This window comes from Taibaiella koreensis, assembly GCF_003545715.1.
GTDB classification, from domain to species: Bacteria; Bacteroidota; Bacteroidia; order Chitinophagales; family Chitinophagaceae; genus Taibaiella; species Taibaiella koreensis.
In genome coordinates this window covers 57,672-115,342 of record NZ_QVNU01000003.1, presented here as the reverse complement: position 1 = coordinate 115,342, position 57,671 = coordinate 57,672, and the positions used below count along the sequence as shown (strand labels likewise).

Annotated in this window: 36 protein-coding genes (1 of these 36 only partly in view); 20 read left to right on the top strand and 16 right to left on the bottom strand. The window is 50.9% G+C overall.

Annotated elements, in window-relative coordinates; translation table 11 throughout:
* The first annotated feature begins 107 nt into the window (after positions 1-107).
* The 3 genes from DZK30_RS10540 to DZK30_RS10530 all read left to right on the top strand — a co-directional run bounded on the left by DZK30_RS10540 (position 108) and on the right by DZK30_RS10530 (position 3,278).
* On the top strand, positions 108-578 hold the full coding sequence (locus DZK30_RS10540; protein WP_118974111.1) for an FKBP-type peptidyl-prolyl cis-trans isomerase: 471 nt from the start codon (positions 108-110) through the stop codon (positions 576-578).
* Positions 579-794: 216 nt separating this feature from the next.
* Entirely contained in the window at positions 795-2,336 is a 1,542-nt protein-coding gene (locus DZK30_RS10535; RefSeq protein ID WP_118974110.1) for a PSP1 domain-containing protein, read from the top strand.
* Positions 2,337-2,342: 6 nt separating this feature from the next.
* The gene (locus tag DZK30_RS10530) at positions 2,343-3,278 is read left to right on the top strand and encodes a class I SAM-dependent methyltransferase (protein WP_118974109.1); all 936 of its coding nucleotides are present in this window, start codon (positions 2,343-2,345) and stop codon (positions 3,276-3,278) included.
* 164 nt (positions 3,279-3,442) lie between these two features.
* On the opposite strand, the gene DZK30_RS10525 is transcribed toward DZK30_RS10530, so the two are convergent.
* The gene (locus tag DZK30_RS10525) at positions 3,443-3,817 is read right to left on the bottom strand and encodes a tRNA-binding protein (protein WP_240432901.1); all 375 of its coding nucleotides are present in this window, start codon (positions 3,815-3,817) and stop codon (positions 3,443-3,445) included.
* A 42-nt stretch (positions 3,818-3,859) separates the two neighbouring features.
* Between DZK30_RS10525 and DZK30_RS10520 the strand changes: the two genes are divergently transcribed.
* Entirely contained in the window at positions 3,860-5,023 is a 1,164-nt protein-coding gene (locus tag DZK30_RS10520) for an amidohydrolase family protein (protein WP_118974108.1), read from the top strand.
* Positions 5,024-5,278: 255 nt separating this feature from the next.
* Here the strand turns inward: DZK30_RS10520 and DZK30_RS10515 are convergent, their stop codons facing one another.
* Positions 5,279-6,820 (bottom strand): Ig-like domain-containing protein, encoded by a 1,542-nt coding sequence (locus DZK30_RS10515; protein WP_162903013.1) that lies wholly within the window; start codon positions 6,818-6,820, stop codon positions 5,279-5,281.
* A 619-nt stretch (positions 6,821-7,439) separates the two neighbouring features.
* Here DZK30_RS10515 and DZK30_RS10510 point away from each other — a divergent pair.
* Positions 7,440-9,002 carry an HAL/PAL/TAL family ammonia-lyase gene (locus tag DZK30_RS10510; RefSeq protein ID WP_118974106.1) on the top strand — a complete coding sequence of 521 codons (1,563 nt, stop codon included), beginning with the start codon at positions 7,440-7,442 and terminating at the stop codon, positions 9,000-9,002.
* 233 nt (positions 9,003-9,235) lie between these two features.
* Positions 9,236-10,396 carry a DUF3298 and DUF4163 domain-containing protein gene (locus DZK30_RS10505; RefSeq protein WP_118974105.1) on the top strand — a complete coding sequence of 387 codons (1,161 nt, stop codon included), beginning with the start codon at positions 9,236-9,238 and terminating at the stop codon, positions 10,394-10,396.
* A gap of 1 nt (position 10,397) precedes the next feature.
* On the opposite strand, the gene DZK30_RS10500 is transcribed toward DZK30_RS10505, so the two are convergent.
* The 3 genes from DZK30_RS10500 to DZK30_RS10495 form a co-directional block, all read right to left on the bottom strand.
* Entirely contained in the window at positions 10,398-11,291 is an 894-nt protein-coding gene (locus DZK30_RS10500) for an OmpA family protein (RefSeq protein ID WP_118974104.1), read from the bottom strand.
* Positions 11,292-11,423: 132 nt separating this feature from the next.
* Positions 11,424-11,735, bottom strand: coding sequence for a class I lanthipeptide (locus tag DZK30_RS25805; RefSeq protein WP_162903012.1), 312 nt, complete (start codon positions 11,733-11,735; stop codon positions 11,424-11,426).
* Positions 11,736-11,960: 225 nt separating this feature from the next.
* Positions 11,961-12,263, bottom strand: coding sequence for an HTH domain-containing protein (locus DZK30_RS10495; protein WP_118974103.1), 303 nt, complete (start codon positions 12,261-12,263; stop codon positions 11,961-11,963).
* Between the two features lie 17 nt (positions 12,264-12,280).
* Between DZK30_RS10495 and DZK30_RS25800 the strand changes: the two genes are divergently transcribed.
* Entirely contained in the window at positions 12,281-12,433 is a 153-nt protein-coding gene (locus DZK30_RS25800) for a hypothetical protein (protein ID WP_162903011.1), read from the top strand.
* Here DZK30_RS25800 and murI read toward each other — a convergent pair.
* On the bottom strand, positions 12,425-13,249 hold the full coding sequence (gene murI, locus DZK30_RS10490) for a glutamate racemase (RefSeq protein ID WP_118974102.1): 825 nt from the start codon (positions 13,247-13,249) through the stop codon (positions 12,425-12,427). The two genes, DZK30_RS25800 and murI, sit on opposite strands and share 9 nt — an antisense overlap.
* Positions 13,250-13,324: 75 nt before the next feature.
* Positions 13,325-17,056, bottom strand: coding sequence for a DEAD/DEAH box helicase (locus DZK30_RS10485; protein WP_240432900.1), 3,732 nt, complete (start codon positions 17,054-17,056; stop codon positions 13,325-13,327).
* Positions 17,057-17,254: 198 nt separating this feature from the next.
* Between DZK30_RS10485 and DZK30_RS10480 the strand changes: the two genes are divergently transcribed.
* The 7 genes from DZK30_RS10480 (at position 17,255) to DZK30_RS10450 (ending at position 33,169) form a co-directional block, all read left to right on the top strand.
* Positions 17,255-18,922, top strand: coding sequence for a DNA polymerase/3'-5' exonuclease PolX (locus tag DZK30_RS10480; protein WP_118974100.1), 1,668 nt, complete (start codon positions 17,255-17,257; stop codon positions 18,920-18,922).
* A 307-nt stretch (positions 18,923-19,229) separates the two neighbouring features.
* On the top strand, positions 19,230-22,388 hold the full coding sequence (locus tag DZK30_RS10475; RefSeq protein WP_118974099.1) for a TonB-dependent receptor: 3,159 nt from the start codon (positions 19,230-19,232) through the stop codon (positions 22,386-22,388).
* 32 nt (positions 22,389-22,420) lie between these two features.
* Positions 22,421-23,782, top strand: coding sequence for an alkaline phosphatase family protein (locus tag DZK30_RS10470; protein WP_118974098.1), 1,362 nt, complete (start codon positions 22,421-22,423; stop codon positions 23,780-23,782).
* A gap of 181 nt (positions 23,783-23,963) precedes the next feature.
* Positions 23,964-27,344 carry a transcription-repair coupling factor gene (gene mfd, locus DZK30_RS10465; RefSeq protein ID WP_118974097.1) on the top strand — a complete coding sequence of 1,127 codons (3,381 nt, stop codon included), beginning with the start codon at positions 23,964-23,966 and terminating at the stop codon, positions 27,342-27,344.
* A gap of 177 nt (positions 27,345-27,521) precedes the next feature.
* A complete protein-coding gene (locus DZK30_RS10460) occupies positions 27,522-28,598 on the top strand; it encodes a hypothetical protein (RefSeq protein ID WP_118974096.1) in 1,077 nt (358 codons plus the stop codon).
* Positions 28,599-28,995: 397 nt separating this feature from the next.
* Positions 28,996-31,461, top strand: coding sequence for a T9SS type A sorting domain-containing protein (locus DZK30_RS10455; protein ID WP_118974095.1), 2,466 nt, complete (start codon positions 28,996-28,998; stop codon positions 31,459-31,461).
* A gap of 4 nt (positions 31,462-31,465) precedes the next feature.
* Positions 31,466-33,169: a T9SS type A sorting domain-containing protein gene (locus tag DZK30_RS10450; RefSeq protein WP_118974094.1), complete on the top strand. Its 1,704-nt coding sequence runs from the start codon at positions 31,466-31,468 to the stop codon at positions 33,167-33,169.
* Positions 33,170-33,425: 256 nt separating this feature from the next.
* On the opposite strand, the gene gltX is transcribed toward DZK30_RS10450, so the two are convergent.
* From gltX to DZK30_RS10415, 7 genes are all read right to left on the bottom strand, one after another.
* On the bottom strand, positions 33,426-34,952 hold the full coding sequence (gene gltX / locus DZK30_RS10445) for a glutamate--tRNA ligase (RefSeq protein WP_118974093.1): 1,527 nt from the start codon (positions 34,950-34,952) through the stop codon (positions 33,426-33,428).
* 76 nt (positions 34,953-35,028) lie between these two features.
* Entirely contained in the window at positions 35,029-35,625 is a 597-nt protein-coding gene (locus DZK30_RS10440; RefSeq protein ID WP_118974092.1) for a fasciclin domain-containing protein, read from the bottom strand.
* Between the two features lie 158 nt (positions 35,626-35,783).
* Complete coding sequence (gene sov, locus DZK30_RS10435; protein WP_162903010.1) at positions 35,784-43,205, bottom strand: T9SS outer membrane translocon Sov/SprA; 7,422 nt, start codon at positions 43,203-43,205, stop codon at positions 35,784-35,786.
* Between the two features lie 181 nt (positions 43,206-43,386).
* Entirely contained in the window at positions 43,387-43,971 is a 585-nt protein-coding gene (ruvA, locus tag DZK30_RS10430; protein WP_118974090.1) for a Holliday junction branch migration protein RuvA, read from the bottom strand.
* Between the two features lie 147 nt (positions 43,972-44,118).
* Entirely contained in the window at positions 44,119-45,150 is a 1,032-nt protein-coding gene (locus DZK30_RS10425; RefSeq protein ID WP_162903009.1) for a hypothetical protein, read from the bottom strand.
* A 199-nt stretch (positions 45,151-45,349) separates the two neighbouring features.
* Positions 45,350-46,807, bottom strand: coding sequence for a TlpA family protein disulfide reductase (locus tag DZK30_RS10420; RefSeq protein ID WP_118974088.1), 1,458 nt, complete (start codon positions 46,805-46,807; stop codon positions 45,350-45,352).
* Positions 46,808-46,840: 33 nt separating this feature from the next.
* A complete protein-coding gene (locus DZK30_RS10415; protein ID WP_118974087.1) occupies positions 46,841-47,635 on the bottom strand; it encodes an OmpA/MotB family protein in 795 nt (264 codons plus the stop codon).
* A 311-nt stretch (positions 47,636-47,946) separates the two neighbouring features.
* Here DZK30_RS10415 and DZK30_RS10410 point away from each other — a divergent pair, with 311 nt between their 5' ends.
* The 4 genes from DZK30_RS10410 to DZK30_RS10395 all read left to right on the top strand — a co-directional run bounded on the left by DZK30_RS10410 (position 47,947) and on the right by DZK30_RS10395 (position 55,118).
* On the top strand, positions 47,947-50,268 hold the full coding sequence (locus tag DZK30_RS10410) for a hypothetical protein (RefSeq protein WP_118974086.1): 2,322 nt from the start codon (positions 47,947-47,949) through the stop codon (positions 50,266-50,268).
* 42 nt (positions 50,269-50,310) lie between these two features.
* Complete coding sequence (locus DZK30_RS10405) at positions 50,311-51,582, top strand: hypothetical protein (protein ID WP_118974085.1); 1,272 nt, start codon at positions 50,311-50,313, stop codon at positions 51,580-51,582.
* Positions 51,583-51,683: 101 nt separating this feature from the next.
* The gene (locus tag DZK30_RS10400; RefSeq protein ID WP_118974084.1) at positions 51,684-53,438 is read left to right on the top strand and encodes a hypothetical protein; all 1,755 of its coding nucleotides are present in this window, start codon (positions 51,684-51,686) and stop codon (positions 53,436-53,438) included.
* A 72-nt stretch (positions 53,439-53,510) separates the two neighbouring features.
* A complete protein-coding gene (locus tag DZK30_RS10395; RefSeq protein WP_118974083.1) occupies positions 53,511-55,118 on the top strand; it encodes an NAD(P)/FAD-dependent oxidoreductase in 1,608 nt (535 codons plus the stop codon).
* Between the two features lie 3 nt (positions 55,119-55,121).
* Here the strand turns inward: DZK30_RS10395 and DZK30_RS10390 are convergent, their stop codons facing one another.
* Positions 55,122-56,144 carry an NAD(P)/FAD-dependent oxidoreductase gene (locus DZK30_RS10390; RefSeq protein WP_118974082.1) on the bottom strand — a complete coding sequence of 341 codons (1,023 nt, stop codon included), beginning with the start codon at positions 56,142-56,144 and terminating at the stop codon, positions 55,122-55,124.
* A gap of 119 nt (positions 56,145-56,263) precedes the next feature.
* Here DZK30_RS10390 and DZK30_RS10385 point away from each other — a divergent pair, with 119 nt between their 5' ends.
* Entirely contained in the window at positions 56,264-56,449 is a 186-nt protein-coding gene (locus DZK30_RS10385; protein ID WP_162903004.1) for a hypothetical protein, read from the top strand.
* Between the two features lie 109 nt (positions 56,450-56,558).
* Entirely contained in the window at positions 56,559-57,365 is an 807-nt protein-coding gene (locus DZK30_RS10380) for a hypothetical protein (protein ID WP_118974080.1), read from the top strand.
* 23 nt (positions 57,366-57,388) lie between these two features.
* Here the strand turns inward: DZK30_RS10380 and DZK30_RS10375 are convergent, their stop codons facing one another.
* Positions 57,389-57,671, bottom strand: partial view of a formylglycine-generating enzyme family protein gene (locus tag DZK30_RS10375; protein ID WP_118974079.1) — the end only. Its footprint extends 590 nt past the window's final position; the window shows 283 of its 873 coding nt (coding positions 591-873); the start codon falls outside the window, past its right edge — the gene reads right to left on this strand; its stop codon occupies positions 57,389-57,391.

Here is a 57,671-nt window from a genome sequence, read left to right as displayed (position 1 = left end):
TTCCGGCATTTGTTTTAAATTTCACTCCGACCCATTTTATCGGACCATTCTGCCGTCTATGTTGGTGAAATGTGATAATTTCGCTTTCTTCTTACAATACACACATAATGAAAAATATTATTTTATTAGCGGCCATAGTGGGCGGTATATTTATAGCGGGCTGCAGCAAAAAGGATACCAGTTGCCAGGCCATTACCGCCACGGCGCCCGCAACAGAAGTGGCAGCGCTGGAACAGTTCATTTCTTCCAATAAGGTCGAAGCGACCAAAGATAGCAGAGGTTTTTACTATCGTATTGAGAACCAAGGCAGTAGCAAGCATCCCGATGCCTGCTCCCAGGTAACGGTAAACTATAAAGGAACCTTGACCACAGGCGCTATTTTTGACCAGAACAACAATATGCCCTTCGATCTTACCGGCCTCATCAAGGGCTGGCAGGCAGGTATTCCCCTCATTGGCGAAGGCGGCCGTGTGGTGCTTTATCTTCCCCCCTCTTTTGGCTACGGTTCCAGCCAGGTTGCCGGTATTCCAGCCAATTCCATCCTTATATTTTCTATCGACCTGGTAAAAGTTAATTAATCTAACCGATTAAAAGTTATCTTTGTCAGGAAAAATATTGTTTTTACACAATCATTTCGTGTAAAAGGGTAAGCGCATAGCTGGTACGGCCACTAATAATACCTTGCTCATCGATATCCCGTTTCCGGCGCTGTCCGGAATACCGGGGTTGCATACAAGGGCCCAAAGGCAGTCCATAGCGTATATCCCTGCACGTCGATATAAATTTTTTGCTACATGGGATGTGGAAGTTGCGGAACAGGTTCCGCCGACGGCAAACCCGGAGGCTGCCAGAGCAATGGCGGCTGCAGTACGGGTGGCTGCAATCGATTAAATGTATTTAACTGGCTGTCCGATATGCCATTCAGCGATCTCGGCAAGCCTTATCCAATCATAGAAGTTTCTTTTAATAACGGTAGCCGCAAGGATTTTTACCGTAACAATACCGGCAATATACTGGAAAGCGGCTCATGGGTTGCCGTAGAAGGAGCCGGAGGCTTTGATGTAGGCCAGATAAGCCTTGTGGGTGAGCTGGTAAAGCTGCAGATGAAAAAATACGGCGTCTCCGAGTCGGCCGAGATCAAGCGGGTGCTGCGTCCTGCCGGCGACCGGGATATCGAACTGCATCAAAACGCCAAGCGCCGGGAAAGAGATACCCTTATCCGCTCCCGGGCCATCGCCAAAGAATTAAACCTCGAAATGAAGATTGCCGAAGCGGAATACCAGGCCGATGGCAAAAAAGTATCCTTTTTCTATACTGCCGACTCCCGTGTCGACTTTCGCGAGTTGATAAAAGTATATGCCGCCGAGTTCAGGGCCAAAGTGGAGATGCGCCAGATCGGCGCCCGGCAGGAAAGCGGCAAGGTAGGCGGGATCGGCTCCTGCGGACGGGAGCTGTGCTGCAGCTCCTGGCTGAGCGATTTTAAGACGGTGAATACAACCGCCGCCCGCTACCAGAATCTTTCTATTAACCAAACCAAATTATCGGGCCAGTGCGGAAGGTTGAAATGCTGTCTTAACTACGAGCTGGATACGTATATGGATGCTCTGCATTCTTTCCCCGAAGGCGCCGAGCAAATCGAAATGGCTGCTGGAAGGGCCTATCTTCAAAAGAAGGACATCTTCCGCAACCTTATGTGGTACAGCTTTGGCGGCAGCAATAAACAGTATCCGCTCACCATCGAAAGAGTCCAGGAGATACTGGCGCTCAACGCCGAAGGCCAGAAGCCGGAGGATATGGAAGCAGTAGAGATACAGGTGCGCCACAAAGGCTCGGAGAAGACAGTGGATATGGGCTTTGTGAACGATGTAGGTCAGCTGACACTCAGCTCCCTCTCCAAATCGGCCAAAAAGAAGCAACAAGCCAAGCAGCGGCAGCAACAACAACCCAAACAAGGTGGTCAGCAACCCAGGCAGACCGCCCAGGGACCAGGCAAGCCCCAGCAGCAGCAAAAGCAGGGACAGGGTCAAAAACAAGCACAACCGGCCAAACAGCAGCAGGGTGATAACAAGCTCCGTGAGCAAAAACCCAAAGGTCAGGAACAGCAACAGCCCGGAAACAAACAACAACAGCAGCAGGGCAAAGGGCAGCAAAAGCAGGGGCAGCAGCCACAGCAGCAGAAGCAGGAAGGCCAGCCCAGGCCACCCCGCGAACCCCGTCCGCCGCAGGCTGATGGTACCCAAGCCAGGGAACAGCGGCCGCAGCAGCAAAAGAAACGCCCTAACAATAACCCACCCCGGGAAAAGAAGGATACGGGCGACACAAAACCCGCAGAATAAAGCTGTATGCAATCGTTTGCCAATCGCTTGCAGAAAGTCGATCGTCACATTACCAAATGGGCGAAGCGGCAGGGCATTACCTGCTATCGTATCTACGACCTGGATATGCCGGAATTCCCATTCTGCATAGACCGCTATGAGCAATACCTCCATATAGCCGAATACAAAGCCCAGCACGGTCTTTCCGAAGCCATGCATGATGCCTGGCTGGCAGAGTGCCTGCAGGTCATTTCCCTTACCTTACAAACCCCCAGGGAACAAATTTTTCTTAAAGAACGCCGGCGGCTTTCCCGGCGTACCGAGCAATATGAGAAAGTGGCACAGGAAAGTCATAAGCTCGTGGTACAGGAGCAAGGGCTGCAGTTCCGGGTCAACCTCAGCGACTACCTCGATACGGGCTTGTTCCTGGATCACCGGCCGCTACGTAAGACCTTCCGCGAGGAAGCTGCGGGGGGGAAGCGGGTGCTCAATCTTTTTGCCTACACCGGCGCCTTCAGCGTATACGCGGCAGCTGGCGGGGCCGCCCACATTACCACCGTCGACCTGTCCAATACTTATCTGCAATGGGCCCGTGAAAATATGGAGCAGAACGGCCTCCTGGACGACAGCCGGCATAGCTTTGTCGCCGGCGACACTATGGATTTCCTGAAAAGTCCGGCAGCCGGCACCTATGATCTCGTATTTGTTGACCCGCCGGCCTTCAGCAACAGCAAAAAAATGAGCGGTACCTGGGATACGCAGCGCGACCATCCTACCCTCCTCCATCTCATCCTGCAGCACATGAGCCCGGGTGGTATTCTTTACTTTTCCAATAACCTGCGCCAGTTTGAGCCCCGGTTTGAACGCCTGGAAGCCACCAGTATACGGGATATATCCCTGCAGACCATCCCCGAAGATTTCCGGAACAAGAAGATCCACCATTGCTACCGGATCGTACGGTAGCTTTCACAAGGATCATTATCCCAATACTTACTTCATAAGCGCATCACTGCCCTGAATTTTATAACATGATATCTTCCGGGTTAGGGTTATAACAATCCGGCCATAGGACACATGGTAATTTCCGGAGCGGGATCGTAGCCATTCCGGAGTCTTATAACATATCGTTAAGCGATTTTCGTCCCGTTGGGTACGGTTCGTTCTACTGCCGTCAATACGATATCGCCATTTTCATCTGCAAAGCCGGTAACCAGGCATTGTGACATGAAATCGGCGATCTGCTTTTCGGGAAAATTGATCACAGCCACCACCTGCCGGCCCAACAGGGTCTCTGGTGTATAGTGCCTAGTAATTTGCGCGCTGCTCATGCGTATGCCGTAAGGACCAAAGTCGATCTTCATTTTATAGGCCGGCTTACGCGCTTTGGGAAATTCAAACACGTCAATGACCGTACCGACTCTTAGTTCTACTTTTTCAAAATCATTCCAGCTGATCGTTTCCATGCCGCTAAAATACGAAGCCCGGAAATAACCTTTGGCCATGTTTCAAAAGTTCCCAAATTTTGCACACCACAATTACCGCTTATGTTTTATTTCAAAGCCGACCGCATACACGATGGCTATCAATGGCTGGAACCGGGTACCGTGATCGCTGCCACCGGCGATGGCACTATCGAAGCCCTTTATCCGGCGGGTGCACTGCCATCAGGTGTTGCTGTCCGGCATTTCGGAGGCATACTTTGCCCGGGCTTCGTCAATACCCACTGCCACCTGGAGCTATCGCATATGAAAGGAGCCATTGCAGAAGGCAAGCGCCTGGTCCCTTTTCTCCAAGCGGTGATGACAGGGCGCAATGGCTTTTCTGATGAAGACAAAGCAATTGCAATACAGCAGGCCATTGCCAGCAGCCGGCAAAACGGGATCGTGGCCGTAGGCGATATCGCCAATGGTACCGATACACTGCCTTACCGTGAAACCTCCGGCTTGCATATCCACACCTTTGTTGAAAGCATCGGCTTCACGGAAACCAAGGTCGAAGAGCGGTTTGCCTGGCCATTGGGAGTATATGGGCAGTTTGCGGCACAGCATGGCGACACGACCCTCCTGCGCCAGTCTATAGTGCCGCATGCACCCTATTCGGTATCAGAAAGCCTCTTTCGCCTGATCAACGCCCATGAGCCGGGCACACTGCTGTCGGTCCACAATGAGGAGACTGCTGCGGAGAACGAGCTGTACCGGTTTAAGGAAGGCGAGCTGTTTGACCTGTACCGTACCCTCAATATCGATGCAGCATTCTTCAGGCCTTCCGGTAAATCGTCTTTGCAAACCTATCTGCCGCAGCTGCCCGACCGTAACCCCGTTATCCTGGTACACAATACTTTTATGGAAGCTGAAGACCTGGCCTTCCTCGAAGCTTCGGGGAGGGAAATCCATCTTTGCCTTTGTCCCAATGCAAACTGGTATATCGAAAGAAAAATGCCACCGGCCCTGTTGTTTCAGGAAAGCGGGATCCCTGTATGCCTGGGTACCGATAGCCTGGCCTCCAACCATGAGCTCAGCATCTGGGCCGAGATAGGTACCCTGCAGCAACACTTCCCGGAACTATCGCTGGAAACGCTCTTACGCTGGGGCACATCCAATGGCGCGAAGGCCTTGCAAATGGACCAGGAGATCGGCAGCCTGACGCCCGGGAAAAAGCCCGGCATCGTCCATATTAATAGTGAAAATAAAATTTCCAGAATAGGATAAAAGGACTATCCGATATAGGAAATAAAACCATCTCCGGTCCTTGAGCATATAAAAGGACAGCTGTAAATACTGTTTCGACAGGCTCAGCAGCCGTAAGGGAAGGAAGAATGATTCAATGTTTCTTATATGCAGACAGTCAGTTAAGTCAAACCGGGCTGTAAATGCGCATACGCCGGGCTGCTTGCCCGGCGTATGCGCATTTTGCTAATGATATTCGGCTAAAAGCTTTAAGTGACAGTAAGGACCGTGTGCGCTTTAAAGCACTTCAAATTTCCTGATCACAGAACCTTTATCGGTAAGTATCCTGATGGAATAGAGACCCGGCGCCCAGCCAGATACCGGCAAGCTATGTTGCTCCCTGTTGTCTGCAATACGATCGTAGATAATGCCACCCAGCAGATTGAATACCGTAACGTGCTTCAGCTGCACATCCGGCGCTTCGCTGCTGATCCGAAGCAGATCATGAGCGGGGTTAGGATATAGCTTTACCGCCGCAGCCTGGTAGTCCGGCAGGGCGATACCGGTCCCGCCGGTTATGGTAACCGCTACGCTTTTGGTATCGGCATCACATTTATTGCTCACCTTAAGCGTTGCCGTATAGTTTCCTTTTGCCGCATAGACGTGCTCGGGGCTCACCGCCGTGCTGATGGCTGTACCATCGCCGAAATTCCATTCGTAGCTTTCAACATGAACGGGGTTCTGAGCCGTAAAGCGCACCTTACCGGCCTGCTCCTGGAAGAGGGTAATATAGCTGAGCCCATCGACGCGTGGCGCGCCCAATACGGAAACCTGTATGTCTTCGGTTTGAGCGCAACCCTCCGGTGTGGTTGTGGTCACGGAATAGGTCCCTGCTGTACCGGCCTGGATCGTTTGGGTTGTGGCGCCTGTGCTCCAGAAGTATTCGGCGCCGGGATTACCGGCATCCAGCACTATTTGGTCCCCGCTGCAGATACTGGTATCATTGCCCAGGTGTAGCGCGGGCATATCGTATACATAAGCCATTACCGCTTCTCTCGGGTCGCTTTCGCAGGTACCGAAGCTGGCGGTAATGTAATAGGTTGTGCTGGCCGTTAAAGACGGGGTGGTAAAAGAATTGCCCGTTGCCACGGCGGTACCGCCGGCAGCAGCGGTATACCACTTAATAGTGGCGCCGGCAACGGCTGCCGCCGTGAGCACAACGGTCCCCTGACCACAACGGTCTCCATCCGATAGCGAGGTAATGTCCGAAGGGCTGCAATTTGCCGTAGTAAAGCTGCTGACCACAGACCAGGCGCTGGTATCGCCGGGAGCGCATATGGCCCGCACATAGTAATCGTATGCCGTTGCGGGGCTCAGCGGTGGATTCAGGGTATAAGGTTTTACGGTCGTATATACCGAAGTGCCGCCGGTGCTCACATTGAAGCCGGTGGAACCATATTTGATCTGCCATTGAGCAGGCGTGCCGGCCTGGCCCCAATCCAGCGTTGCGGAGGTGGATGTTATGGCAGTAGCGCCGGGCGATGCCGGAGCCATACAAATGGCGGGGGTTACAGAGATGGCAAGGCCATAGTCTTCAAACTCGCCATAAGTCACCGTAGTACAGGCATCGGCCGGCGGCGGGATGGGAGATGTGGCGGCAGAATTAGAACCAACCCGCATCCTGGTCGTACCGGTAACCGCAGTTGCCGGTACCGTGATCGTTCCTGTATAGCCGCCAAAACTCGTAACCAAAGGGTTATAGGCCAGCTCCCCTGCATCCGAGAAGTCGTTGTCCTGGTTCCAGTCTACCCATATTCGGCCGGTGCATGGTTCCGTCAAAGCTGACCGAAAAATTAAAGGTGCCTCCCGGTGTGGCAGTAACAATTTGGGCAGCAGAGAAATTGCCATACCCAGCGGGCGATGCGCCGGAATTAAGGTTGGAAATATTGGTAATCCCAGCAGTAGTCGAAAAGTTTTTGATATAACGCGTCGTATTCTGAGCGCCGGGAATGCAATACTGGGCATAGCCCGCATTTTGAATACCCAATCCGGCGCAAAGCAGAAGTGCCAGGCGGAATCTAAAGATATTCTTTGTCAAATGAAAATTCATAATTTAGTCTGTTTTTAAATTTAAAATGCAATCATAAAGCAGATTTAAATCTAAAGATATTGGCTTTTATTGCAAAAAGCATAAAACATGCTTTAAAAACACATAAAATACCTTATTTCCGCTCAAAAATCCCGTCCTTTGATCATCCGACGAAAATTGTACGGCAAACTTGGCATAGGCATCCTATAGGGAAGCAGAAACGTTGCCCAAAGACCTACTTAACTATTCAAGGAGGCACAGGGATAGCCTTATGGCAATAAATAGAAAATATTAAGGTCCAAAGACGGCGCTTTACTACTTTTGCCAGAATTTCATTCATTCCTCTATTCTTAATATCCTTATTGCTGCATGGCAACCATTGGCAACAAAATCCTCGAGCTGGAAAGCCTGGAACAAATCGTACTGCAGAAAGAGCAGATAGACCTTGACGAACAGGCCCTAAAAGCCGTCACAGATTGCTTTACCTTTCTCACAGATTTTTCGAAAGACAAGCTGATCTACGGCATCAACACGGGTTTTGGCCCCATGGCGCAGTACCGTATCGAAGATGAAGCCCGCATACAGCTGCAGCTCAACCTCATCAGGAGCCATAGCAGTGGTATGGGGCAGTTGTTAAGCCCCTTGCAGGCAAGAGCCACACTGCTGGCACGCCTCAATACCATGATGCGGGCTTATTCCGGCATACACCCCCATGTAGTACAGCTGATGGCCGACCTTATCAATCATGAAGCTTATCCTTGTATTTACCAGCATGGCGGCGTAGGCGCCAGCGGCGACCTGGTACAGCTCGCACACCTGGCCCTGGGCCTTATCGGCGAAGGCAATTTCCAGTTCAGGGGATCAATTGTAAAGGCACAGGTAGTATATGAAACGTTGCAGCTACAACCGCTGAAGGTTCATATCAGGGAAGGTCTGGCCATGCTCAACGGCACTTCTTCTATGACGGGGATCGGAGCCATCAACGTGGTGCATGCCCGCAAGCTGCTGACCGGGCAGATCCTGTTTTCCCTCATGGTAAACGAGATCATGGAGGCTTATGACGATCATTTTTCGGAGGAGCTCAATGCCGTAAAGCTGCACAAGGGCCAGCAGACCGTAGCTGCCGCTATGCGTGTGATCTCTCATAAGAGCAAATTGATGCGCAAGCGCCACGAACATTTATATGAAAAAAAGGTGACCGAGAGTGTGCTGGAAGATAAGGTACAGGAATATTATTCCCTGCGCTGTGTGCCGCAGATATTGGGTCCCGTATATGACACGATCGAGTATACCGCTCAGATCATTACGCAGGAACTGAACTCTGTGAACGATAATCCTGTTATTGACTATAAGAACGCCAATATTTTTCACGGAGGCAATTTCCACGGCGATTATGTAGCCCTGGAAATGGATAAGCTCAAGATCGCTGTAACCAAGCTGGCAATGCTGGCCGACCGGCAGCTTAACTTCCTTCTGAATCCCGCGCTGAATAAGAAGCTGCCGGCTTTCATCAACGCGGGCGTGCTGGGATTGAACTTTGGCGTTCAGGGTATGCAATATCCTGCTGTATCCAATGTCGCCGAGAACCAGACCCTGAGCAACCCGGCTTATATACACAGTATCCCCAACAACAACGACAACCAGGATATTGTGAGCATGGGTACCAATGCTGCTTTGCTTTGCGCCCGGGTTATCGAAAACACTTTCGAGGTGCTGGCGGTACACGCGCTGGCGATCATTCAGGCCATTAGCTACAGGGATATCGTCGGCCGTCTGTCGCCGGCCACCCGCTGGATGTATGACGAGCTCAGCATCCTGGCGCCGGCTTTTGTGGAAGACACACCTTCTTACGAACGCCTGCAGGCGATCAAGCAATGGCTGATGGAAACGGAAGTGGGTGAAAAGATGAAGAAGCTGCTCGGTTTCGAATGATAGTAATAACTGACGATCCCGATATAGGAAACATTAGTCAAATTCGTCTCGATAACGGCTGCTGAGCCCGTCGAAGCACCATTTGCAGCTGTCCTTTCGACATACTCAAGGACCGGGGATTGTTTTGTTTCCTATATCGACATAGTCACTTATAATGATCGGCATTGGCTTTTTCAAAAAACCTTACCATAATACGCGATAATTCAATAAGGTTTTTTTACACAAACCAGCTCATGAGAAAGATACCAACCCTGCTTTCACTGGCCCTCATCCTGCTGCTCTCCGCCTGTGGGAACAACAAAAAGGAAGACAAACAGGAAACGGCCACCACTGCTGTGGCCACCTACGATTCTGTGCTGGCCCCCAATTTTTACAAGCGGCTCGAGGGTACCATTGCCGGTCAGCCGGTGGTGATGCACCTGCAGTGTGCCGGCGGTGTGCTGCAGGGCGTCTATTATTATCTTAAACACGGCACCTGGCTTATGGTGAATGGCAACCTCGACGGGCAGCGGCCCAACAATCTGCGGCTTAACGAGGTCAGCTTTAGCGAAGGTGAGACCACAGCCATTATAGATTGCCAGTACGGGCAGGGCACATTAAAAGGCAGCTGGAGAAGCCCCGGCGGCGATAAGAACTATCTTGTGGAGCTGAAAGAGACCTACCCCGATGGCGCCTACACGTTCACAGCAATGAGCCTCTCCGATTCGCTGGCAGCCTTTACACCCGTTGACAGCTCGCCCGTAGCCCGTATCAGCAATACTTTCGTGATTCCCCTGAAGAATGATGCGGACGGCAAGTGGCTCGAAGCAAGTATCAAAAAAGCCTTGCATGTCGACTCTTCACTACTTAAGCTGGATATCGCGGAGGCCATGCGCAATATGAATAGCCGGTATCTTAAATCTTACCACGACGAGGTCAAAGGAATGAACCGCGAGGATATTTCGGCGATGATGAATTATGAAGACATGCAGTATGTTTCGGTATGCTACAATGAGAACGGCTTTGTAATCCTGAATTCGGACGGCTACTCCTATAGCGGTGGCGCGCATGGCAACGGCGGCAGCAGCTTCTACTGCTTCGACGTCCGCAACAGGAGGGAGCTTGCGCTGAAAGATGTGATTACGGCCGATTCGGCAAAGCTGCAGCCCATTGTAGAACGGGCTTTCCGTAAGCAGCAGGGACTCAGGCCCGGCGATTCGCTCAATACGATCCTTTTTGAGAATCACCTGGCCACGACCACCAATTTTTATTTTACCAATAAAGGCCTTGGCTTTTATTACTTCCCATATGAAGTGGCGGCTTATGCCGTAGGCCCCATCCATGTATTTGTCGACTTTACCGAGCTCAAAGCTTATCTAAAACCTGATTTCGCTGCACGGTTGGGCATACGCTAGCCTATTTTTCCAATATCCTCACCTCTACGCGACGGTTGACCTGGCCCTCAGCCGAGGTACGTTCCTGGTCTTTTATCGGACGGGTACGCCCAAAGCCCTGGTAAGATAGCCGCGTGCTGTCGATGCCCCGGTCGACCAGATGCCTGTAGATCGCATAGGCCCGCTGCACCGACAATTGCCAGGTGGGCGTATCTTCGAAGTAACCATCGGGATATACGCAGCAGCAAACATGCCCTTCCAGGCGGACCTTCAGCCGCGGATTATCGGAAAGTACCTGGTACAGATGTTCTACCTCGGCATAAGAGCGGGGCAGCACATCGGGCCGGCCCGGGTAAAAGCCGATATGCTGTAAACGGATGACATCGTTGACGTTTACCCGGCTCAGGTCTATCGCTGAAAACTTTGGTGTTGCCTCCGCTTCTGCTGGTATGACGATGCCCTGCTTCTCTTTTATTTTGCCTGCCAGGGGCATTGCCCTTGGTGGGTCTGACGCTCCTGCAACCGGCTTAATTCTGCGTACAAAAATATCGGATCTGCGATGGTCAGGGTTGCCTTCCCTTCCGCCGCTACCGGGGAGTTGTCCCAGGCCGGTACATTCCCCTATCTGCTCCTTCGGAACGCCTTTTTCCAGCAGGTATGCCTTGATGCGACCGGCCCTTTCTACGGAAAGATGCTGATTGGCCCGCTCACTCCCCAGGTAGTCGGCATAGCTGTAGATCAGCAACAAGCGGCCATTGTGATGACCGGCCAAAGAGTCCAGCAACAGCCGGCTCGCAGCATCGGGCGCCTGGGCGCCTATGGCATAATGGATATGAAGGGTATCGAAGTACTGGGCATAAGCTCTTTGCCAGGTTACCGGCAACAAGCACAACAGCAGCAGGAAAATCCGTTGCATAACATGGAGATTGGCTACTGCAAATTACTAAAAATAGTCATGGGGTTTCCATGCAAAAAGCCGCTCCCCATAGGAAGCGGCCCAAAGCGGCAATAGCATTTTTACATTATATACTGATCAGGCAACCCGTTGTTAAACCGGATGGCAATTTGTGAATGCAGAAGGGTCGCAATTGTTGTTACCAGAGGCGCAGCCATGTCCGTTGGCGCAGGAGATCGCACTGGGTGCCAACCCGCAATCGTCTGGACGGCAGGTCAGCTGAACCGCGTTTGTCGGACAAACGATACTATAATTAGGATCTTTCCAGCAAAGGCAATTTTGCACCAGCGGTCCGCTGACCACAGTCTGGCCGTCACCGCCCATTATCGTACGTTGCCCAAGGTCGGTTACAACAGATTTGTTCAGCGATAGCTTGCGGTCTAAAACGAGCTTTTTCTTTTTCATAGATCTTTTTTGGATTTTTCTTTGTCTTTACCGCCATAAGAAAGAATTCAGCGTACAGCCTTTACCCGGGTGGCTTGCAACCCTCCGCTTTGTATTGCGCGCCAATACAGAACAAATTTCGGCTTGCTTGCTGAAATGTTTTTTCAGTGAGATAATACCGTACAAAAGAGCATGTAAACACAAGTATGCCCACGTCTGAAATCCATAAACGGAAGCCTGGCAATATCAATGAGGGCAAAGGCGCCGGTACATCCGCAGCGTATGGCTTCCACCTTTGAGCTTGGCCATGGCCTCTCCATCGATAAGGATATTGAATACGATGGAGACGTCGCGGGTATAGCAATAGCTTTGTCGTAACGTATCGTAAATAACGGGGAGGTTATAATCTTTCAGCCGCTCGATCTTATGATAAACACTCCTTTCGGAGCAACGAAGCTTGCGGGCCAGCTCAGCTGGGGTACCCGTACTCTTTTTCCGGATAAGATCGTGTAATCTCATCAGCTCAGCGTTCAGAAATGATGCTTTCATCAGATATCATTCTAGGGATGAACAAGAATCGTATCGATATAGTCAATGTATTGGTCCAGGGAAATACATTGCTGTACTTCTCTTTAAAGATCGGTCAATTGACTTTCCGGCTGCAGTTGAAGTTTATAAGAGGTAGCAAAAAGTTTATGAGTGGGAAGAAGTCATTTTAGCTCAAGATGGATATGTTGTGCGCTTACGGCCTCACCAAAGAACTGTGTGGCATGTTCTTCAAAATCGGTAACCGAATCGGTGGTAAAGAACGATCTGCTACCGCCTTGAGACAGGATGTTCGTCAGTTCCGGGTGCCTGCGAAGATAGTCAGCCAGGCTGCCGGCAACAATTGGCCCCTGGGCAATAAGCGCTATACCTTCCGGCAGGTATTTGCGTATGCGATCTTCCAGCAAAGGATAATGCGTGCAGGCCAGCAGCACGGTATCGATATCCGTAGCCTGTGCAAACAGCTGCTCCAGGTCTTTGCGGATATAATAGTCTACACCGTCGTTCTTATAGTCCCCGTTCTCGATAAAAGGAACCCATAGCGGACAGGCTTGTTGATAAACCCTGATGTCGGGGTAAAAATTGCTGATCTCGGTAACATAGGAACCCGAGCTTACGGTACCCTTGGTACCCAGCACACCCACGCTTCGGGTTTGGGTAAACCGGCCGATCTCCTCGGCCGAAGGCCTGATAACACCCAATACTCTTTTTCCGGGACCCATGGCCGGCAGGTCCTTCTGCTGGATTGTCCTCAACGCCTTTGCAGAGGCTGTATTGCAGGCCAGGATCACCAGCTTGCAGCCCTGGTCGAAGAACCATTGCACACACTCCAGCGTGTATTCATACACGGTTTCAAAAGAGCGGTTGCCATAAGGCGCTCTGGCGTTATCGCCCAGGTAAAGGTAATCGTACTGCGGCAGCTGATCGGCGATAGACCGGAACACCGTGAGACCGCCATATCCTGAATCAAAAATCCCTATCGGACACATGAAGAAATGGTAACAATTGAAATGAACAATAACGCACCGGCAGGGGTTGCCCTCCCCCGGCGCCCGGACCTGCCGCTAGCTCAGCAGATAGGCCACATCTTCACGGGTCAGCTTCTTCATAAAGGCATTGTCGTCGGCGATCAGCTCTTTTACCAGGCTCAGCTTTCGCTCCTGCAGCAACATGATCTTTTCTTCGATCGTATCCTTACAGATCAGCCTGTAAGCAAATATATTCTTGGTTTGTCCGATACGGTGCGTACGGTCGATGGCCTGCTGCTCAACAGCCGGGTTCCACCAGGGATCTACGATATACACATAGTCGGCTGCTGTGAGGTTGAGGCCGACACCACCCGCTTTCAGGGAAATGAGGAATACCCGGCATTCCTCGTCCTGTTGGAAACGCTGGATCGCCTTTTCCCGCTCGGTAGAGGAGGTACCGCCGTCGAAGTAAACATATGGGATGCTTTGCTTTTCCAGCTCCTCCTTGATAAGACCCAACATACCCAGGAACTGCGAAAAGACCAGTGCCTTGTGGTTGCCCGTATTTTCAGTCAGCTCGCGCACCAGTTCTTCTATTTTCACCGAGTGGTTCTCAAAGCGTTCATCCTCGTTAAGGATGGCCGGCGAGTCGCATATCTGCCGCAGCTTCATAAGGCCGGTAAGTATGCTGAGCTGTGAGCGTTCCATACCCTTCTCTTCAATTTCGCCCAGGATCTTACTGCGGAAGCTGTTGCGGTAGGCATCGTATATCTTACGCTGCTTCTGTCCCATTTCGCAGAAGAGCACCATCTCGGTCTTCTCAGGAAGATCGGGCGCTACCTGTTCCTTGGTACGGCGCAGCAGGAAGGGGTGGATCAGCTTGCGCAGGTGCGCCTTCGCTTCCTCTTCCTGCAGTTTATCGATAGGGGTGGCAAACTCGTTGCGGAAGAATTCCATAGAGCCCAGCATGCCCGGGTTAAGAAAATTCATCTGGGCAAAGAGATCGAAGGTATTATTCTGTACCGGCGTACCGCTCAGCGCCAGCCGGTTCTTACTTTGCAGCAGCAGTGAAGCCTTGGCCACCTGTGACATAGGGTTCTTGATTGCCTGCGACTCGTCTAGCACCACGTAGTCAAAGTTCATTTGCGACAGCATCTTGATATCGCTGCGCAAGGTACCATAAGTAGTGATGATAAGGTTGATGCCATCAAACTCTTCCGCCCTGCTGCGCCGCTGCGCACCATGGTGAATAAGATAGGTGATCTCCGGCGTAAACTTCCGGATCTCATTTTCCCAGTTATAGATCAGCGTGGTAGGACAGGCTACCAGATACTGGGCTTTCGGGTTCTGATTGAGGTAATGCTGCAGGAAGGTCAGCGTCTGCAATGTCTTACCCAAACCCATGTCGTCGGCCAGTATGCCGCCCCAGCCGATCTCGCTGAGGAAGCTCATCCATTGAAAGCCTGCCTGCTGGTAGGGTCGCAGGACAGCGGTCACATTATCGGGCACGGGGATCACGGCCTTCTTTTCAAAGTCGTAGTCCAGCAGCCGTTCTCTCTTTTCAGCGAGCTCTTCCAGCACTTCCGTTTCGCTGATCTGATCGCTGAGGCCTTCGATTGCTGAAAAATGGAATTTTTTCAACCGCAGTTTATTGCTGCCATTCACGGCGCCCAGCTTCACCATCAGCGCATATTTTTCCATCCAATCTTCCGAGAGCAGGCCTATGCTGCCATCGTTCAGCGTTACAAAATTCTGCTTCTTGCCCAGCGCTTTCTTTACTTCTGCAATGCTGACGCTTTCTTCTCCGAATTTCAGGTCGACATCGGCGTCAAACCAGTCAATGCCGCTGCTGATCTGCAGCTGTGTACGCGGCTTATTGGGATTGATCCGCAATTGCTTCAGGCTTTCGTAACCCACGATCTGGACATTGGCCTCGGCCAGCTTGTCCACAAAACTGAAGTACCAGTTGCCTTTCAATGCCTCGTTGGCGGGCAAAAGGAATGAATGCGCCTTACGGCTTTCCTGCATCAGGGGGTGCAGATGACGCAATAAGGTAAGAAAGGTCTGCTCCGCGGCTTCATTTCGTTCGTGCACCACAACCTTACCGTTCCTGGCGGTAACAGCCGGCGTATAATCGAGCCACTGCTTTTCCACACCTTCATAATCGAAAATGGGTTTGAACACCATCATCTTATCGGTTTCACGCAGGTAAAGCTTCAATGCCGGCTCCACTTCCGTAACATTCTCCTTCAGGCCTTCGTCAAATACGATCGCCGTATTGCCCGACAGGGGTAACAGGTCCTTTTCCAGGTATTCGGGCCAGTCGGCCGCCGTGACATGCATACGGCCACCATTGCTAAACTGCTCCATGATGGTAACCACATCGATATTGGCGGCGGCATGGAAGGTATTTCCTATACGGATCAAAGCGCTGTTGAGCACCGTAATATCATCGTAGTTATAGACTTCATCATCGATCTGCAGGCGAAGCACCAGCACCACATCCTCAGCCTCGGGTGTAACAAAGATCTCGGTCTGGAATACACGTGGCGAAAATGCGGCTTTCTCAAGATGAGCGGTAACAAAATATTTGCCCTCGGGCAGATAATAGACAAAGGGATAGCTGGAAAAGTGCTCCAGGAGCCTTTGATAACGGGGCAGGTAAAAATCCCATACCTGTCGCCGCAGCTCATCTTTAGGAACATCTTTAAGCTCTTTGGGCAGGCTGTCCCAAAACTCACCGAAGGGCGTATCGCGTTTAACCGATTTAAACAGCTCCTCTGCGCTTTGCTTGCGCAACGCAGTCACCAGCAGTTTATCCCGCTCCTGCAGACCGGCGGGAGAGATATATTGATTGGCCTCCAGCTTTTCTATGGTACCGCTAAAGCCTTCGTTGTTCTCATCCGGCTCCCCGGTCAGCAGGTCGAAACCGGTGTAAGGGAAGTATTCGCTTTTGCTGCCGCCAATCAATACGCCCATTCTTCTCTTCTGCGGCTGAACCTCCTCTGCCACCACGACCTCCTTCTCCTCTTTGTATTTCGACACGGGAGCAGCCGGCTGCATCGACAGCTTTTTGATTGAAGGGTCGAGCACCCTGAGGAAGGGTTTGCCGTCGTGATAGGAAAATTCAAACTTGCCTGAAATATCGTCCTGTAGACTATACCCGTACAGGTTCAATAGCTTGTCTTTTTGCGTATCCCAGTTGCGAAGGGTAGCGAAGTAATGTCCGCCATGCCGGTTAAGGATATCGAGAAAAACCGCTGCTTTATGCACGCACAAGGGATGTTCTTTCTCATCACAGCTGCAGGAAGTATCGAAATAACGTTCTTCATTCTGCCGGATAAGCACCGGGAAAAGGGTTCCCTCATGGTTGACCTCGGCCTTTACAGCGTCGTTCTTTGCTTCCAGGACCTTTATCCGTTTCGCGCTTACGATCGTTTCCGCCGTCTCAAAGAGTGCAGCAGAAGAGAACAGCTTGAGGAAGTGCGTGGTGATCTGCCGCATCCTGATGGTCGTATGCTTCTGATCGTATTGCAGCTTTACGTTCTCAAAATAACCGCTTTGCAACAGGTCGTTGAGCTGGAACAGGGCCGCAGCCTCATGCCGGCATACGCTGCCCATATTGTACGGGCACTGGCAACGAAGGGAAATATTTTTCGGCTGCAGGTAATTCTGTACGATCACCTTGTAGTAATTGCTGTACACATCGTTGCGCACCCGAAACACCACTTGCTCAATAAGAGTATCGTTCTCAAGCATTTGCACTCCTGAAGTATGGAAGATACGCTTCCCTCTCCGGATCACCTCGTCGGTGGCATTGTGGTACACATGTTTAATTAAATCTGGTAAGGACATTTGCTCGTCATGCCTCTGAAAAAGGCAAGCGGCAAAATTACCGAAAAAGCGGGAGAAAAGGAATGCCTGAGCGATAAAGATCGCAATATACCGGTATCAGGCTACCCTATCCCGTTGATTTTTAAAGCCGGAAAATCGCGGCGATGAAATAAATTTTAGCTTTGCCTTCCTATGAGAAACCAGGAGATCGCCGATATTTTTGACCTGCTGTCCAAGCTGATGGACATTCACGGAGAGAACAGCTTTAAGACCAAGACCTATAGCACCGCGGCTTACCGTATCGAAAAGCTGCCGGCGCCGCTTGAAAGCATGGAACCCGCCGCCATGAGCGCCGTGCAGGGTATAGGCGATGCTGTAGGTAAAAAAATACAGGAGATCCTGGCCACGGGCAAGTTGGCCCTGCTGGAAACCTACCTGGATAAAACACCGCCGGGCGTAGTGGAAATGCTGTCGATAAAAGGGATCGGTCCCAAGAAGATCGCCGTGTTGTGGAAAGAGCTGGGCGCCGAATCGATTGGCGAGTTGGAATATGCCTGTAATGAAAACCGCCTGATAACGTTAAAGGGCTTTGGCGCCAAAACCCAGGAGAGCATCCTGAAAAGCATCGCCTTTATGCGCAACCATATGGGCTTTTACCTCTGGGCCGAAGCCGAAGCATTTGCATTGCAGATCAGGGCACAGCTACAGCAGGACTACCCACAGCAACGGATTGAATTCACCGGCGAATACCGCAGGCAAATACCCGCCCTGGCCTCTGTGGCCTTTGTTACCGATCTCGACGAAACGCAGCTCCGAAAAGCTTTTGAGCATGACCCGGATACTACATTCGAAACCGAAGGGCAAACGCTCTTTGTATCTGTTCCCAATGCACCCGCACTGCATTTTTATCGAAGCACCGCCGCTGATTTTTATACTACTCTTTTCACAACCACTGCTGCGCCTGCATTTGCCGAAGCTTTCTCCGCTAATTATATCTTTCCCGCACACCCGGAAAACGAAGCCGATATCTTCAGTTATAACGCGCTGCAATACATAGAACCGGCATTGCGGGAAACGGCGGCCATACTGGAAACAGCGGGCGCACACCAACTACCACAGCTGATACAGCCGGGCGAGATCAAGGGTATTATCCATAGTCACTCTACCTGGAGCGACGGCGTACATACACTGGAGCAGATGGCAACCGCCGCCCGGGACAAGGGCTATGAATACCTGGTGATCAGCGATCACAGCCAGGCCGCATTTTATGCCAACGGGCTTACACCCGAACGGATAGTCTTGCAGCATGCCGAGATCGATACACTTAATGAAAAACTGGCGCCCTTCCGTATCTTCAAAAGTATAGAGGCCGATATACTGCACGACGGCTCCCTGGATTATACGCCCGAAGTGCTGGCTTCCTTCGACCTGGTGATCGCTTCGGTACACAGCAATCTGAAGATGAACGAGGAAAAGGCCATGCAACGGTTACTGGCCGCCATCGCCAATCCTTATACCACCATACTGGGCCATCCTACGGGCCGGCTGCTGCTGTCACGCGAGGGCTATCCCGTAGATCACCAACGCCTGATCGATGCCTGTGTGGCACATAATGTGGTGATTGAGATCAATGCACACCCCAGGCGGCTCGACCTCGATTGGAGCTGGATCCCTTACGCCCTGGAAAAGGGCGCTATACTTTCGATCGATCCCGATGCGCACTCCATGGAGGGCATGGACCTGGTGAAATACGGCGTGTATGCCGCCCAGAAAGGCGGCCTTACCGCTGCGCGCAACCTTAGCTCCATGTCCCAGGCCTCTTTTGAAGCTTTCCTCTCGCAGCAAAAGAAATACGCTTAAGCGGCTATCCACGCAATGTCTTCCCGCAGCAACGCCGATGACGTTGTCATCAGCGTTGCTGTTAACGATTCCTTCATCATGTTCCCCTGGCATCCTGCCGGTATTAAGGGAACGTGATGTTACCATTAATTTTCACTTTACATGGCCCAAAAGCCTTTCCTGTAAAGCTTTTCGCATCAAAAATAAAAATGTTCTTCGCGACGTAACCTCCGGGTAAGCACAACATAACCCAGGCGACATGCACGGATAACTTTATGCACTGACTTTTGCGGCGCTTTTAACCAATCCTTAAAAAAACCAGCAAAGTATGCGAACTTTTACCAAGCACATTTTGGGCGTTATCGCCATGTCCGTACTGAGCCTGTCGGCCCCGGCGCAAGCCATCCTCGCCGGCATCTCAGGCAAAGTGGCCGATCCCGCCGGAGAACCGCTGCCCGGCGCCGCCGTCAGCATCCGGAACGAATCCACAGGCTTTACCGCCAAAACCATTTCCAATGCCGATGGCGCTTTCCTCGTGAAAGAATTGCCTTTAGGCAGCCCTTATTCCGTAACCGTTGAAGCCATGGGCTTCGGCGCCCAGCGCCAAACTGATTTTTCCCTTAACCAGGGCGATCTGCTCAATGTAAGCTTTAAGCTGGAAAACAAATCGCAGGAGCTGCAGGACGTTGTGATCACCGTAGGCTCTCCCCGCAACAAGATCGAGAACATTGGCGCAGCCACCGAGATATCGGCGCGGGATATCGCCAAGCTACCCGTAAACGGCAGGAACTTCAACTCGCTTACCGATCTCTCTCCCCTGAGTACAGGCAGCAGCCTTGGCGGACAACTTCCTTCGGCTACCAACTTCACCATCGACGGTATGGCAGCCAGGGGAACCATCTCCGGCGGGCAACCCACCGGAGCTTATTCCATATCCATGGAGGCCGTGCGCGAATTCCAGGTGGTGACCAACCAATACGATGTTACCTATGGCAACGCCGGTGGCGGTACCATAAGCGCGGTGACCAAATCGGGAACCAATACCCTGTCGGGCAGCGCGTTTGTATATGGCCGCACCGACTGGCTTTCCAGCCCCTATGGTCTTAACGGCGAGAAGCGTAACCAGAAGTTCTCTACCTACCAGTATGGCTTCAGCCTCAGCGGACCGATCATTAAAGACAAGGCCCATTTCTTCCTGGTATGGGATCACCAGACCGATTCACGTCCATTGTATATTGCCAATATCCAGTCTTCTGCCGATGAGAAACGCTTCAATGTGACGCAGGGCACCCTGGATCAATTCCAGAATATCGCCCGCAGCAAATATGGCGTTTCCTCATCTCCCCAGTTCGGCCAGTTCGGCAAAAAGAAGAATACCCATGCGCTGTTTGGCCGCATCGACTGGCAGCTAAGCGAGAAGAGCCTGCTGACCGTGCGCGACAACTTTATCTATGATATGGACGACCAATCTGATGGCGACAATACGGCGATCAATATTTATGAAGTATACAGCAGCCGCAAAAGCATCAACAACAGCCTGATGGCCTCGCTGCGTACTGCTATCGACGGCCATTTCACCAATGAGCTGAAGATACAGCACTACTGGGAATACAATAAGCTCTATGCCAACTCCCAGCTGCCGGCCGACAATATTCCCCGGGCTATCGTTCAGAACATCACTTCCGTTGCCGAAGACCAGACCAACCTGACCACGGCTATCCAGCTGGGCGGTCAACGTTACGGCGGCGACTATTTCAACAATCATGTGGTCCAGCTGGCCGACAACCTGTTTTACAATACGGGCAAATTCCATTTCACTTTTGGCGGTGGTATTACCTTTACCAACCAGAACTCGATCTACGGCAGCGAGACCAACGGACGCTTCTACTTCACGGGGCTCGACAATTTCAATAACCTTACGCCTTACCGCTATGCCAGGGACATCTACTTGTCGGATGATAAGAATATACGCTTCAACATACTGGTGCCTAATCTATACGCCCAGGTGCAGACCAGCCTCTTCCCTGGCCTTGATGTTACTGCCGGCGTGCGTGTCGATTACACCCGCTACCTCGAAAGCGCCAACTACAATCCTATCGTAGACCAGACCCTGGGACTGAATACCGCCAACAAGCTGACAAGCCTGCAGGTACAGCCCCGCGTACAGGCTACATGGGACGTAAAACAAGATGGACGCGACATCGTTCGCCTGGGTGGCGGCATTATGGGATCGGCGCTGAATCCCTATTCCATGATCAATAATATGCTGTTTGACGGATCGCATATCGTTGGCGTCGACCTGACCGGTAATGCTGTACCCACGCCTAATTTCCCCGGTTACCGGCAGAACCCAGCCTCCGCTCCCGGCATGGACCTGCTGCAGAATCCCAATATCCCGAAGCTGGCTACCATCAATATGAACGGCAAGGACGCCAAGGTGCCCGTGGTATACAAAGCCAATCTTTCCTATTCCCACTTTTTCAACAAGGATTTCCGCATGAGCGTAAGCGGCTACCTGTCTATGACGCGTAACAACTATACTTATGTGGACCGGAATATGGTTGACCAACCTTACTTCCGCATCGCGGCCGAAGATAATCGCGGCGTTTATGTTCCTGCATCCACTATCAACACAACCAATGGCAATGCCGACTGGACCAAGAGCCGCAAGACCGATCAGGTAGGCCGTGTGCTGGAGCTGCAAAGCACGGGTAAGGTAAACCAGATGGCCTTCGTGATCGATGGCGACTACCGCTATTACAAGGACGGTGAGATCGCCTTTTCTTATACCTGGAACCAAACGAAAGACAATACTTCCTACAACGGTAACGTGGCCAATACCGCTACCCTGGTCCAATACGTAAAGGATGATCCCCGCGACCTGAGCCCTATGAACTATTCCGACAACCAGTTCCGTCATAAGGTGGTAGTATACGGCACAGCGCCTACTTTCTGGGGCATCAGCGCGGGCATACGCTTCTCGGGCATCAGCGGTACACGCTATTCCCTCTATGTGAACGGCAATATGAACGGCGACTTCGTAGCGACCAACGACCTGGCCTATGTATATGACCCCAACAGCGCCAGCACGCCCCAATACCTGAAAGACGGCATCAACGCGATCCTGAACAATCCCAACGTGGAGGAGAGCGCCAAGAACTATATCCGCAAATCCTTTGGTAAGATCGCGGAAAGGAACGGCGGTGAAAACCCTTTTTACGGCGTGCTGGACATTCGCCTGGCCAAGAAGGTCCCGGTATATCAGAAACATAACGTCGAAGTTTCGGTTGATCTGTTTAATGTGGCTAACTTCCTCAATAAATCATGGGGCGTATACCACAACGTAGCGACGACCAACCTGTATACGATTAAAGGCTTTGATCCGGCAACGAATACGTATAAATATGCCGTGAACACCAATGCCGGCGTATCGCCATTAAGCGGCAATCCTTACCAGGTACAGCTGGGCCTGCGTTACAGCTTCTGATCTTTATTTATCTAAAAAAAGAAACACGACCTATGAAAAGCAATCTTCTTAAAACCTGCATGGGCGTTGCCTGCCTGCTGACGGCAGCCCATACAATGCAGGCGCAGAGTGGTCCCGCCCGATATGTGGTGCTGGTGACCATCGACGGTTTCCGTCCCGAATTCTACCTGGACAGCAGCTATGGTATGTTCACCGTAAGGGATATGATGCGACGGGGCGTGGCGGCCAAAGGCGCTGACCCGGTATTTCCGTCCGTAACCTACCCCGATCATACCACACTAATTACCGGCGTAACGCCAGCCAAACACGGCATCTATTACAATACACCCTTTGAGCCGGAGGGGCAGACCGGCAAGTGGATGTGGGATTACAATCTCATTAAGACCGAGACCCTGTGGTCGGCCATGCACAAGGCTGGAAAGAAAACCGCCTGCGTACGTTGGCCCGTAACCTACAATGCGCCTATCGACTACCGTATTCCCGAATACTGGGATTATAAAAACTTTTCCGATGCCCGGCCCTTTACGGCAGCGGCCACCCAGCCGCTTTCCCTGTGGCAGGAAGTGCAGGACCATGCTACCGGACATCTGGATGCCGACGACATCGGTACCGACCACAATGAGCTGGTATCGGATGAGAATATGGCCCGCATCACTGGCTACCTGCTGCGGCAATACAAGCCCAACTTTACGGCAGTGCACCTGGCCTGCACCGATCACTACGAGCACCAGGAAGGCCGTGAGGCTTACATGGTAAGGGCTTCGGTAGCCGGCGCAGACCGTTGCGTCAAGACCATTATCGAATCGCTGAACCGCGCGGGTATCGCCGACAGTACCTTGCTCATCGTTACCGGCGATCATGGCTTTGAAAATATCTACCGCTCATTCAACCCCAATTACCTGCTGAAACAGGCCGGCTTGATCAAAGATGCGAAAGCCGGCGACTGGAAAGCACAATTTCACAGCTCGGGAGGCGGCGCTTTCCTGCAGCTCAAAGACCCCAACGATAAGGCTACTGTAGCCAAAGTAGCGCAATTGCTGGGTCAGCTGCCCGATTCGGCTAAACGTTATTTTGCAATCGTATCCAAAGAGAAGCTGGAACAGGTAGGCGCCGATCCCGGCGTCCCCCTGGCGCTTACCGGCCTCAACGGTACCTCCTTTGGTGCGGGTACCGACCGTCTTGTCGAAACCTTCGACAAGGTAAGGGGCACTCACGGTTATTTTCCCGATCACCAGCAGATCAAGACCGGTTTCGTAGCCTGCGGTCCTGGCCTGAAGCCCAGTACGGTGGTGCCCAATATGCGCTTGCTCGATGTAACGCCCCTTATCGTGAAGCTTACCGGTATTGCCTTTCCGCAAACCGACGGCAAGCTGATCGACGCCTTCCTCAAGTAAGTCGAGCCCATATAGTGTTGCTTATGGAGCTGTTCCTTCGGGGCAGCTCCTTTTTTTATTATAGAAAACTTTTCTTTTGCATTTATCAATAGGCCTATAGAGAAAATACAGGCTTGTTTTTCCTTGCGCAACCTGCTGTCATTTATTGCGGCAATAGATTTCTGCCTACCTTTGCGGGCTCATGAACCTGCAAACTTTGCTGGGATTTTATCAAAACGATATCCGCACAAAACAGATAGCGGCGGGGCTCTCGTTGCCCGATCCCAAAATGCGCCTCAACTTGCGCAATCTCAAAGGCTCATCCCTCAACTTTATTGCAACCGCCGTATGGCAGCAAAGCCAGGCCAACCATGTGTTTGTGCTGAATGACCGGGAAGAGGCCGCCTATTTTCACAATGATCTGGAGAGCCTTACCCAGGCCCTCGATATCTGTTATTTCCCCGACTCGTTTAAAAAAGCCGGCGATTACCGCAATCTTAACAGCAGTCACATTATGCTGCGCACAGAGGCCCTGGCACATCTTTCTTCCCGCGGAAAAGATGAACTCCGGAAAAAGGTGCTGGTCACCTATCCCGAGGCCCTGTTTGAAAAGGTAGTAAGGGCCAGCTCGCTTTCGTCCAATATGATCCATATCAAGACCAGCGAGCAGCTGAAAGTGGACGAGCTGATGAAACGTTTCGTGGACCTGGGCTTCAGGCGAGAAGACTTCGTATATGAACCCGGACAGTTTGCCATGCGTGGCGGTATACTCGATATTTATTCCTTCGGCAACGAACACCCCTACCGTATCGAGCTCTTCGGCAATGAGGTGGATAGCATCCGCATCTTCAACCCCGAGACCCAGCTTTCCGAGCGCAAGTTGCTGCAGGTATCCATATTACCCAATATCGAGACTAAATTCGATACTGAGGAAAAAATATCTCTCCTTGATTACCTTCCGGCCAATACCGTTTTCTGGTTCAAAGACCTCGCCTTTACCCTGGAAAAACTGGACAAGCTGGAAACAGAGCTTCCGGAAAAGCTACCTGCCGAAGGCGCTGCTGCCATCGAGCAGGAAGAACAGCTGATACGGCAGCTAACCCTGGCCGATTTTGAAGAGACTGAAACCTGGAAACGTAAGCTGCTTGACCGGCACCTGATCGAATGGACCGAAACGGAGCCGGACCAGGAAGGCGATAATGCTTCTTTAGTCTATTTCAGGACGGATAACCAGCCGGTGTTCAACCGTAATTTCGAGCTGCTGATCACTAACCTGAAGCGGCAAACCGAAGCCGGCTATACCGCCTACATCTTTGCCGAGAATGCAAAGCAGCTCGAGCGGCTCAGGACCATATTTGAGGATTCTGGCGCACAGATCAGTTTTGTACCTGTACCGGTATCGCTCAGCAAGGGCTTTATAGACCATGATCATAAGCTGCTGGCCTATACCGACCACCAGATATTCCAGCGTTATCATAAATACAGGGTCAAGCAAGCCTATAGCAAGGGCAAGGCTATTACCATAAAGGCATTGCGGGAACTGCAGCCCAGCGATTTCGTTACCCATATCGATCATGGCGTGGGTGTGTACAGCGGTCTGCAGAAGATAGAGGTGAATGGCAACCTCCAGGAAGCCGTACGTATCCTTTACCGCGACAACGATGTGCTGTATGTCAACATCAATTCGCTGCATAAGATCAGCAAGTATACCGGCAAAGAAGGTTCCGTACCCAGGGTAAATAAGCTGGGCAGCGATGCCTGGGAAAAGCTGAAGAACAAGACGAAAAAGCAGGTAAAGGATATTGCTGCGGATCTCATCAAGCTGTATGCCAAACGCAAGGCTTCCCCGGGCTTTGCGCATACACCCGACAGCTACCTGCAGACCGAGCTGGAGGCCTCGTTCTTTTACGAAGATACTCCCGACCAAAGCAAGGCCACGACTGATGTGAAAAGAGACATGGAGGCGGCCTCGCCTATGGACCGGCTGGTCTGCGGCGATGTGGGCTTTGGCAAAACGGAGATCGCCGTGCGTGCGGCCTTCAAGACCGTGGGCGACAGCAAACAGGCTGCGGTGCTGGTACCTACCACCATCCTGGCTTATCAACATTACCAGACCTTTAAGGACCGGCTAAAGGATTTCCCTGCCAACGTCGACTTTATCAACCGCTTTAAATCGGCCAAAGAAAAACGGGAGACGTTGAAGCGGCTTGAGGAAGGCAAGATCGATATCATTATTGGTACGCATGCCTTGCTGGGCAAAGAAGTAAAGTTCAAAGACCTGGGGCTGCTCATTATTGACGAAGAGCAAAAGTTCGGTGTAAGCGCCAAAGAGAAGCTGCGCGAACGTAAGGCCAGCGTAGACACGCTTACCCTTACAGCGACCCCGATACCGCGCACACTGCAGTTTTCGCTCATGAATGCCCGCGATCTCAGTATCATGAATACGCCACCACCTAATCGCCAGCCCGTACATACCGAGGTCATGGGCTTCGACGAGATAGCGATACGCGATGCGATCTATTATGAGACAGAGCGTGGCGGACAGGTATATTTCATCCACAACCGCGTACAAAGCCTGCCGGCAATGGCCGAAAAGCTGCGGGAGCTTTGTCCCGACCTTGAAATAGAGGTAGCCCACGGGCAGATGGAGGGCGCGAGGCTGGAAAAGGCGCTCCTGGATTTTATGGGCAACAAGTTTGACGTATTGTGCTGTACTAATATCGTGGAAAGCGGCGTCGACATTTCTAATGCCAACACGATCATCATTAACAACGCGCACCAGTTTGGTCTCAGCGACCTGCACCAATTGCGTGGTCGCGTAGGCCGCAGCAACAAGAAAGCATTCTGCTACCTGGTAACGCCTTCGCTGGTAACCTTGCCCGATGACAGCCGTAAGCGCCTGCAAACGCTGGAACAATTCAACGAGCTGGGCAGCGGCTTCCAGATCGCTATGCGGGACCTGGATATCCGTGGCGCGGGCAATATCCTGGGTGGCGAGCAAAGCGGCTTCATTGCCGAGATCGGTTTTGAAATGTACCAGAAGATCCTTGCGGAAGCCATTCATGAGCTGAAGAGCACGGACTTTAAAGAGGTTTTTGCCGAAGAGATGGAACGCAAGCACGATTATGTAACCGATTGCACCATCGATACCGACCTGGAGATACTGATCCCGGATACTTATATCGAAAACATCACCGAGCGGCTTTCGCTGTACACGCAACTCGACGATATAGAGGAAGCGCTGGAGCTGCAAATGTTTGAAGAGGAGCTCGTCGATCGCTTCGGTCCTGTGCCGCCACAGGTAAAGGACCTGTTCACCACTTTGCGCTGCCGTAAGATGGCCAAAGAGCTGGGTTTTGAAAAGCTCATCCTTAAAAACGAGCAGATGCGCCTTTATTTTATCAGCAATCCCGATTCACCTTATTTCGAAAGCGACACCTTCAACCGGATCATGCAATACATCCAAACAGAGGTAAACAATGCGCGGTTGAAGCAGGTGGGTAAGAACTTTATGCTCATCGTAGACCGCATCAGGACTATGAGCGATGTCGAGTGGTTCTTAAAGGGGATGCTTATAGAGTAGCTTGATAAATTTTCAGTGGTTTTGCTAAAAAACATCTAAAGTTGATAAACCGGACAGGAACACAACACATTGTGTTCCTGTTTCTTTATAGATAATAGCCAAATTTATCCGACGAAAACCTATAATAAATGCAATAAAATGCATAACTTTCGTTTGAACCAATCCACATATTTTTTTATGAGCCAGTTGAAACACTGCGGCTTTCTCGCTGTGTTCCTTGCGCTTTTGATCTTCGGCGGGCCCATGGCTTCGGCTAAGATCAAGATGATGCGGATCACTCCCGCCAAAGAAAAAATCCAGATCAACCATTACCGGATCACCGATGTCGTCGATGAGCGCCTGGACAAGTCCAACTATATAGGCTACCTGAGCACCGGCGCGCACAACTATTTTCTGAGAGCCGAGTTTCACCAAACGCTCCGGGAAGAGATTACCCGGTTCCTGGACGAAAGCACGGTACAGAAAGGATCGGCAGAAGCGGTCGTGCTGCATGTGTACGATTACCTGCTGTACGAAAAGTCGTCGTTTAAAGGAGCAGAGATCGCTTTGAATACACATTATGCCCTGTTCAATAAAGACGGGCATCGCCTGCTGGATTACGTCATTACCGATACCCGCAATACCGGTATGTTCATGTCGGTAAATGCTGGTGAGTTGCTGTGCCGCAACCTTACCAGCTACCTGTCGGAAATGGACCAGAAGATCGATCCCTTCCTGGCGATGTACAAAAGCAACCAACCCATTAAGGTGTCCTATATTTTTGTAAAGGAACCCGAGCAAAAGAACCTGCTTCCCTACAACCCGCAACACCCTTTGAACATTTATCATTTTGTGGCAAAGGCGCCGGAACAAGGCACAGAACCTTCGGCTGCGGAATGCGGCCTAATGATCAACTACCAGATCAGGCATTTCGAGGGTAAGGCCGAAGCCTTCATCGAATTGCTTCCTTATTTCGACCAGGCCCGCTCCTGGCTGCGTCCCGGACAGGATGTAAAAAAACGCCTGGCCTACGAGCAGACCTATTTCAAAATATCGGCCTTCATAACAAATGAATTAATCAAGGAATTACAAGAAAAAAGTTTTACCTTCAATACCCTGAAACCAGATATCGATGCGCTCCGCGAAAAGTACGTGAGCCGTATGAAAGCTTTACAGCAGGAATACATCAAGGAAACGGAGTATGGCGATAATGTAGCTTCGATGGAAAAATGGAGCCGCAAAGTGGCTTTCTACCCGGCGAGTACGCCGCAATAATTTGTCTTCTTCTTTTGTTTATACAGGGCTGCTTCTTCTTAAGCGGCCTTTTTTTATGCCCTCTTGCTATTGCTCCGCGCGCATTAACAGTCATACGAAATGCATATTTTTGCATGCTGCAGAAGGCATTAACCGCTGCCAGCCCGTCTGATTATTTCTTCTACTTGCTCTATACGGTGTCATTTGAAAAATAATTACTGACTATCCCGCCGGGCATAGGATCATAGCGCAACATTTTAATCATCACCCCCCCAAGATTCATTTTTTCATGGCCCCTGTTTGGGGCTGGCTTCCTATATGCGTGCGGTCACTAAATAATTTATAAAATAAACGAAATTTTTTGTCATACATTTTATATGTTTAATTAATTTTACAACCTACTAAACATACATTATTTATGGCAATACTATTCCGGGTTTGGGGGATAGCCCTTTTTCTGCTGCTGTGTAGCCGCACGCATGCGCTGATATCCGCCGACATTTTTACCAACTATACCGTAAGCGCCAACGATTTCGGTCCGGGCGCCCCTTCGACTCCGGTAAACGTTACGATTCATCCCAATTGTACTTTGAAGTTCAACAATGGCGCCATCGTTTACTTCCTGGGAAATATCAATATCATGGATCACGCCGCTCTGGTGATTGATGGCGCGACTGTACAAATGAATACGGGCGGGCGGATTATCGTAAATGGTTTTTCCGGACCACCCGGCAGCACCGGCGTTAACCAGGGCGGGCTTCTGGTCACGTCTAACAATGCTGTGTTAACGGTAATCCCCTGGATCAAAACAGATAAATTCTGGTCAGGTATAGAAACTATGAAAGGTTCCGGCGGAAGCCTATGGTACAATGAGGCATCTGTCAATATGCAAAATACAACACTCTCCTACGCAGATGTAGGCATCCGGAATTACAATAAGGACGGGCCCGTTAGCCTCACGCAGGGAGGCCAGATATACCTGCTGCGGGATACGATCAAAGACTGCCGGCAACATATGCTTCAGCTTTATAACGAGATTAACGGTGGCATACCCACCGATCCTTTTACCGGAAATAACGCGAACGTTATTATTTATATCCAGAATGTCGTATTCCGGCATGAGTCGGGGTTTAATCCTGTTCCTTTTCCACAAGACATGGTTTACCTCAACAATTGCAAGGGCATCCCCTTTTATGGCTGCACTTTTACGGGACGATTACCGGCCAATGGCCTGCCCAATACCGGCGCCATTGGGATCAACGCCATTAACTCCGGCTTCCTGGCAGAGATGTACTTTGCCAATCCGGGTATGCCGGGCTGCCGGTTTTATGGCTTGAAGACCGGCATCTCGGTGACCAATGCCCTGCAGGCCGACCGGGTGCCGCTGATCTACCGTTGCCTCTTCGACCAGTGCCAGTATTCTGTGAGCATGAGCGGCTGCCTTAATCCCTGGATCGTGTCTACTACTACTTTCGGCTCCTACAATGGTAGTCCTTCGGTGAGCAACAGTATCCCATTTGCGGCGCTGTCGCTCAACAATTGCACTGGTTACAAAGTGGAGGGCAATACCATCGGCTACGATATTCCTGCGGCCGCGCATAACTTTATGGGTGTGGTGATCCGCAATTCGGGTGTAGCCAACAACGAGTTGTACCGCAACCTTATCGGCTACCCTTCTGTTAGCCTGGGCGCACAGTCGCTGGGGACCAATAAATCCTTTGTAGGTGATAGAGGATTAAAAATCCTGTGTAACAACTTTAACAGCGCCTACGACAATAATATAAGCGTGATGACCGACCTGGTACCGAATGGTAATAACGGAATACATTCTAAACAATATGTACAGGGGATAAACTCGTCATTTGACCTATCGGCCGGCAACCGGTTCGTGGCCAATGGCACCAATCCCGCACGGAATTATTACCTGGAAGCAGGCACTTTCGATGTTAATCAATTTTTGTACAAGCGTAATGCATTTATACAATTAGAAGATCCAAGTTATCGAACGCCTTTTAATGTCGTAAATACTAACGGTAATACCTGTCCCATCCACAATACCGGGGCGCCGCAGCCCCCCTATCCCTTTTACCTGTATGTGGCTAGCCTGCAGCACATTGAAAAGCAGATCGGGGACCTTGAAGCCAAGGCAAATCCTGACTACAGCGATACCATACAGCTGGAGTACCTGTATGGACGACAATCGGAACTGGTGGACAGCGTCACCTCCTATTACCAGCAAAACGACCTGATCGACAGCATCATCCTGGCCTACCGGCAGGTCACCAGGGGCTACCACTATCAATTGCTGCTGGCTGCGGCCTATGCCACTGCCGATCGCTATGATGAAGCATTGTCTGCATTGGAGACCATAGGAAGCCATTACCAACTCAGCATAGAAGAACAGGAACAGCTCGATCGCCTAGTCGCGATGTATGAGATAAAACAATGGCTCTATCTGCATGCCGATGATTGGGCCGGGTTGTCTGCCGGTTCAAAGACGGCAGTGTACGATTACGCCGAGAGCGATCCTTTATATGCCGGCGCCACGGCACGAAGCCTGCTGGCGGCTTATGAAGACAAGATCTATGATCCGGAATTCCGTACACTACCGGAAGAATTGTTACCTATGCGAAAAGAGGTACCTTTATCTGCGGACCAGGAAAAAATATACCCCAACCCGGCCAAAGACCGGCTGTTTGTGGACTGGACTGGATCTAATGCGACTTTGATGCTGATCGATGTGAGGGGGACCATAATCCTTCAAACGCCCCTGAAGGGTTACCCGATCGACATAACGATCAGTTCCCTGCCGCCGGGTATTTACGCAGCACAGATCCTGGTTGAGGGCAAAATAGTTTACCAGCAAAAAGTAGTTAAACAATAATCCTATGCGCCGCAACCCGATCCTATGGACCCTCCTGCTATGCCTGTGCCTTTGTGCCGGCAGAGCAAAGGCACAGCCCGGCTTCGATAAGGTCTATAGCTTTAGTCCTTATCCAACTTATGACCTGTATAGTGCCATCCGTACGGTATTGCCCGATACCCAGCGTATTTTCCTTGCCGGTATCACAATTAAGGACACTATAGATCATGGTTCCTTCTCGGGCCTGAGCACTTTTCTGGCCGCTACCGATTATTCGGGGAATGTTCAATGGCAAAAAAGACTGGTCTTCGCGCCGCCTTATTACCAATCCAGCGAACCCGGCCTTTTTCATTTATTGGCCAAAGTAAAGCCAGGTAAATATGTATTGGGCACGCAGGGTTGGGATGTTACCACCGTATTGCCTTCTGCAATAGCCCGCCCTTACTTGTATTTTTTTAAAGCCAATGGGGATAGTTTGAAATTTGTATCGATACCGGCGGCTCATATCAAAAACGAACAGTTTTTGCACAGTATACTGGTCGACCAACAAAGCAATATTGTGGCCACCGGTGTATACTGGGACGAACCAGGGCCAGCCAGGGATACCATAGGTATCTGGCTGGCCAAATTTGACAGCAGTGGAACGTTTTTGTGGCGGAAGATCATTGTTAATCCAGAGGTAAATAAGGGAGCTGGCGCCTATAAAGTCATTGGCAGCAATGATGGCAAACACTATGTTTTAGGAGGTGTTGCCGGCGGAATGAATACTATAAACACTTATTTCTCGGTATGGAAAACCGATACGGCCGGTAATGTCATCTGGCAGAAAAATATACCCAAAGCCACACATGATACCAGTCTGGAGACTATGGGGGATCAGTATTTTGATATTATCCCCGCCAGCAATAGCAGTGGCTATTATTTTATGGCTGCCGATGTAAAGGCTACTGTCGTTACCTCCGGCCCCTCAGATTATCGCGCTATTTATTACTGCGGTAAGCTAGATGAAGAGGGTAAGGTCGTTTGGGCCAAGACCTACCAGCAGGATACTTTTCATACTGTACAATGTCTCGGCCTCGCCCAGCGGCCCAATGGCGATCTCTTGTTTATGGGACAGAGTTTCGGTTTTGGCTCGGCCCAGGCCAAGGCCAGCAACGGGCCTTCCCTGTTGTGTACGGATAGCCTGGGAAGGGTAAAGTGGTACAAGGTGACCAAGCGTTACGATTGTCCCTTTGACCCCGGACATACTTTCCTTTCTATGAAACTGGCTCCCAACGGCGGTATCGTAAGGGCCGGAGCTATTGCCCAACAAAGCCCTCAGCCAACATGTTTCGATACCTCGGGCAGCCTGGCCTGGCTGGTACTTACCGATAGCCTGGGCCGGCGCCATCCTAACGATACGGTTACTTTTCCCATAACGGCCGATTCCGTGATCTATCCCGCCGATACCACCACCGCGATACGCGTGCCCGATGAGGATAAGCCCGCTATAAGGCTCTATCCCAACCCTACCTCGGGAACCGTATACCTGGAGCTAACAAACCTGCCGGCAAGCCCTGGCCTGATTACGGTGCAGCTTTTCGATTATATGGGAAGGCGATTGCTGCAACAGAAGCCAGGCACAACGCGGGCAATCATAGACCTTGGTCCCTATCCTCCGGGGCTGTACCTGCTGCGGCTGCGTTATAAAGACAGGGATGCAGGCATACAGAAGGTGATGAAACAATAGTGACTATCCCGATATAGGAAACATTGGGTCTATTGATCTCTGTCACGCCTGTTGAACCTGTCAAAGCACCATCTTTGTCCTTTCGACAGGCTCAGGGCTAGGCTTTGTTTCCTATATCCGGATAACCGGATAAACAATAAGGCAAAGACATAGATAAACGGGCTGTTCGCACAATACGAATAGCCCGTTTCCTTATCTCATCTATACAGTCCCAGGAAGATCCGGCAATCGCGATAGTAATGCTGCAAAGGATCATCTAGGCCAGCTGCACCAGGGCCGCTTCGATGCGCTGCTGTGTAGCGGCGCTACCGATCATCGCGACGATGTCGAACACGCCGGGTCCGAATTTGCCGCCGACGAGCATAATACGCAAGGGTAGCATCAGGTCGCCTTTCTTAATGCCCTTGGCTGTGGCCAGTTCGGTGAAAGAAGCTTCCAGGGCTTCATGATCTGGTGCGATACTATCCAGCGAAGCCGCCCAGGTACGGAAGAATTCCGTTTTTCCAGGGCTCCATTTTCCTTTTACTGCTTCCAGATCGGGCTGCGCCGGCGCTTCAAAAAAGAAGCGGCCCTGCGTTACAAAATCGGGCAACAGGTGACATCGTTCCTTGATCAGGCCGATCACGCGGGTCAGGTATTCCGGTTCAGCCGTAATATTTTCCTTTTCAAAGAAAGGTGCAACCAAAGTAGCCAGGCGCGCATTATCGGTGCGCTGTATATGTTGCTGGTTAAACCATTTCGCCTTTTCATAATCGAACTTGGCCCCACCTTTATGTACTCTTTCCATCGAGAACAGCTCGCATAGTTCTTCCAGGCTGAAGACCTCCTGCTCTATGCCGGGATTCCAGCCCAGCATGGCCAGTAGATTGACGAAGGCTTCGGGCAGAAAGCCTCTTTCGCGGAAACCGGTCGTTACTTCCCCGGTCTTCGGATCGGTCCAATCCATTGCAAATACCGGGAAGCCGAGGCGGTCGCCATCACGCTTGCTCAGCTTACCGTTGCCATCGGGTTTCAGGATCAGCGGCAGGTGTGCCCATTGCGGCATGTGCGCTTTCCAGCCCAGGTATTGCCAGAGCAGGATATGAACGGGTGCGCTGGGCAGCCATTCTTCACCGCGGAAGGCGTGCGTGATCTTCATCAGGTAATCGTCGACCACTACCGCGAGGTGGTAAGTAGGCATGCCGTCGGCCTTCAGCAATACTTTATCGTCTACCACATTGGTCTCATGATGGATATCGCCGCGGATCATATCGTGGAAATGGATGGTCTCGTTTTCCGGTACTTTGATCCTGATCACATAGGGCGTTCCTTCCAGGATCAGGCGCCGCGTTTCTTCCTCGCCAAGGGTAAGGGAGTTCCGCATCATTCCCCTCGTACGGTGATCGTACTGTGGAGCAGGATTCTCGGGGGTCCTCAGGTCATTGCGCATTTGCTCCAGCTCTGCAGGCGTGTCGAAGGCATAATAAGCATGGCCGCTTTCCAGCAGCTGCTCGGCATAATCGCGATAGATCGCCTTACGTTCGCTTTGCCGGTAAGGCGCATAGGGTCCTTCTTTCCGTACACTTTCGTCGGGCGACAAGCCGCACCAGTCAAGACAATCGAAGATATATTCTTCGGCGCCGGGTACAAAGCGGCCCTGGTCGGTATCTTCTATACGCAGCACAAAAGTGCCGTTGTATTTACGGGCAAACAGGTAATTGAACAGTACCGTACGAACACCCCCCAGGTGCAGGCCACCGGTAGGGCTGGGCGCAAAGCGCACGCGAACATGATTTGCATTCATGCCGCGAAAATAGGGAGAAATGCTGAATGCCCGGAGATTTCCCCGTGCAATAATACTGCCGTCGCCTGGATCATATTCAGGGCTGCAGCACCGCTTCGGTGACGTGCAGTGTGCCGTTGCTGCTCCTTACATCGGCAATGCTGATACGGGCATGATTGATCCACCAATCCCCTCCCCTGCGGTACAGGCTCACGGGTATTCCCGACAGGGTATGCAGCTGGCTGCTGCGTAGCTGACCGATCGTAAAGCTGCCTGCAATAAGATGGTCCCGGACGAGCTGCACCAATTCGGCCTTATGCGTGGGCAACAGAAGACTGTCGACCGCGCCTGCAGGTATTTCGTTGAAAGCCTCATTGGTCGGTGCAAAAAGGGTATATGGGCCTGCTCTTTTTAAGCTACTGATAAGACCGGAGGCGCGCAGCAGTATTGTAAATGTGGTATGGTCTTTTGACCGCGACACATTGTCGGCCAGGTTCCGGCCCGGCGTCATGATCGCTTCGCCTACTTCCACACCTGTTTCTATGGGCTCCTGGATGGCGGTCTCTGTAGACGTGATCATCATGATCGCTGTAGAATCCTGACGCTTTTGTTTTGAGCTGGCCGAGGCATTGCATGCGATTATGCCTATGCAGGCCAAAGCGACCAGCAAGCGTAGCAGAATCCGTTCGTTCATTCCGAGTAATTGTGAGTAGTATCAAGCGGCTACATACGTGCCGTACCGATAAAACAGCTACCCTGGTTGAATAGTTTTGGGCCAAGCGTTAATATTATTCCAATGAGTATAAATACCTGCTTGCTTTACAGGCAACAGGGCATAAATATTCTTCAGAACTATTGTGGTGCAAACAGGAACCGTAATGTGATACCGGCCCTCGTAGTCGTGATAGGATAAGAGGTAGACATAACCGGTATGCTCTGTCGCCTGTCGTAGAACAGCCGTAGCTGCAGGTTATCATTGACAATATAATCGATCGTTGGCGAGATCGTGATCACCTTTTGACCGTGTGTGGGAATATTGGTATTCTGCGCCAGATAGCTATTGGTCGTAATATCGTCACGATAGCCCACCGACATATTGATATTGATATCATTTTTCAACCGCCGGGTTCCAAATACGGTGAAGGGTAAATTCAGGCCCTTGATCCTGGCCCCACCGCCTACCACAATCTCGGTCGATTTGGTCTCGCTTACCTGGTAGTCGACCAGGCTAAGGCTAAGCATTCGGGATTTGTTGAACTTAAGGGTTACGTTGACACCGTTTTTGAATGCTGCATCTATACCCAGGAAGGGTCCCAGGTTTTCGCTGATGGTGATATTGGGCACCTGGAAGAACGGTACATAGCTATGTGAGTTGGAGTCGATAAACGAGGGAAAGCCTTGAGCCAGGATATCGTTGAAATAGAAGGAGCTCATGAAGCTGTTCATCGACAAGTTGCCGGTGTACGTATGACTCAAATTGAAGTTGGTAAAATATTCAGCAAAGAACGGCAGCTTGGTGAGGCCGTTATACACCAATTTCCAGTTGGGCATCGGGAAGTAGTTCTTGAACGGATTGGCCCTTATACTGGGGTTATCGCTTTCGACCAGGGGTATGGTATTGGCATCGCGGCCCGTATAGGCTGCCAGGAAGGCCGGGATCAGCACATCCTGCGAGTAACGTGTATAGCCTTTGGTATAGTTGGGGTCTTGCGGATCAAGCTGCCCGGCTGTATAGGGATTAATGGCGCCCAGCCTGCGGGAGATGATCTCACGGTTGTTCATGAAATCCTGGTAGGGTTGCGACAGCGTATTGGCGCCTGAGGCCGAGAACATGGTCTTGATCGCGATAAAGCTAATGTTGAAGGTACCTGTGCTATATGGACTGTAATGCTGATACTGATCTACGGGGCCATATGCCGGATCTGTATTGTATTTGAACGTTTCCGAATAGTTCTTGCTGAACTGCTTGGTCCAGGTAAGGTCGATACGCAGGTCAGGGAAAGGCTCGAAGGTAGCCTGCAGGCTATAGTTCTGGGTATAGGTCTGCTGTAGCTGCCCATTAAAGAAGGAATCCTGCGAGATGCGGTTCATCGCCGCCTGCCGGTCAAACCAGGCCCGGTCAGGCTGCGCGCCGAAGGCGAAGTCGTACCAACCGCTCGAACGGCTATTGACACCCAGGAATTGGCTACTGTCCATAAAGCCGGGCAATATGGTACCGGAATTTTCGGAATAGTTGACGGTTACCCGTTTCAGCATGGTTACTAGGCGGCCGCTCACGCGTACTGCTTCTGGTATTTCGGGCAGGATGTTCCGCCTTTTGGCGCGCCAGGCGGCCAGCTCCTTGCGGAAACGCTTCCGTTCCGCCTTTTTCAAGGCATGATAGGTCGAATCCAGCTGGTGTTTACTCATGGTATCGGCGCCGGGGATTCTGTTCTTCTCTATTTTCTTCTTTTGCGGACGTGGGGGCAGCTGCTGCTGTGGCTTCTTCTTCGGCTCTTCCTTCTGCTTCAAATTGTTCATCTGCGCGTTGGCGCCGCCATCACCGGTCTTAAGGCCGCCTATGGTTGACTGCAGTGCCGGATTTTTGCTGTTCACTCTATCGATCTTATCGACGGGCTTAGGCGTATTGATCGCCTTCAGCCAGCGCGATTTGTTGTATAGCTGGCTAAAGGTAAGCTCGCCATTAATCTGCTTTTGCTGGGTATTGGCAATAATGTTACCCTGCTCATAAGCTAACCGGGATGCCGCCGTCCAATTGTAGGTGGAGGCATAAGAAGCCGTTGCCCGCGTCCAATCGAGGAACGGAAACTTCTGCGTGGGCAAAGTATAAGTAACGTTCAGTGTCTGCGAGAAATAGGTATTGCGCCCGAATTTCGAAATAGCGCTCCATAGCGAGTCCCGCTTTTGCTTTGTGTCTATATGGCCGTAAGGCTCATCGATACGGGACTGATTATTGGCTGTATAGTTGAACGAGAGCGAACGGGTGAGCTCCCAGCGCAGGTTATAGGTCCGGTCCCAGGTGAAATTCTTATAGAAGGTCGATGGGATCTTGTAAGGGCCGTCGTCGATGTTGCGCACCTGCGTTTCTCCTACCAGCCGGTGCATATCGGTACGGAAAGAGAAATTGCTGGGCAGCAGGTTAAAGTTAAAGTCTTTAATCGGTAGCAACCATTTGGATTTGGACTTGATCATCCTTTTGAAAGGCTCGATAAAATTTGACTTGATGGTATAGTTATATCCCAGTCCCAGCCTTTGTTCTACCAGCTCATCTTTTTCCAGCAGGGGGCTGCGTTTAAAGCTACGGTTATAGGAGTAGCTGGCATCAAAGTTCTTGAGACTCCAGGGCATGGGCGTTTTGCCCTGCTTGTCGGGGTTGCCCAGGTAGCGGATATTGGCCAGGTTGAAACTGGTTACCGAGGTAAAGTCCTGGGCTGCCTTCCGTATTGAATCGCGTATACGGGCATTACTTGCTGCATCCAGCTTGTCGCCCAACAGCACATCCTTATCGTAGGGATCATATTTGGGATTGCTGATCGTTTGGGTATATCCGGCAAAGACAGGCAGCTGCAGGCCAAAAGACCGGGGCAGCAGCTTGCCTATATTCAGGTTGGTCGAGGCGTCGTAGGCGTAAAAATTATCGCGGGACCGCTGATCCACTTTCTGATCTATATTGCCCCAGCCGATCGTATGCATGCTTCCGCCCAGGTGCACATTACCCAGGTCGGCCAGCTGGATATTGGCCTGGCCCGAGGCCGCATAACCCGCCTGCTCATTAGGATCGACCATGCGGAATTCGTCAAACCACACTTCGGCGCATTTCCGCTGGCCATCGTCCAGCGGTGTCTGCAGGGTCTTTTTAGGATTGGCCACCCCCAGCATGATATTTTTCACCTCACCGAAGTTGGGATTGCCCACAACGATCATTGTATTGCCCAGGTCGTCGACAGCGCGGTAGGGCTGGAAAGAGGGCTGGTTCAGACTGTTCCGCTGGGTCTTCAGATCGGTGAGCTTGCTCATGAGCAGCTCGAGCTTGTTGCCAGCCGGCCATATCTGGTCCGCGTTTTTACTTACGGAAGTTGGTGTAATCTTGAGCGGTATCTGGTACTCGTAATAGTTATTGATGAAGTCGCTGCCGATGCGAACGAACGCAACAAGGTCGCCATTGTTCACGATTGCCTGGTTGGGCACCGATTCGGCATGGATAAACATACGCAGCGTTTTGTATTGCCGCATATCCATTCTTTGCTCTTTAAACACAGCACGGGCGTCGCCATCCTTGAGCCCGCACACCTGCAGCGAAAGGGACTGTTCGTCCTGCTGAATGTTTTGGCCGCCGCCGAGACCCGAAGGGGTTACCTGCCGCTCTACTCCCGGTGGGATCACATAGGCGATAGGCTTACGATCGGAGTTTTGTTCCACGCTTACCGAGGTAAGGGCAAAGCTGGTGGTCTGCAGGTCCTCCTGCGGTATATTTTCACCGGGCGAGGTGAGCGAGAACAGGTAGCGCCGCCACTGGTTACGGTCGAGCTGCAGCTGCGCAAAACGGAGATAGGTGGTATCTCTGAAGTCGGACAGGAACATACGCATAAAGCGTATGGAGCGGAAATCGCTGATCCCGCCTACAGCCTGCTGGTATTCCCGGATGGGAATCTTGAACTGGTACCAGGTTTCCCGCTGTACACGTCCGTTGGGCAGCTTGATGTCGGACTCCTTGCGGTCGACGATAAAATTGCGCCCGATCTGCATTACCGGATCATTACTATTCTGCAGGCGTACACGGTATTGGTAATACGCCTCGGTTTCGTTCAGCGAATTGTCCCGGTTGATATCTTCCGATTCGGGAATGGCCGAGCCGGAGGTCGTAAAGTTGGAATTCAGGTCGTTTATAGGCGAGTTGCCATCAGGACCGTTGAAGTCGATATAACGCAGCAGCGCCTCACCATGCCGTCCGCTCATCTGGTCATAATCGTTGCCCCGGAAATGGTGGAAGTTGTCGGACGAAGGGTCGGCGTTCAGCTTATCAAAGGCAGCACTGCTCAGGCCGGGTCGAGATGTCCTGAGAAAAAGATCAAACTTTTTCTGCTCCTCGCCATTGTCGAGCTCATCATAACCCACATCCTGCGTACGGCGGGCATCCTGGTCATTGTCGAAAGAACGGGTGATCTGCTGCTGGAAGCGCGGCACATTACCCCATTGGGTCTCGTCCAGCTTGCTTGGATCTTTGGGATAAGGAATACCGTTTTCGAAGGATATACGGGAATCCTTGAGCACATCTTCCGAAACATTACCCAGGTTGATATATAGATCTCCTCCGGTGGTAGCTGGCTTATAGAGGAAGGGATCCAGCATCCAGAAGGTGATATACTCGACATTGGAGGCTTCGAAATCGCTGGAGTTATTGTCCAGCGCACGCTGGATACCGCCCCACCGATCCTGCGGGTTGATGAGGGTACCATCGTTGGCAATATTTGTAGTTGAAAAGTTGTAGGGACCGCGTGTGCTGGGGTAATAGCCCAGGTCGAAGGTCTGCAGGCCGTTCTGTCCGGCAAGCTGCGTTTTTTGTGGGAACACATCCTGTTGCAGCACCAGCCGCCAATAATCCTGCAGGGAGGTATCGGACTTAATGTTGCCGGGCGTACCAAAGCTACCATCGATCAGGGTAGGCTCGATCATATACCAGGCCAGCTTGGCACGGTTAAAATTGCTGCTCAGATCACTGGTGTTGGTCGCTTCGGGAAACAGGGTCCGGTTGTTCCCGTTTTTGGCGCCCACAGGCGTACTGGCCAATGTCCAGCTGGTTATGGGAAAGCGAAGATCGATAGAGCTGTTGGCGCCTTCAAAGTCGTCGATCTGTACGGCGCCTTCAGGGTCGAGCGAGTTGATAAATCGCTGGTGTCCCGGGAAAATACCGGCCACCTCGCCGGTAACCGCTATCAGCGAAGGCGCCGAAGTGCTGAAGATCGGCAGCTTGTCGAGCGCACTTGTCAGCCAGGGGAATTCGCTCTGATAATTGGCGTCGAGGCCGGCAACCGTATTCTTGATGGGGTCGTCACCATAGCTGACTTTTTGTGTGAACGGCCTTTCGGTAAGCCGCATAATGGTACCGCCTAAGGTAAGCTTGTCGCTGGAGAAGTAATCGAAGCGGGCGCCCCAGAAGTTCTGCTGCACCAGGCCAAAGGTCGCATTGTCTTCATAAGAGATACTGATGGGCATGCCGGATGCCAGTATTCCCTGGTTGAGGATCTTAACGCTACCGCGGCTATAGTCGACCTGGTAGTCCACGTTTTCCGACAGGCGCTGTCCGCCCGCCGTTACGGTAACGGAACCTTGCGGGATATTGTAACCGCCCAGGCTTACCTCCGATCCGGAAGCGCCTTTATAATTGCCCCTGATCAGGAAACGGTTGTTTTGCTGAAACTGCCGGGCGATCGTCTTCGTCGAATCGTACAGCATCTGATAAATGTATCGCCGCTCCAGCTTGGGGTCGCCACCCATAGCCGGTACCAGGGATGAGCCAAAGGGCTGCAGCGTGGGAAAGATGATCTTTCCCATTTGGGAATTGACCGTTATGCCTTCGACATAGTCAAACACCCCGTCGGGGGCCGGATCGTTCTGCACATTCAGGCGATCCAGGTTCAGCAGAGTGATGAGTGGCACACCGGCATTGGGCCCTTCGGGCAGGTAGCGTTTTTCACCGCCGCCCGGGTCCTGGTACATAACGTTCAGCCGGAAATCTTCTTTTGAGATATTGGCTCCTCCGACGGAATAGATGTTCTTCATCATCAGGTTCCAGATCGGCAGCCGGGGCGTAGAGGCAACGCCCTTCAGCATTTTAAGGAACATCACCTTGGTATTGGAAGAATCGGGCGAGAGTGCCTCGGAAAATTCACCCACCTGATATATTTTTCCGTTGTAGGTATACTGGTAGGCCACGCCCACGATATCGTCGGCATTAAGCTGCGTATTGAGTGAAATATAACCCAGCTGCGGCTGGAAGCTGAATTCGGATGTATTCAGCTGTCTCATGGTAGCAATGGTATAATCCCTGCCCTGGCTGGAGTCGAGCCCTATCGATACCAGGCTGCGCGCTGCGCCGCTGCCCTGTATCCTCAGGGCGGGATTTTGCTGCAGCAGATCGTAGAGGCGGTTGGACCGGTTGTCGGGTAGACCCTTGCTATAGGTGGGCGCCGAGGGATTCTCCAGCACTTTGGTATAAGGATGCGACTCGCCCAGGTCCATAAAGTTGATCATGTTCCGCACATTCTGCGTTGCACCCGTACGGTTGGTGATCCACACTTCTACTCTTGTCAATACCACCTGCGATTTAATAACAGGAAAGGTAGCAAGCGCTGCATCGTAGTTGTTGAAAAAGAACTGGCCCAGCAGGAAGTTGCGGTTCTCCTCGTAATCATCTATTTTGATCTCGAAGCTCTGGGTTTGTGCACCGCCCTGGAGGTTAATGCTTTTACGCTGGGACTTTTGCTGCGACAGCACGCCGGTCACAAACATCTTGCCAAACTGGAGCTGTGTTTTGAGGCCAAACAGGGACAGTGGCCCTGTAAGCAGGCTGCTTTTGAGCGGAAAGCTCACATTGCCGGCTTCTACCTTTTTGATGATCTCGTCTTCCTTACCGGTATATTCCAGCTTTTGCGTGTTCTGCTCACCGAATGTGGGCAAAGTATTGTTGCTGATATTGAGCTTAAGCTTATCGCCGATCTGGGCCAGCAGGTTGACATTCATCTGCATGTCAAAATCGAATATCCCGTACTTCTGCGCCCGTTGCGTCAGGTTGGGATTCTTCATGTTTTGCCAGCTGCCGCCAAAGGTTAGATCGAGGTTGCCCTGGGGCTTTACTGTGATCTTGTCGCTACCAAAGAGGCGGTTGAATATCCCTTCTTTGGTGAGAGAAGGCAGCTTGGGCTTTTGGTTGAACATGCTTAAGGCATCCAGGCGCTGACGCCAGTAGTCCGTCTCATCCTGCTCGCTTTTTTGCTTCAGGTATTCGTCGGCCTCCATATAGGTCGGATTTTTAATATCCTGGCCGCCGACCTGTTCATTCATGTAAAAACGCTTCTCATCCGCATTGTACTCCACCTTCTTTTCAACATTGGCGGGATCGTTCAGATCGATTGAGGGTTGCTTTTTTTCGGGAGTACCGAGCTGATCGCCGGGATCGATAGGAAAATGGAGTTCCGGCGTATCGGCGGACGGCGGCGGAGGGGGAGGGTCGAAATGAGGATCTTCAAAGCCACGAGCAGTAAATACCTGAGCCAATGCTATTATTATAATAACAACTGCTAAAAGTTTATAGCCAAAATGGGTATGCTGCTTCTGTGCCAATGCTCTTCCTAAAGTAAGCTTTTATTTGATTAGATCATGCCGTGTATACTGAAAGCAAAAATATGCGGAACACTTCCTTAGTTTTTGGATAACTACTGAAATGCTTCTGCACTATTCATAAATTCTTAAGGGCTGATTTGATCCATTCCTCCACACTTATATCTTCGTTTCCAGCCAGAGTCTTTGCTTTCCTAACGGCAGTTTCTGCTATGGCTTTACCGATACCCAGACCCAGTAAAGCATTTAACGCGTCATTCTCTTTCGTATTGTGTGGCAAGATATTAAATTCTCCCGTTATTGCCTCGGGCAGCTTGCCTTTCAGCTCGAGTATAATACGTTGCGCCGTCTTGGCGCCTATACCTTTTACCTTTTCCAGGGCCTTTACGTTGCCACTCAGGACAATGGCGCTCAGATCGGCGGCGGTAAGCGAAGAAAGCAGGATACGGGCCGTGGCAGCACCTACTCCCGATATAGACAACAACCGCTGAAATGCGCTTCTTTCGGTCTCTGTGGCAAAGCCGTAAAGCACCCAGGCATCTTCGCGGATCTGCAGATGTGTATACAGACGGCAAGAGGCTTTGCCAGAAATCGCTTCATAGGTGTGCAGGGTCAACTGCACTTCGTAACCAACACCACCTACATCCAGATAGGTATGAGTAGGCGTCAGGTTAACGAGCTTTCCTTCTAAATAACCGAACATAGACCAGTAATAGTCCCGGGCGCTTTTCTGTGCTTACGGGCGGTGCAAAAATATAAAAATAAAAAAACGCTGCTAAGAACCAACAGCGTTTTTGAATGCGGTAAAATTAGCGCTAAAAGTATCGCAAAGCACAGGCTTCGCAGTAAATTAATACGTGCTCCACCAAGGGCTGGAACGCTTTTTGATCTTCCAGAAGAACATAATGGAAAGCGTAGAGTATTTATCTTTATTGCCGGGATCGCCACGCAGTTCCCCTGGCTGATGTTTGTAGCCGGGAATGATCTCATTGGAACGATCGGCCATCTTCTGAGACACATCACTTTTACCAGGCTGATCCAGGAAGGCGATATCGTGGTGCAGGGGATCAATATAACTGCCACTCACATCGTCCAGGTAATCGGTAAAGGTCCAGCGCAGCTGGTACTCGAGGCCAAGACCAAGGCCTTTGCCGATATCGAAGCGGACACCAATACCACCCACAGCAGCATAGGAGAACAAGCTATAGCCCTTGGGAAAGGTATAGCCGGGCGCATTGAAATTTTCACCTTCGGTACGCAATGGCTGAAGGTCCACTTCTTTTTTGGTACCGGTTGCCAGATCTTTGTAAGTGCCGCGGGGATTGAAGTAGAAGCCGGCCACACCCATCAGCAGGTAAGGCTGTACCCTGGACTTGGACAATTTTCCAAACTCCCAGTTACTGATGCGTAACGGACTGAATTCGAAAAGGAGATTACTCTCCCAGATATTGGTCTTGATATCAAGGTTGCGTACATAACGTTGGTAGGCGTCGTCCTTGATATTGGTGGCTTTCATTGCTTTCTCCTCATTCCATTGATCGGTGGCGTACAGAGCGCCGTAATTGATGCCAAAACGAAATGAAATACCGGGTACATGGGTGTAGCGGACAAACATACCGCCCATAAAGCGCATATTGCCGAAGATATCGTCTTTGTATACGGAATTATTGTAGTGATCGATAACAGACTTTGTTCCTACATCGCCCCAGATGTCGGACTGGCCCAGGTTAAATCCAATAGAAAATCCACGCTGCTCAATGTAGGGAATATCGGGATTTCCCCAATCGTATTCATGTTGCGCACTCGAACGGGTGGTGGCCATGGTTACCAATCCAACCGTCATCAAACCGGCAAATAAAATACCTTGTAATGATCTCCGCATGATGGAACAAAAATTTGAGCGTTGAAAGTAAAAAAAAACTTATTTCCTTGTATGCTTTTCTCTGTTTTTTTCTTGCACACCTCACAAAAGATGCCACAAGAGGGATACTTTCCCTCAAATCCTTGCCCCTGCCTGCATACAAATACTGTGGCAAGATAAAAAGATAAATTAAAAATTGCAATTTTTTTGGAAAGCAGGATCAGAGCAATCCCTCGATCAGCTTAACGAGCTCCTCCGACTGGCTGGGCCTTGGCGTTTTGGCCACAGCGAAATTGCCTTTGCGATCGATAAGAAAATAAGAGGGCACGCTGCCAATCTCATACAAAGCCGAGATATCGCCTTTCCAACCTGGCGTGCGCGTATGAACGCCGGAGATGCCCAGCGTCTCGATCCCTTTTTTCCAGGCGTCCTCTTTATCATCGATAGATACGTAAAGAAACACTACGTCCTTGCCCTGGAAATGCTCTTTTATTTTCTTGGCGTGTGGCATTTCCCCTTTGCAGGGACCGCACCAGCTAGCCCAGAAATCCAGGTATACGACTTTGCCTTTGAGGTCGGAGAGCTTCATATCTTTTCCGTCGAGGGTCTTAAACGCAAAATCGAGCGCCGGATGTCCGGGATCAAATTTCTGCAGGTCGGCGACCATCTTGTCCAGCACCTTATTGTTGGCGCTCTTGGGATATTGCTGTTTATAAAGCTTGATCCTGGCCAGCAGCGAATCGGTGGGCCAGCCTTTGGTTTCGTTGAGGAGAATACGGCCGGCGGCAAATTCGCCGGTCTTACGGGGCGTATTTTTATACAAGAGCTGCAGGGTGCTGTCGGTTTGCCTGAAGGCCTGGCTTATATCCATCTGCCCGGTCGCGGGGTCGGTGGAGATGGCATTGATATAGCCGTTAGCTGCCAGCATAGCGCTATAATAAGACTGTGCGTAGTTCTGGTAAAAAGCGATATCGAGGTAGTCGTCGTTGAACAGCTTCGGTGTTTTGCGTGTAACGGCATACAGCTCGGGTGGCACACTTTGAATATTATTGGTCTGCAGGCGAAACGCTTCATGCATGACGGGATAATGCAGCATGGCGTCGTAGACGGAATATTCGAAAAACCGGGATAAATATTCAAAAAAGTCTTTGGGCACCTGCTTGCTGTCCAGCGCTGTCTTCAGTCGTGCCGTTTCCTCGTTACGTAAAGAATCCGCCGCCTGCTGATAGGTCGCGGGATCGCGCTGGGCTGTTTCCTGCAGCTTGTGGAAATAAGACATCACGCCTCCATTGCGTTGGGACCAGCCGACAAAATAACGCGGAATATCGGCATCTTTCCCTTCAAAACGGGCTTCGCTGATAAAGCCCGGGCCGCGTGTCGTAAAGTTCAGGGTGCTTCCCTCCTTTACAAAAAGATCAAGACGGCCATTGCCGTTGGCAATCACGATCCAGTTGTATTTCTGCGTTACCGGAACCGATATCTGGAATTTACCTTCCTTGGATAGCTCGAGCGTCTCTTGCTTGTTTTCGGCATTGATGCTGGTAGCGCTGCCGTTGACTATGATCACTTTGCTATCGGCAGGCTCGGTAATGGTACCGGTGATGGTGACAGGTTTCTGCGCGTTTGCGGCAAATGCGGCGATAAGTCCCGGCAGGAGGGCCGCCATTAATTTTTTCATTGGTTCCTATTTATACTTCGGTTGGTGATCGGGTCATTTTGTCTGCGCATCCTGGATCAGCTGCATCAGCTCGTCCAGTTTGGGCGCCAGGATAATTTCGGTGCGCCTGTTGCGGGCACGGCCCTCCGGCGTAGCATTGTCGGCTATGGGCTCGTACTGGCTGCGGCCGCTGGCAGTAATGCGTACCGGATCGAGGTGGTACGTACTGGTCAGCAGGCGCACGATGGCGGTGGAACGTGCCACGCTAAGGGCCCAGTTGTCCTCAAACTTGAGGCGAATGGGAATAGAATCGGTATGGCCTTCTATATTAACATTGATATCCTTGTTTTCGTCCAGCGCCTGCGCCACCTTTTCGAGGGCTGCTTTACCTTCGGCATTTACCACAGCGCTACCGGAGGGAAACAATAGCTTTTCGGAGAGGCTCACATATACTTTCCCGTTCTTGGTGAACACGGAGAGCTGATCGGAACTGAAGCCACCGAGCGCGCCGGCCATTTTGGCCCGCAATGCCTCAGTCTGCTGTTTTTGCCGGTCGATAAGTTGCTGAAGCTGCCGCAGCTTTTCCTGCTGGTCGGCCAGCTCTTTCTGGTTTTCACTGATCCGCTTATCCTTTTCATCCAGCTGGTTGGCTGCCGAGGCATTGGCCTCTTCCATCAGCTGCAGACGGCCTTTTGCGCTTTCCAGGTCTTCGTTCAGCTCGCTTACGCGCTTACGGGCATTGGACAGGGCCAATTGTGATTCATTGAATTTTTTATTGGAAACGCAGGAGCCGAGCAGCACCACACCCAGCAGCAGCCCGCCGGTAAGCACAGAAAAAGTTCGTGTCATAGCAATTCAGTTTAAGGATCGCATAAAAGTAAGAAAGGCTTTCCAATTGGGCATAAAATAAGTTCAAAAGACCTTCCGGAGCAGCCAAAAAGTTGAAACATAACATAAAATCCCGGCGCACCCTTGACCTGTAAGTGGTGGCATTGCGGCATATGCGGGAAGCGCCGATATTTGCCCCCTTTTCTTTTATGCTTTATATTTGACCCGCACCAGGTAATTTCCCATTCAATATCCTTTATCGGGCCGATAGAAATGAAATAAAGGGCAATGCCGCGCCAACAGGAGCGAAGACACGATTCAAATTTCCGACCATGAAACAGCGATACCCTCGCGATATATTCCGGCTGATCCTATTAAACATCCTGTTCAGCTGCAGCTTTTTTTACATGATACTGGGCGCTATGAACACCAGTATGCTGACAATTGGCGGCGACGGTCTCAAAAATTATTTCTGTTACCTCTATTATATAAAGTACGACCAGGGTACCCATTTCACAGGAATGAATTATCCTTTTGGCGAAAACATCCTGTTTACAGACAATATACCGGCGCTGGCCTGGACCATTAACCACCTCAAGGGGTGGTTTCCGCAAATAGCGGAGCATAGCCTCATGATCCTGCACAGTACTTTCCTTATTGGCTACTGGCTTTGCTCCTGGTTTTTGTATAAGATACTCCGTCGCTACGGCCTCAAAGGATGGTGGGCCGTTTGCTCCGCCATCTTCATCACCTACTTTTCTCCCCAGTTTTTCCGCATCTTCGGACACTTCAGCCTGTCGCTGACCTGCTTTTTTCCGATGATCATTTACTGGTTCATGTGCTACCGGCAGAGCAGAAAAAGCAAATACCTTTTCTTCTTTTTCCTGCTTACCACACTGTTTACTTTCCTGCATGTCTATTACCTGGCTTTTTCCCTCATCTTCGCCTGTGCCTTCAGCTTTGCCTATGTGGTAACGCAACGCGTAGGCTGGAAAGAGAAATGCAAAGTGATCATTCCCCCATTGATCTGTGCCATAGCGGCTGTTGTTGCTTTTAAAGGCTATCTGTTGCTCACCGACCGGGTGACCGACCGTCCCGCAACACCCTATGGATTCCTGAACGGCGCCACCACCGGCCCCGACATTCTTACCAGTGATTATAACTTTATAGGCACCAATGCCCTTTCCTGGCTGTTCGGAAAGGCATCTTCAGCTTCTGAGGGCTATGCGTACCTGGGTTTTGTTGCTATCCTGGCCTGCATCTTTTTATTGTACCGCATTATAGTAAGCATTGTCCGCCGGCTGCGCAAGACCAGGGTGCCCACGCATCCGGTACGGAGTTACCGGTTGTGGCTGGTTACCGCCGTGATCATGCTGCTGTTTGGTATGGGCGTGCCTTTTGTATGGGGGCTTGATTTCCTGCTCGATTATATTTCCGTGCTCAAGCAATTCCGCTCCCTGGGCCGGTTCTCCTGGGCCTTCTATTACCTGATGGCAGTTTATGCCAGCATATTCCTGTACCGGCTCTTCCGTCATTGGCGTCGCCAGGGGTACCATAAGCTGCAGATAAGCGCGGTGGTCGTAGTGATCGTCGTATTCCTGATCGAATGGAACGGGTATGGGCAACGGATACGCATCGACTGCGCTCATGTGCAAGAGAATTACCAACGGTTCATGGTTGAAAACGGAACCAGCTGGCGTACCTGGCTGAAAGAAAAAGGATACACGCCGGCATCGTTCCAGGGCATAATCGGTCTTCCGTATACCCATATTGGCTCCGACCGGGTTACCGCGCAGGAAGACCTGGACAATGTTATCTTCTACGGCGCGACCCTCGCTTTTGCCACCGGGCTTAAAATGACCGATGTAATGATGTCCCGTACCTCCTGGTCGCAAACCTTTGCGCTCATGCGGCTGGTCGACGGCCCCTTTACGCCCAAACCTGTTGTAGACAGCCTTGGCGACAAACCCTTTCTCGTCTTTGTCAACCAGACCATACCACTTACGCCGGGAGAGAAAGCCCTGACCAGGGATGCGGTTTATATCGGGAAAAAGGAAGCGCTGGAAGTCTACGCGCTGGACCTGAAAGCTATGGTCCGCCGCGACCTTCACGACGCCGATTCAATAAGGATGCTAGCCGGACGACTCCTACCGCCCGAGGGGCTCATTGGCGATACAGTGTCCAATGTGTTTACCTATAGCGATCACTTCGATAAGGGTGGCTACAAAGAACCCTTTGCCGGCAAAGGCGCCATGCCGGCGGTAGATACTACAGATCAATTAGTGGCCGTTATACCGGTTAAAGGAAGCTTGCAGGATTCTCTTTATTCTTTTTCCGCCTGGTTGCGCTGTTCCGACAAGGTAACGGATATGCCTTATGTCCTCTTCAGAACCTACGATAAGCAAGATGTGCAGCTGTCAGAAGGGGATTTTGTTGCCAACAGAAGCACCTATACGATAAAGGATTGGTATAAAGCCGAAAAGGTAATCTCCTTGCAGCGGCAAACAGCCACCATCAAGCTGTGGATCAAAGGAAGCCGGAAAAATTACCTGGCCCTGGACGAATTGTTGCTTTATCCTGTAAGCCATATTTACTTTTACAAGGCAGACCCGCATATGCTGCTGCTGAATAACCGGCCGCAGTCCCTACCCTAAACCTGTTTACCGTAAACCATAAACCACGCTACCAGATAAAACATGATTAATAAGTACCTATTGTCTCCCTTTGCCAAGGCGTTTCTTTTTGCCCTGGGCTACGGCATTCTTTTCTATGTCATGCAGTTCCTCCTGGCAAGAACGGGAATATTTGCCCTGGAACCACAGGCGCATAAGCTGATCGCCTGGGATGTGGGCTTTTACGATGATCTAAGGCAACATGGATATAATCCGGCTTCTCCCAACACCGGTTTTTTTATCTTCTTTCCCTGGCTTTGGCGATTGACCCACCTGGGGATATGGGGCATGTCCTTCTTAAACATTGTTTTCTTTTCCCTTGGATTTGCGGTGCTGGTACGCACTTTAAAGGAGGAAGACAAGACCTTTTGGCTGGTATGGCTTACGCTCCCGGCTGTCTATTTCGCTTTCATTCCTTATACGGAGTCCTTGTTTTTTCTGTTTGGCGCGCTCATGCTCTATGCTGTAAGGGAGAAAAAATACAAGCTGTTATGGCTAAGCCTTTTCCTGGTTTCGCTCATCAGGGCGCCTGGCTTTTTTCTTATTCCGGCTTTTGTTGCCATGGAGCTTCTTGGCCATTCTCCACGCGATATCGGTAAAGGGCTGCTCCGGTCGGGCTATCGCTATATTGCACCCATTCTGCTGGCCCTGGCGATCAATGTGCTGATACAATACCAGGCAACGGGCATCTGGTTCGTCTATTTCAAGACCCAGGCCGAGCACTGGAACCATATTTTCACTTTTCCGGGTCTTCCATTCTCCAATATAGACAACGCAGTACACCACCATTGGCTCAGCGCCATATCAATGCTCATTGATGCCGTTGCCTGGGTCTTTCTATTCCGCCAGCTGCTCTTATGGCTAAAGAATAAACCAACCGCCGATCCACTCATCACCTTGAGTGCAGGTTACCTGGCCATGGTATTGGTGTTCCTGGTTTTTTTCAGTCCCAGGTATGGCGGCCCGGTCACCTTCGTTATGGGCGCTAACCGCTACACCATTATACAGCCTTTTTTCTTCGTGTTTCTTCATTTCCTGGGCAGGCAGAAGTATACTTTGCGGCATATCCTGTTTGTTTTTCTTTTGGCCAATGGTTTTTGGGCGCTGTTCGGCGCTTTTGAATCCCTTGATAAATATATTACTATAGCAGCGATAAGCAATTTGCTCATCCTGTCCTTTATGCTCTATTGTTCGGAAGAAAAGTACCGCTGGGCTATTATTCCTTTTATCTCTTTTAATATAATGATGCAATTGCATTTTTTCCAGCAGTTTATAACACCTTTATTTATGGATTGACCGGCTGCCGGTAAGCATACCGCCAATGGTAAGCGTCATTTATACCATGCCTTTGGCCGCCATTTCTTTGAAGCTTGATTTGTAATTATCCTATTCACGCCATGCGTACGGTTACAACTTTTTCCAAGTACACTTTCCTTCTGTGTGCTGTGCTGATCGCCTATTCCGGCTCCTTTTTCTATCCACGATGGAAAAAAGGAGGCGGAGAAGCCCAACTGTCCTGGGATGCCGGTGGCTATTACTGGTACCTCCCATCTGTCTTTATCTATCACGATCTGAGAGGTCAGCATTTCAAGGATAGCATCCTCAATAAGTACCAGCCCACACCACCCGACGACTTCCAGTATGGTTTCTGGCAGCCGTCGGGTAATTACGTTATTCGTTACACCATGGGAACCGCAATACTGGAAGCGCCCTGGTTTTTTATCGCCCATGCATTGGCCAGGCCATTGGGCTATCCTGCCGATGGGTTTTCACTGCCTTATCAGTTCATGATCTACCTGGGCGGCATGCTGTTTACCCTGCTTGGACTATGGTACCTGCGCAAGCTGCTCCTGCTTTATTTCAACGATACGGTAACGGGTATTACCCTCTTCCTGCTCGTGGCCGGCACCAACTACCTGAACTATGGTGGGATCGAGGTGGGTATGACGCATAGCTGGCTGTTCACTTTATATGTATTCCTTTTCCTGAATACACACTACTACTACGAGCGCCTGCAGCGCAAATACCTGCTGCGGGTAGCGGCGCTTATTGGTCTCATAGCCCTGGTGCGACCGCCCGAGATCATTGCCGTATTGATACCGGTGTTTTGGGGTATGAATAGTCTTTGGCCACGCGTGCTAAGAGAGCGGCTACGTTTCTTTAAAAAACAGCTGCCACAGATCGTATTGGGAGCGGGTATCGTCCTGGCGATCCTGAGCATTCAATTCTTCTACTGGAAATACGCCAGCGGGCAATGGTTTGTATATACCTATCAGCAGCAAGGGTTTTCCTGGCGCAGACCGCATTTCAAGATGTATGCGCTCAACTACCAGTGCGGCTGGCTCCTGTATACGCCGGTGATGCTCTTTGCCCTGGCAGGAATCATCCCGTTGATCTGGTCGGGCAGAAATAAGATTGCCATCCTGCTACTGATCGGGATCAACTATTATATTGTGGCGGCCTGGGATGCCTGGGATTATGGCGGCCGTGCCATGATCCAGAACTACCCGGCACTGCTCTTTCCCCTGGCCAGCCTGGTCCATTTTCTGCTCCGGAAAAAAATAGGGCTCATCCTCGCAACGCCATTACTGCTACCGGCGGTTTATTTCAATATATGGTGGACTTACCAGGCGCATAAAGGTACCCTTATCGGTGGCGCGCCAGGTACCCGGGCCTATTACCTGGCTACGATCTTTCGCTACAACCTGCCCCCGGAAGTACAAATGCTGCGCGATAACGAAGACGCCTATACCGGAGCCGTGCACCAGCCGATAGTCTTATATTCCGGCGATACTGCCAGCAATAGCCGGTTTACCGTAACACAGGACGAGCAGCATTCCATTTCTTTTCCGGTAAAAGAAAAGCATAAATGGATCAGGGCCAGTGCGGATATTCACATCGATCAGAAAGAATGGGGGCTTTGGTTTATGACCCATTATGCCGTGCGGCTAAAAAAGGGAAATGATGTGGTGCAGGAAAACAGCATCCGGTTACAACGGCTGCTGGATAAAGGTGATACTAAAAATATGACGGTCGACGTTAAAGTAAAATATGATGTTTATGATAATATAGAATTGTTGTTTTACAACGAAAACAAAGGGACCATACCCTGCTATGTCGATCATATTAAGGTTATCGGCTTTGATCATTAATTCCATTTACCAACCATTTATCTATCTTCGCGTACTTAAAAATGTAGCAGCAGGATTTACACCAGTACTTAAATGACCCAAAAAATCGCCATCATTGCCGGCGCCGGCCCCGCAGGATTAACAGCAGCTTACGAACTGCTGCAACGTACCGACATTATCCCTGTTATATATGAAAAGAGTGGGGACATAGGCGGTATCAGCAAAACGATCAATTATAAGGGCAACCGGATCGATATCGGCGGCCACAGGTTCTTTTCCAAGTCGGACCGCGTTATGGACTGGTGGCTGCACATTCTGCCGATGGAGCATACGCACGAAGACCAGGTAAGGATACAATACCAGAACCAGACCCGTCTCGTAGACACCCATCGCGTAGAAACAACAGGCAGTAGCGACCAGGATAAGGTTATGCTGGTGCGCAGCCGCCTGTCGCGTATTTACTTCCTCAAGCAGTTCTTCAGCTATCCAGTGACCCTGTCTATGCAAACGCTTAAGGGGTTGGGCTTGTGGCGTACGACCAAAATATTCTTCTCTTACATGGCAGCGCGCCTGAAACCCCGCAAGGAGGAACGCTCGCTCGAAGATTTCTTTATCAACCGCTTTGGCAAGGAGCTATATCTCACTTTTTTCAAAGATTATACCGAAAAAGTTTGGGGAATCGCCTGTAACCAGATCTCTGCCGAGTGGGGCGCACAGCGTATCAAAGGTCTTTCGGTGATTAAAGCGATACAGCATGCGGTAAAGCAACAGCTCAAGAAAAAGCAGGTAAAGCAAGCCGACGGCATTGGCCAGAAGGAAACGGAAACCAGCCTCATCGAACGCTTCCTTTATCCGAAACATGGCCCCGGGCAGATGTGGGAAGAGGTAGCCAGGCTGGTAGAAGCTAAAGGCGGCAGCCTTCACCTGCGGCATGAGATCGCCGGCGTCCTAACCGAAGGCGACCAGGTAAAGGCCGTGAGGGTGAAGAACTGCGAAACAGGCATCGAGACCGAGATGCCCTGCGCTTATTTTTTCTCCACCATGCCCATGAAGCAGCTGCTAACGCACATGCAGCCCGCTGCACCCGAACCCATACGCAGGATCGCGGATGGCCTGCTCTACCGCGACTTCATAACGGTCGGTCTCCTGATGAAGAAATTAAAGATACGCAGGGATAAGAACGCAGCTGAATCGGCAGATAATACAGTTAAGGACAACTGGATCTATATACAGGAGCGCGAAGTAAAAGTAGGCCGGCTCCAGATCTTCAACAACTGGAGCCCCTTTATGGTGGCCGATCCCGCAAACGTATGGATCGGTATGGAATACTTCTGCAATGAGGGCGATCCGTTGTGGAATATGGAGGACGAAGCCCTGAAACGCTTTGCCATCGAAGAACTGGCGCAGATCGAGATCATTCGCAAAGAAGACGTGCTGGACAGCACGGTGCTGCGTATGGAAAAGGCGTACCCAGCCTATTTCGGCACCTATGACCAGTTTGACGAACTCAAATCTTATACCGATAAATTTTCCAACTTGTTCCTCATAGGCCGGAACGGCATGCATAAGTACAACAACAGCGACCATTCCATGCTTACCGCTATGACCGCGGTCGACAATATTGTGGCCGGTATAACGGACAAAAAGAATGTGTGGGAGATCAATACAGAAATGGACTACCACGAAGAAAAGCAAAAATAATTTTCAGCGAAGCCATTTGTCCAGGCGGGCATAGCCTGCCAGCGCCGGTATCTTATACCCGGGGTCCAGCAGCTGGTGTGCCAGTTGTGTGGCCCAGAAAGGTCCGGCCGAGAAGCCCCGTGTGCCCAGGCCATTGAACAGGGCCACTGCCGGGTAGCGGGGATGAAGTCCCAGCAAAGGAACCTGGCCCGCCGTAGTGGGCCGCTCGGCCACGATATGATCTTCCAGGCGAAAGGGCAGCTTCAGCCATTCCCCCAGCGCGGCCAATGTATTGCCGCGCCAGTCCTTATCGGGCCTCATGCCCTTCAATTCCCAGGTATAATTGCTGCCGCACCAGAACAGCCCGTCGCTACGGGGTGCGAGGCGCAGCCCCTTGTGATAAAGTGCATCAGAAGGCAATCCGGGAATATCAAGCAGCAACGCTTCTCCCCTGTTGGTGGTAAAAGGCAGTCCTTGTAGCAGCGGGTTATCCCTTGCCGCCGCGCCTTCGCAAAAAATGATGGTGCCCGCTTCAATATCGCGGTAATGCACCCGGTCGGGAAGCACCATGCATTGCGCGGCATCAAACCGCTCCCTGCGGAAAGCGCCTTTTTCCTGCAAATAGTCTGTCCAGCCGTCAAGCAGGGCGGCAGCATCGACCAGCCAGGTATCGGGCAGGCGATCGAGCCGGCCGGGAATATGGAAAAAGGTATCGAGCAGCTGTGGCGATACAGGTTGCAGCTGCGGTAAGACTGCCGCTCCGGACTCCTGGAAAAGATAAAGCGGCATGGCCTGTACCAGGGAGCGCCGCAGAAGTTGTTCCAATTCGCGATAAGTCGCCAATGCCTCGGGCAGAAAGAGATCAGCGCCAGGCGCCGGTTTCCATTGTTTGCCGCTGAGCGGATTCATCACGGCGCCGGCAACACGGCTGGCTTTTCCGCCAAAGCCCTCATCGAGCACCAGCAGAGAGCGCCGGGCTTTCAACAGCTGGTAGCTGAGCAAGGTCCCGGCCACGCCCTGGCCCACGATGAGGAAATCCACTTTCATGGGTCAAAGAAACGGAAAATAAGGAATGGCCGGGCCTGGTTTATGGCCTGTGATTGGAAATGATGGTCAGCGCGCCAAGGAGCATCGGCGCAATTGAGCGATAAATCAGCAGCCAGGCTTTGGGCATGGGGATTGCAAAAGAGAAGTTAGGCTATCGGCATGAGGTGCCGGATCGCCAGCTTGCGCATGTTCCCGCAAATGATGTTGACCGGGCTTATGACCGGGCTTTGTTCCTAGATGAAAGAAAGGAAATGATGCAGCGATTGGCTGATTATATTGACCAGTGCCGGGTCGTCACTGTTTAAGTTTATGATGTGCGGGGCCGATGTTACGTTAGCGTAGCCTCGGCCTCGTTTTTGTTCAAAAATCATTTTGCTTTTGTGGAATTCATAAAACTATTTTTAAATTTGTCTAATGAGCGATCAAGAAGAAATGAAACAGTTAGGCAAGGGAATTCTTAAAGCTGCAATAGGCGCAGTTCCCGTAGCCGGGGGCTTGCTTAATCAGTTGATATTTGATGTAAGGGGCAGCGTAAAACGCGCCCGATATGATAAATTTATCGATGCGCTGTCTGATTACATGAATTCTCATTTTCAAGTTCCGTTAGCAATCGAGCAGATTGAGGAAGAACAAGTCGGTGATTTTTTTGAAAGTGTCGTTTTAAGGGTCGTTAAGATTAATGCACAAAAAAGAATTGACGCTCTCAAGCGCCTTTTAGCTTCACAAATAGTCAAACCTAAGAATTTTGACTATGCAGAAGTATTAGCCGAACTGATAGCTGGATTGTCAGACTATGAACTCGTGATATTGCAGAGAATAGTCGAAGAAGGTGGTGAATATGCAGATTACTATTCTGACATCCATCAAATTAAGCGTGAGCTTGAAATGCTAAATAGCCGAAAGAGAGAACGGCAAAGCGAAATTTACGATGTTGAAGATAGTTGGATTAATACACCTGAAGATCAGCAGCTTCAAAGATTGATAGAACAAGAGGAAGACAGGCTTAAAAAGGCAGAAGAACGAATAGAGCCTTTGAAAGCAGCTTACAATCCGTCAACCTATGACCTAAAATCATGGGAATTACACTTGCATCTCACTCGATTAGTAACAAAGGGCATAATCCAAGATGAAAGCGGACGATATGGTCTTGAGGCTTCTACCATTATCTCTCCAAATCAAGTTGCCTATGATATCGTGGATTTTTTGAGTGATGAAAATTGATTCACAACTTTTACAAGTTGTCATTAAAGGGCTATTCTGAAACCAGTCATTTCATCTTTTGAATTAACTTTTGCGTTATTACAAGGATCAATATCATAATGATATTCGTCCCACCAATAATAGCTACTACCAAAAATCATGTAATGACCCTTCCACCCATCCGTTTTTGAAGCCGACCATTCCTCTACATTTCCAAACATATCATATAGTTTGTAGTTATTTGCAGCTTTGGTTGCAACAGGATGTGTTTTATTTTTACTATTAGCTCCCCACCACGCGATCTCGCTAAGCTTTTTCGCGCCGAAT

What these genes read in the sequence shown, in the direction of transcription:
- DZK30_RS10540 (WP_118974111.1), top strand. Translation starts at nt 108, where the DNA reads ATGAAAAATATTATTTTATTAGCGGCCATAGTGGGCGGTATATTTATA.
- DZK30_RS10535 (WP_118974110.1), top strand. Translation starts at nt 795, where the DNA reads ATGGGATGTGGAAGTTGCGGAACAGGTTCCGCCGACGGCAAACCCGGA.
- DZK30_RS10530 (WP_118974109.1), top strand. Translation starts at nt 2,343, where the DNA reads ATGCAATCGTTTGCCAATCGCTTGCAGAAAGTCGATCGTCACATTACC.
- DZK30_RS10525 (WP_240432901.1), bottom strand. Translation starts at nt 3,817, where the DNA reads ATGGCCAAAGGTTATTTCCGGGCTTCGTATTTTAGCGGCATGGAAACG.
- DZK30_RS10520 (WP_118974108.1), top strand. Translation starts at nt 3,860, where the DNA reads ATGTTTTATTTCAAAGCCGACCGCATACACGATGGCTATCAATGGCTG.
- DZK30_RS10510 (WP_118974106.1), top strand. Translation starts at nt 7,440, where the DNA reads ATGGCAACCATTGGCAACAAAATCCTCGAGCTGGAAAGCCTGGAACAA.
- DZK30_RS10505 (WP_118974105.1), top strand. Translation starts at nt 9,236, where the DNA reads ATGAGAAAGATACCAACCCTGCTTTCACTGGCCCTCATCCTGCTGCTC.
- DZK30_RS10500 (WP_118974104.1), bottom strand. Translation starts at nt 11,291, where the DNA reads ATGCAACGGATTTTCCTGCTGCTGTTGTGCTTGTTGCCGGTAACCTGG.
- DZK30_RS25805 (WP_162903012.1), bottom strand. Translation starts at nt 11,735, where the DNA reads ATGAAAAAGAAAAAGCTCGTTTTAGACCGCAAGCTATCGCTGAACAAA.
- DZK30_RS10495 (WP_118974103.1), bottom strand. Translation starts at nt 12,263, where the DNA reads ATGAAAGCATCATTTCTGAACGCTGAGCTGATGAGATTACACGATCTT.
- DZK30_RS25800 (WP_162903011.1), top strand. Translation starts at nt 12,281, where the DNA reads ATGAACAAGAATCGTATCGATATAGTCAATGTATTGGTCCAGGGAAAT.
- murI (WP_118974102.1), bottom strand. Translation starts at nt 13,249, where the DNA reads ATGTGTCCGATAGGGATTTTTGATTCAGGATATGGCGGTCTCACGGTG.
- DZK30_RS10480 (WP_118974100.1), top strand. Translation starts at nt 17,255, where the DNA reads ATGAGAAACCAGGAGATCGCCGATATTTTTGACCTGCTGTCCAAGCTG.
- DZK30_RS10475 (WP_118974099.1), top strand. Translation starts at nt 19,230, where the DNA reads ATGCGAACTTTTACCAAGCACATTTTGGGCGTTATCGCCATGTCCGTA.
- DZK30_RS10470 (WP_118974098.1), top strand. Translation starts at nt 22,421, where the DNA reads ATGAAAAGCAATCTTCTTAAAACCTGCATGGGCGTTGCCTGCCTGCTG.
- mfd (WP_118974097.1), top strand. Translation starts at nt 23,964, where the DNA reads ATGAACCTGCAAACTTTGCTGGGATTTTATCAAAACGATATCCGCACA.
- DZK30_RS10460 (WP_118974096.1), top strand. Translation starts at nt 27,522, where the DNA reads ATGAGCCAGTTGAAACACTGCGGCTTTCTCGCTGTGTTCCTTGCGCTT.
- DZK30_RS10455 (WP_118974095.1), top strand. Translation starts at nt 28,996, where the DNA reads ATGGCAATACTATTCCGGGTTTGGGGGATAGCCCTTTTTCTGCTGCTG.
- DZK30_RS10450 (WP_118974094.1), top strand. Translation starts at nt 31,466, where the DNA reads ATGCGCCGCAACCCGATCCTATGGACCCTCCTGCTATGCCTGTGCCTT.
- gltX (WP_118974093.1), bottom strand. Translation starts at nt 34,952, where the DNA reads ATGAATGCAAATCATGTTCGCGTGCGCTTTGCGCCCAGCCCTACCGGT.
- DZK30_RS10440 (WP_118974092.1), bottom strand. Translation starts at nt 35,625, where the DNA reads ATGAACGAACGGATTCTGCTACGCTTGCTGGTCGCTTTGGCCTGCATA.
- ruvA (WP_118974090.1), bottom strand. Translation starts at nt 43,971, where the DNA reads ATGTTCGGTTATTTAGAAGGAAAGCTCGTTAACCTGACGCCTACTCAT.
- DZK30_RS10425 (WP_162903009.1), bottom strand. Translation starts at nt 45,150, where the DNA reads ATGCGGAGATCATTACAAGGTATTTTATTTGCCGGTTTGATGACGGTT.
- DZK30_RS10420 (WP_118974088.1), bottom strand. Translation starts at nt 46,807, where the DNA reads ATGAAAAAATTAATGGCGGCCCTCCTGCCGGGACTTATCGCCGCATTT.
- DZK30_RS10415 (WP_118974087.1), bottom strand. Translation starts at nt 47,635, where the DNA reads ATGACACGAACTTTTTCTGTGCTTACCGGCGGGCTGCTGCTGGGTGTG.
- DZK30_RS10410 (WP_118974086.1), top strand. Translation starts at nt 47,947, where the DNA reads ATGAAACAGCGATACCCTCGCGATATATTCCGGCTGATCCTATTAAAC.
- DZK30_RS10405 (WP_118974085.1), top strand. Translation starts at nt 50,311, where the DNA reads ATGATTAATAAGTACCTATTGTCTCCCTTTGCCAAGGCGTTTCTTTTT.
- DZK30_RS10400 (WP_118974084.1), top strand. Translation starts at nt 51,684, where the DNA reads ATGCGTACGGTTACAACTTTTTCCAAGTACACTTTCCTTCTGTGTGCT.
- DZK30_RS10395 (WP_118974083.1), top strand. Translation starts at nt 53,511, where the DNA reads ATGACCCAAAAAATCGCCATCATTGCCGGCGCCGGCCCCGCAGGATTA.
- DZK30_RS10390 (WP_118974082.1), bottom strand. Translation starts at nt 56,144, where the DNA reads ATGAAAGTGGATTTCCTCATCGTGGGCCAGGGCGTGGCCGGGACCTTG.
- DZK30_RS10380 (WP_118974080.1), top strand. Translation starts at nt 56,559, where the DNA reads ATGAGCGATCAAGAAGAAATGAAACAGTTAGGCAAGGGAATTCTTAAA.